Origin of the sequence: Streptosporangium sp. NPDC020072 (assembly GCF_040631445.1) — a bacterium.
In the GTDB taxonomy this organism is placed as follows: domain Bacteria; phylum Actinomycetota; class Actinomycetes; order Streptosporangiales; family Streptosporangiaceae; genus Streptosporangium.
The window spans coordinates 1-57,671 of record NZ_JBEYAB010000003.1 but is presented as its reverse complement, the minus strand read 5'-3'; the positions used below and the strand labels follow the sequence as shown (position 1 = coordinate 57,671).

Sequence of the window (57,671 nt, the reverse complement as noted above, 5' to 3'; positions counted from 1 at the left end):
GGCAGTGCCGTACGGTGTCCGCCGACCGGTCCAGAGTCTGCTGGTTGGGGGAACCCATGTTGACGAGGTAGGGCGCGTGCACGAAACACGGCATGCCGGACGCACGCAACAGGGCGTCCTCGGCGGGGTCGCCCTCGGCGAGCGCCCAGCCGCGCGGATTGGTGACGAACACCTGGATCACCTCGGCGCCGATCTCCGAGGCCGCCCGCAGGCCGCCCGTGGCCAGGCCACCGGCGACGGAGACGTGTCCGCCGATGAGGGACACGGAACTCATGGTGGAGCCAGTCTAGGGGCGTCCCGTCCGGGGACTCGCACCCGTCACCCATGTCCCGGCGGCGTGGTGTGATGATGGGCGTCCAGCACGCGGAACGCGGCGCACGCCGTCGTCCGCCCGTTTTTCGCCGCAGGGGAGCAGGGTTGTCTCAGTCGCCGGGCCACGTCGTCGTCGCCCCGGACAAGTTCAAGGGGTCGCTGAGCGCGGCCGAGGTCGCCGCGCACGTGGCGAGGGGGCTCGGCCCCGGCGTCACCGTGGTCACGCTGCCGGTCGCGGACGGCGGCGACGGCACCGTCGAGGCCGTCGTCGCGGCCGGGTTCACCCGGGTGGAGATCCAGGTCGCGGGCCCCACGGGAGAGCCGGTGCGCGCCGCCTACGCCTGGCGGGAGGCCGCCCGGGGCGAGCCAGGGCCGACCGCGGTCGTCGAGCTGGCCGAGGCGTCCGGACTGCGCGTACTGCCCAGGCGGGGAGACGGCCCCGGCTTCGCCCCCCTCACCGCGACCACCCGCGGCACCGGCGAACTGGTCGCCGACGCCCTGCGGCGCGGAGCCCGCCGGATCGTGCTCGGCCTCGGCGGCAGCGCCTCGACCGACGGCGGGACGGGCATGATGCGGGCCCTCGGCGTCCGCTTCCTGGACGCGGAGGGAGCGGAACTGCCCGAAGGCGGCGCGGCCCTGCGCGAACTGGACAGGATCGACACCTCGGGGACCGTTCCCCTGGAGGGCGTCGAGTTCGTCGTCGCCTGTGACGTGGACAACCCCCTGCTCGGCCCGTACGGCGCCGCCGCCGTCTACGGCCCGCAGAAGGGTGCCGGCCCCGAGGAAGTGGAGCTGCTGGAACGGGCCCTGGCCAGGCTCGCCGCTGTCGCCACGCACACCCACGGCCTGGCCGGTGCCGTCGAGCACGACGGCGTCGTCCGCTCCATGGGCGTGGCGGGCATGCCGGGCGCGGGCGCGGCGGGCGGAACGGGCTTCGCGGCCCTGGCCTTCCTGCGTGCCGCCTTCAGGCCCGGCATCGAGTATCTGCTCGACCTGCTCGGCTTCGACCGGCGGCTCGACGGCGCCCGCCTCGTCATCACCGGCGAGGGCGCGCTGGACGAGCAGACCCTGCGCGGCAAGGCGCCCGCCGGGGTCGCCTCCGCGGCGGCGAAGGCGGGGGTGCCGGTCGTCGCGGTGTGCGGCCGGTGCGACCTCGGCGAGGAGGAGCTGAACGCCGCGGGCATCACGGCGGCCTATCCGCTCACCGCCGTCGAACCCGACCCGGCCGTGTGCCTGGCCGAGGCGGGTCCCCTGCTCGAACGGCTCGCGGAGACCGTCGCGCGCGAACGGCTCTGACCCCGCCCGCCCGGAGGCCTCTCAGCGCCCCCTCAGTGCCCCCTCAGCGCCTCTTTCAGTGTCTCTTTCAATGCCTCTTTCAGTGCCAGATGGTGACCTGGGTCCCGGACGGCACCTGCTGGCCGCCCGGCGGGCGCTGGGCCAGGACCCTGCCCCTGCCCAGCCCCTTGCGCACGGTCACCTTCATCCCCGCGGCGCGAAGCTCCTCGCGCGCCGCCTTGACGTCCTTGAACATCACGTTGGGGACGACGGCCAGGGGCTGGGCCACGTCTCCGCCGTCGTCTCCCGGCACGGAGTTGTTGATCTCCCAGGGCCAGTGCCACTGGGGGTTGTTGCACAGCGACACGGTGAGCCTGATGGTCGCGCCCGCGTCGATCTCCGCGTTCGGCTGCGGGTCCTGGGCGATGACCGTGCAGGGCTGGGCGGCGTCGGTCTGCTCGACGAACTCGGGCACGAAACCCGCGCCGCGCAGCAGGGCGTCGGCCTGGTCGCGGGGCATGCCCTTGAGATCGGGCGCGACCAGGCCCGCGCTCACCAGCAGGTCGATCTTGGTGCCCTCCTTGACCCGGTTGCCCACGGCGGGGACGGTCCGCATGACCTGCCCGCGGGGCACGGTGTTGCTGGGCTGCTTCTTGACGTCGTCGACGGTCAGCGTCACCCTCGCCAGGTCCGACCTCGCCTGGGCCTCGGTCATGCCGATCACGTTGGGCACCACGACCCGCTTGGGGCCGTCCGAGGGGAACAGGACGATCTTGGACTGCTTGTCCACCGTGGTGCCCGCGATCGGATCGGTCCTGATCACGTTGCCCTTCTGCACCTTCTCGTCGTTCTCGGGCTTGCCGATCTCGACGAGGAAGCCGAGAGCCCTGGCCTCGCTCTGGGCGACGTTGACGTTCTTGCCGGTGAGCACCGGGACGACGATCGTGGTGTTCTGGGAGAACAGCCAGCCGGTCACCCCGACCGCGATCACCATCACCACGGCCAGCGCGACGAGGTACCAGTTCGGCCGGAACCCCCTGCGCGCGGGCGCGGGCGGGCGCGGGTGCGGGTCGGCCGCGGGGCCGGTGAGCAGGTCACCCCGTGGCTGGATCAGCGTGTGGTTGACGCCTCCCGCCGCGGGGGCGGCGGGGGGCTGACGGAACCCGGCGGCGGCCGTGTGCCCTCCGGTGGGCCCGGTCGGCTGCCCTCCCGCGTGCCCGGCCACGGGAGCGCTGTCCCTGGGCAGCGTCCGGTGCGCCTCGACCGCGGCGACCAGCAGCGCGGTCGCGTCCACGGGGCGCAGCGCGGGGTCGCGCGCCGTCGCCTGGGCCACCAGCGTGTCCAGCAGCGGCGGAATGTCCGGCAGCAGCGAGGAGGGCGCGGGCACGGTGTCGTGGACGTGCCGGTAGGCCACCGACATCGGCGTCTCACCCTCGTACGGCTGATGCCCCGTGACCAGCTCGAACAGCATGATCCCGGCGGAGTAGACGTCGCTGCGGGCGTCGGCGGAGCCGGAGGTCACCTGCTCGGGCGACATGTAGCCGATGGTGCCGATCATGACACCGGTGCGCGTCTGGTTCGTCGCCTCGATCGCGCGGGCCAGGCCGAAGTCCACGACCTTGACCCGCCCGTCGTCGGCGAGCAGCACGTTCTCCGGCTTGACGTCCCGGTGGATCATCCCGGCCTGGTGGGCGGCGCCCAGCGCGGCGAGGACCGGGATCATGACCTCCAGGGCCTCGCGGGCCGGCAGCCTGCCCCGCTCGCGGAGCACGTCGCGCAGGGTGCGCCCGGGGACGTACTCCATCGACAGGTAGACGTTGCCCCCGTCCGTGCCCTGGTCGAACACGTGCACCACGTTGGGGTGCGACAAACTCGCCACCGACTTGGCCTCGCCGATGAACCTGCGCACGAACGCGGGGTCCTCGGCGAGAGTGCGGTGCATCACCTTCACGGCGACCGTGCGGTCGAGCCGGACGTCCAGAGCCAGGTATACGGTCGCCATCCCGCCCCGGGCGATCCGGGACTCGACGCGGTAACGCCCGTCGAGGAGTTTCCCGACCAGGGGGTCCGTAAGCGTCGTGTCCACCCGGCAGAGTTTACGGGCGATTTGGCGCCCACAGGGTCGGCGTGTTCGAAACCGATGCGGAGAAGTTGACCGATCCCTAAGGAGTCATGGGGGATGAGGCCTCGGCGTACCTGCGGCGCGGGATACGGCCCGCGGCCCTGGCCGTACGGCCCGCGACGACCGCGGAGCGCATGGCGCGGGCCATCAGGTCGGGACGCCTCGCCCTGGTCACGGCGGTCGCGAGCAGGACGGCGTCACAGCCGAGCTCCATCGCCAGCGCCGCGTCGCTCGCGGTGCCGATCCCGGCGTCGAGGATCACCGGAACGCCCGCCGCCTCCACGATGAGTTCGATGTTGTGCGGGTTCCTGACGCCCAGACCGGAACCGATCGGCGCGCCGAGCGGCATCACCGCCGCGCACCCGGCCTGTTCGAGCCTGCGGGCCAGGGCGGGGTCGTCACCGATGTAGGGCAGCACGACGAAGCCCTCGGCGACCAGCCGTTCGGCGGCGTCGAAGGTCTCGATGGGGTCGGGCAGCAGGGTGCGCTCGTCGGAGATGACCTCCAGCTTCACCCAGTTCGTCTCCAGGGCCTCCCTGGCCAGCCGCGCGGTCAGCACCGCCTCCCCCGCGGTGAAGCAGCCCGCGGTGTTCGGCAGGACCTTGATGCCGCGCCTGCGCAGCACGTCGAGCACCGAGCCCCGCGCGGACGGGTCCAGGCGCCGCATCGCGACCGTGGTCAGCTCGGTGCCCGAGGCGGCCAGCGCCTGTTCGAGGACGTCGAGCGAGGGGGCGCCCCCGGTGCCCATGATGAGCCGCGAGGAGAACTTCTCCCCGCCGATGACCAGGTCGTCGTCCGGGTTCGTCAGTGTGTCCCCAAGCATGTCCCTCAGCCTCCCTGCACCGCGGTGAGCACCTCGACCCGGTCGGCCTCGGCGAGCGTCGTGGAGTCCCACGCGCCGCGTGAGACCACCTCGTCGTTCACCGCGACGGCCACGCCGCTCCTGGCCTCGGTCAGCCGCTGTACGGCCAGCGCCACGGTCGCCCCCCTGGGCAGCTCGTGGGCGGTTCCGTTGATCGTCACGTTCATCGGTGCTCCTGGAAACGCAGTGGAGAGCAGATCGCCCGCAGTTCGTCCTCCTCGCCGGGTGGCGCGCCGGGGGAGTGCGCCTCGGACGAGGACGGTGGGAAGAGAAGGTCGGCGGTGAGCGGGGCGAGCAGGACGCCGCCTCTGTGGTGGCCGGTGGCCAGCGACAGACCGGCGGCGGCCGACGGCCCGACCAGCGGCAGGTTGTCCGGGGTGCCCGGACGCAGGCCCGCGACCACGTCGTGGACCTGGAGCTCGGTGACGCCGGGAACGAGCTCCCGCGCGTCGCGCAGCAGCTCCCACAGGCCTCCCGCGGTCACCCGGGTGTCGAAGCCCATCTCCTCCTGGGTCGCCCCGACGACCACCTCCCCGTCGCCGCGCGGCACCAGGTAGACGGGGGAGCCGTGCACCACGCCGCGCACGCACCGCCCCAGGATCGGGGTGGCCGAACGCAGCCGCATGATCTGTCCCTTGACCGGCCGCACCGGCGGCACCGCGTCGGGCGGCAGCCCCTCAAGGCCGCCCGACCAGGCGCCGGCGGCCAGGACCACCAGGTCCGCGCCGATGGTCTCGCCGGAGGCGAGCCGTACGCCGGTGACCCGCTCCGCGGCGTCGGTCGTGAGCCCGGCGACGCGGGAGCGGACCAGCGCGCCGCCGCGCCGCTGCAGCGCCGTCAGCAGCGCCTTGACGACCCTTCGCGGGTCGACCCAGGAGTCGCCGCCGGCCAGCAGGCCACCGCGCACCGACGGGGCGAGCATCGGCTCCAGGCGGCGGCACTCGCGGCCCGTGAGCCGTTCCGCGGGCAGGCCGAGCTTGTCGACGAAGGCGGCCAGCTCGTCGAGCGCGGCCAGATCGTCGGAGCCGAAGGCGACGTCGAGCGTCCCCAGGGCCCGGTAGTCCAGGTCGAGGCCGCCGTCCTCGGTCAGGTCGGCGGCGAAGGCGGGCCATCTGGCCAGGGAGGCCAGCCCGAGGCGCAGCAGGGGCTCCTCGGTGTAGGTCACCTCGCTGACCGGCGCCAGCATGCCCGCCGCCGCGTGCGAGGCCCCCGAGCCGGGGTCGGGGTCGGCCACGGCCACCCGTGAGCCCCTCCTGGCCGCACGCCAGGCCACGGAGAGCCCGGCGACGCCTCCGCCGATGACGAGCACGTCGAAGTGGTGTGACATTCGTACCCTCCGCTCCCTTCGCCGGCATGACCCGGATCAGGTTCCTGGCGGTCGAGGGCCGCTGACGGTCACGCCGGGATCATCGCCGCCGGACGCGCGCCCCGTGCGCCGGCACGGTGTATCAGCACGTCAAATGGCCTTCGATGGTCCGCGTCGCCCCGTAGCCCTCCTCTCAGCCCGGTGCGCTCCGGGCTCCCGCGCGTCTGCTCGCTTCCACCTTAAGGGCTGTGGTGACGCCCTCACTGCGTTGGATGCGAGCTAAATACCGTTTTCGTTATCAAACAGCTAATGGCAGAGGATCGGGCAGGGCGCTTAGGCTCGTGAGTTGTGAATCATGTCGTGGTGGTTGGCGCCGGCCTGGCCGGCGTGCGCAGTGTCGAGGCGTTACGAGCCCGAGGGTTCGCCGGCACGATCACATTGATGGGCGAGGAGGCACACCGCCCCTACGACCGTCCCCCGCTGTCGAAGTCCGTCCTGCTGGGGGAGACGGACTCCACGGTCGTCGACTCCGATCTCGACGCGCTTGAGGTCGACTTCCGCCCGGGGGTGGCCGCGAAGGGACTGCGGCCGGGCGTGGTCGAGACCACCGAGGGCGAGGTGGCCTACGACGGACTGGTCATCGCCACCGGCGCCCGTCCCGTCCGGTTGCGCGGCGACGGCGAGCAGCACGTGCTTCGCACCATCGACGACGCGCTCGCCCTGCGCGAGCGGCTCGTCGCGGGCGTGCGCGTCGCCGTCATCGGGGCGGGCTGGATCGGCGCCGAGGTCGCCACCGCCGCCCACAGGGCGGGCTGCGAGGTGACCGTCGTCGAGGCGGCCGACCTGCCGCTCTCCCAGGCCCTGGGGGCCGTCGGCGGGCACACCGCCCGCTGGTACGAACAGGCGGGCGTCGAGCTGCGCCTGGGCGTCCAGGTCGCCTCCGTCGACCACGACGGGCTCACCCTGGCCGACGGCTCACGGGTCAGGGCGGACGTGGTCGTCACCGGCGTCGGCGTACGGCCCGCCGTCGAGTGGCTGGCGGGCTCCGGTGTCGAGTTGGACAACGGCGTCGTCACCGACGAGCACCTGCGCACCTCGCTGCCCGGGGTGGTCGCCGTCGGCGACTGCGCCGCCTGGTGGTCGCGCCGCTACGACCGCCGCCTGCGGGTGGAGCACTGGGACACCGCGCTGGGTGCCCCGGAGGTCGCGGTGGCCGCGCTCATGGGCGGAGACGCGGTCTACGACCCGGTGCCCTACTTCTGGTCGGAGCAGTTCGGCCACATGGTGCAGTACGCCGGGCACCACGACGACGGCAACGACGGCGAGCGCCTCGTCCTGCGCGGCGACCCGGAGAGCGGCTCCAGGTGGGGGGCCTGCTGGGTCCGCGGCGACGGCAGGCTGGCCGCGGTCCTGGCGGTGAACCGCCCCCGCGACCTCCTGCAGGGGCGCCGTCTCATCGAGGGCGGCCAGCGGCTCGACGCCGTTCGCCTGGCCGATCCGGCGGTGGCGCTGCGCGACTGCACGGTCGCTTAACCTGTCCACCGGGTGTTTGGCGGAAGGCACGATGTGGTAGTGGTGGATTCGTGACGCTTTCTGTTGCGCAGATCGACCGGGAAACAGACCAACTGGTGGGCGAGTGGCTCACCTTGACCGAGGTCGCCAGGAGACTCAACCTCAGCGCCGGTCGCGCGAAGCAACTTCTCAAGGACCGCAAGCTCATCGGAGTGCGAAGGGGCGGGGGCGAGCCACAGGTTCCCGCCGCCTTCCTCGGCAAGGACGACGTGGTGAAGGGGCTGCCAGGCACGCTCACCGTGCTGCTCGACGCCGGATACGACGACGTCGAGTCGCTCCGGTGGCTCTTCACCCCAGACGAGACCCTCCCGGGGTCCCCGGTGGACGCGATAGTCGCGGGCCGCCACACCGAGGTCAAGAGACGTGCCCAGGCGCTCGCTTTCTGACGCCCGCCTCTACCTCTGCACCGACGGGCGCCGTGAGCGCGGAGACCTGGCCGACTTCCTCGACGCCGCCCTCGCGGGCGGGGTCGACATCGTCCAGCTACGTGAGAAGGGCCTTGAGGCCAGGGAGGAACTCGCCCTCCTTGAGGTCTTCCGCGAGGCCTGTGACCGCCACGGCAAGCTGCTCGCGGTCAACGACAGGGCCGACATCGCTCACGCCGCCCGTCCCGACGTGCTCCACCTCGGACAGGACGACCTGCCGGTGCGGGCCGCCCGCGACATCCTCGGCGACGACATCCTCATCGGGCGTTCCACTCACGCCCCGCAGGAAGCCTCAGCCGCGGCCGTCGAAGCGGGAGTCGACTACTTCTGCTGTGGTCCCATCTGGCCGACGCCGACCAAACCGGGAAGGCACGCCCCCGGCCCCGCGCTGCTCAGGCACGCCGCGGCGCTGGAGACGGACCGCCCCTGGTTCGGCATCGGCGGTGTCGACCTGTCCAACCTCGACGAGGTCATGTCGTACGGCGTGCGCCGGGTCGTGGTCGTGCGGGCCATCACCGAGGCGGACGACCCGAAGGCCGCCGCGGGGGAGTTCAGGCGGCGCCTGACCGCCGGGCTCACCTGATCCGCATCCGACCGGTCCGGGCCCGGTGGACGCCGGGCCCGGCCTCAGGTGCGACGTGACGTCGCGGCCACGGCCAGATCGGCCAGGGCCGTACGGGACCGCGGGGTGATCGGGGCGCCGTCGAGCGAGACGAGGGCGTGGTCGAGATATTCCTTGATCATGCTCTCGCACGCCGCCAGGGCCCCGGTCTCCTCGATGATCTGACGCAGCCTGGCGACCCCGGTGGCGTCCAGGTCGGGGTCGCCGAGCGTCTCCTCGACCGTCCTGGCCTGGAGCGGGGTGGCCACGGCCAGGGCACGGGCGACGAGCATCGTCCGCTTGCCCTCCCGCAGGTCGTCCCCGGCGGGCTTGCCCGTCTCCGCGGGGTCGCCGAACACGCCGAGGACGTCGTCGCGGAGCTGGAAGGCGATGCCGACGCTGCGGCCGTACTCCTCGCAGAGCCGGTCGATCCACGGCTCGACGCCCCGCGCGGCCAGCACCAGGCCGAGCCTGAGCGGCTGCTCGACGGAGTACTTGCCGCTCTTGAAGAGGGCGACCCGCAGCGCGCTGTCGAAGGTGTTCTCCTCGTGCGCCTGCTCCAGCAGGTCGAGGTACTGCCCGCACATCAGCTCGGTGCGCATGTGGTCGTGGATCCGCTGGGCAGCGGCCAGCGACTCCACGGGCAGCCCGCTGTTGCGCCACATCTCCCCGGACCAGATGAGCAGCAGGTTGCCGAGCAGGATGGCGGCGCCCTCGCCGAACTGCCCGGCGGAACCGCGCCAGCCCGCCTTCTCGTGCATCGCCTGGAACCTGCGGTGCGCCGACGGCATGCCCCTGCGCAGATCGCTGGCGTCCATGACGTCGTCGTGCACGAGGGCGCTGGCCTGGAGCAGCTCAAGGGAGGCCGCGGCGGTGAACAGCGCCGGATCGTCCTCCCCGCCCGCGCCGTGCCAGCCCCAGTAGCAGAAGGCGGGCCGCAGCCGCTTGCCGCCCGCGAGGAACTCCTCGGCCGCGGTGAGCAGCGGGACCAGTTCGGGCGCGCCGACCAGGGGGCGCTGCCGGTCGACGAACTCCCTGAGGGATCGATCCACTTCGGAACGGATGGTGTCGAGAGCAGCCGCGGAAGGGGTCATACCCCGAGATTATCGGCCCGGAGGTGCGAGGTTATGCCCGCGGTGTCCCCGCCGGGGCCCGGCAGGAGGAAGGGTGTTGAACCGATCACGGTTGTGGCGCTCCGTCGGGCGGCCAGTACCCTAGGGGCATGGCTCTGGGTCGCTCGTCAGTCTTCCCCGAACGTGTGCCCACCGTCCGCGAGCTCCTCGCCGCCGGTGGCCGTTCGTTCTCGTTCGAGTTCTTCCCACCGAAGACGGACGAGGGGGAGCGTCAGCTCTGGCGGGCCATCCGGGAGCTTGAGGCCCTGCGGCCGACGTTCGTCTCGGTCACCTACGGCGCGGGCGGCGGCACCCGCGACCGGACGGTGGAGATCGTCGAGCGGCTCGCCCACGAGACGACGCTGACCCCGGTCGCCCACTTCACCGCCGTCAACCACTCCCTGCGTGAGCTGCGCCACCTGATCGGCAGGTTCGCCGGGGCGGGCGTGCGCAACATTCTCGCCGTGCGGGGCGACCCGCCCGGCGACGTGACGGGAGAGTGGATCCGCCACCCCGAGGGCGTGCAGTACGCCGAGGAGCTGGTCAGGCTCATCCGCCAGTCCGGCGACTTCTGCGTCGGCGTGGCCGCCTTCCCCTACAAGCACCCCAGGTCCACCTCCGTCGAGGCCGACACCGAGCACTTCGTGCGCAAGTGCCGGGCGGGCGCCGACTACGCGATCACGCAGATGTTCTTCCGCGCGGAGGACTATCTCAGGCTGCGCGACCGGGTGACCGCCCGTGGATGCGAGACCCCGATCATCCCCGGCATCATGCCCGTCACCCAGATGAGCACGATCGCCCGTTCCGAGCAGCTCTCCGGCGCGCCGTTCCCGCCCGAGGTCGCCGCCAGGTTCGAGGCCGTCGCCCACGACCCGGCCGCGGTGCGCGACCTGGGCATCGAGCACGCCGCCGAGCTGTGCCAGACCCTGCTCGACGAGGGCGCGCCCGGCATCCACTTCATCACCTTCAACCGGTCGAGCGCGACCCGCGAGGTCTTCCAGGCCCTCGACGTCACGACCGGGGCGGACGACCGGCTGGCGGTCTAGACGTACTGGGCCAGCGGGAGCGGGGTGCCCAGGATCGCGTAGCGCTCCTGGCCCCCGGGGAAGACGAACCCGGTCAGCAGGTCGCCGAAGCCCAGGCTCCGGTAGAGATGACGTGCCGCCGTCTCCTGGTCACGGGTCGACAGTACGGCGGTGCGCTCCAGGCGCCCCGCGCACAGGCCGGTGACCATCGCCCGGCCCACGCCCTTGCCCTGGTAGTCGGGGTGGACGTGGACCTCGGCGAGTTCGAAGGCGTCGTCGAGCCACTCGCGGGTCCTGGCCTGGCCGTCGTGCTCGGTGATCGCCTGACGGACGACGCCGTGCCACCACTGGCCGGGTTCGCCGTGGAAGCCGTAGGCGAAGCCGACCGTCCTGCCGTCGGCGCGTTCGGCGAACAGGCAGGTGAACCGGGAGTAGGAGGCGTGGCCTCTCATGATCGCCCTTCGCCCGGTGAGCTGGTCGGCGGGCGGGAGCATCGCCGCGGTGTAGACGTCGAGGACCGCGTCGAGGCCCACGGCGAACTCCTCGGGGCCGACCCGTCGCAGTTCGATCACGCAACGCACCCTAGCAGGACGACCACCATGAGGATCTGAGAGGTTCGTCAGGGTTTGGCGGGTGTCCGCCTGGCGTTCAGCGCTCGACCTCGACCGGGGTCCCGCCGGTGACGCGCAGGAGTTCGGCGAAGGAGGTCGGGAAGACCGTGTGCGGGTGGCCGGCCGCGGCCCAGACCACCTCGTGCCTGTCGAGCCAGACATCGACCAGGGTCCTGATCGGGGCGGGATGTCCCAGCGGGGCGACGCCGCCGATGACCTGGCCGGTCGCCGCGCGGACGAAGTCGGGGGTCGCCCGCCGTACCCGCGCCGCGCCGACCTTCTCGGCGACCAGACCGGTGTCCACCCGGTGGGCACCGCTGGTCAGCACCAGGAGCGGCCGGTCGTCGGCGTCGAAGATCAGGCTGTTGGCGATGGCGCCGACCTCGCAGCCGAGCTGCGCCGCGGCGGTCGCCGCCGTCGGCGTCGCCTCGTCGAAGACGACGATCTCTCCGGTGACGCCGTGCTCTCTCAGAGCCGCGGCGACCTTCTCGATGTTGGGATGCAACTTTTCCGGCACCCGGTCACTCTAAACGGGTTGACCATCGATTACCTCTTCATAACCGTTGCCGGAGAGTGGATGGTTGGTGCGCTATGGTCCGTTGTTCGGGCTTGACTGACAGGAGGGGATGATGGTGATGGGGGTTGGAGGACGGCTCGGAGTGGCCGCCCTGGTGACGGCGGGGGCGATGCTGCTGGCCTCTCCCGGTGTCGCGAACGCTCAGGTCGTCACCTCCGCGGCGACCGCGGTCACGGCCCAGGCGGCGCCGGGGTTCGTCGCCCCCGGCCAGACGCTGAGGCTCGGGGCGAAGGGGACCGCGGTCAAGGCGCTGCAGACCAGGCTGCGGGAGCTGGGCTACCTGCCGGGCACGGCCGACGGGCGTTACGGCGGCACGACGCTGACCGCGCTGTGGGCCTTCCAGAAGATCAACGGCATCGCGCCGACCAGCACCGTGACCAGGAAGACCTGGAACGCTCTACAGAACCCCAGGTCGCCGAAGGTGCTGGTGCCCAACGGCAGGCCGACCAGGGTCGAGGTCAACCTCACTCAGCAGGTGATGACCCTGTACGTGGACGGCAGGGTGAAGCTGATCAGCCACATCTCCTCGGGCAGCGGGATTCCGTACTGCGAGACGGCCACCTGGGAGGGCAAGACCCAGAAGTTCTGCGGCAGCGCCCGCACGCCGACGGGCGACTACAAGACGACCTGGCGCAGGAACGGCTGGCACAGGTCATACCTTGGTCAGCTCTACAACCCGATCTTCTTCAACGGCGGTATCGCCCTGCACGGCGCACTCTCGGTGCCGTTGGCCCCGGCCTCCCACGGCTGTGTGCGGCTGCCGATGAACGTCGCCGCGGTCCTGCCCGGCATGCTCGGCACGGGAGTCCCGGTGCACGTCCGGGGCAGATTCGTTCGCTGACGGAGTGAACACGGTTCTTCGTGCCCCCGGTCCTTCAAGGGCCGGGGGCACGGTCGTTCCCGGGGCCGCCGCGGGGCGCGGGAAAGGGCGCCGTGGCGGCCCCGTCTTGACGGCTGTTTCCCCGCCCTGTGAACACCGGGCCGTGTTCTCGTCATGGGGAACTCGTGGGGAACGCGGAACGCGCGGCGCCCACGACTCCCGGCCCCACCGAGATGCCGCAGAAAACCGCACAACGCTCAAACTCCACCTTGAACATTTAAAGCAGGCACAGGCCTATAAATCAGCCAATGCGACAGGGAAAGGGGTATGGAGGCGGCCGTGCGTCCGCTGGGTGAGGGAGGGAAGCCGGGGATGTCCGAAACCCCTTGGCCGTGACCGCCCCGGCTTGTCCGCGCGCGACCGGTGACTCTCCGGCGGTTCTTCCGAGGTGGGTGATTCGTATGGTTCCAGGCTGCCCGGTGGTGTCGAACTTTTGTTCGTGCGTTTACTTGACACTACCAGTGATCGAATTTATGTTCGATGTGATGACGTGGGGCTCGCGGTCCACGTCCAGGGTGGTTGGCCTTTCCGGGACCGTCGGCCACGGCGGCCCGGCCGGGCCGGGGCGGGCGGGGAGAGGGGAAGCTCCTCGTCCGGCCGCCCGGAGGATTTGTCGGTGGGGTCTGCGAGTGTTGACCTGACCGGCGGATTCGCCGGGAGCCGCTTGCGACCAAGGAGGCTGAAGCACATGACCCCTCGGCTCAGCGATTCCGATGGGCCCCGGCTCTCGTCCACGGTGCGGGCGCACCTGGCCGACGCGCGCGACTGTCTTGAGGAGGCGGGCGCCGCCCGGACCCCCGCAACCCGATACGTCGCCGCCCACCTGGCGGCGCTCAGAGCCGCGGCCGCGATCCTGGCCGCGCGGCCACGGCCCATGGACGGCCGCAGGCGCCGTCTGCGCAGCGCCTGGGAGCTGCTGCCCGAGGCCGAGCCCAGGCTGGCCGAGTGGGCCCCCTACTTCGAGACCAGCGCGACCAAACGGGCCGCCGCCGAGGCGGGCATGACCCGCATGGTCTCGGCGAGGGACGCCGAGGAGCTGATCTCCGAGGCCGAGCGGTTCGTCGTCACGGTGGAGACCCTCCTGGGCCTGCCCGCCCAGACCACCCTCCCGGCCCGCGTCCCCCTGGCCGGCTAGCGGCTCTAGGCCGCCGATGAGGCCAGCGGGCGGGCGGCGCGGTGGCGCAGCAGGAGCATGGCGGCGTCGTCGTTCAGCGGCTTGCCCACGTGACGCAGCAGGTCGGCGCGTAGCGCGTCGAGGGCCAGCTGCGGGTCGGAGCCGTTCAGCAGGTGCGCCCTGTCGGCCAGCGGATAGAACCGGCCCGTTCCGTCGCGCGCCTCGATGACCCCGTCGGTGTAGAAGAGCACCTGGTCACCGGGTTCGAAGCCGATCTGGTACGGCACGGCCTCGGCCCCCTTCAACGACGCCATGCCCAGCGGAAGGGCCTCGTCGGGCGGGTCGGCGAAGGAACGGCTGCCGTCGGCCGCCAGCACCATGGGCGGCGGATGACCGCAGTTGATGACGGTGATGGAGGTGCCCTCCTGAGCCTCGCCGAGATCGGTCAGGTCGGTGATCTCGGCGAGTACGGCGGTGACGAACTGCTCGCCCGACAGCTCCCGCGACAGCGCGTTCTCCAGGCGGGCCACGACGCCCTGCAGCTTGGCCTCGTCGTGGGCGGCCTCCCTGAAGGCGCCGAGCACCACGGCGGCGGTCTCCACGGCCTCCAGGCCCTTTCCCTGGACGTCTCCCACGATGATGCGCACCCCGTGCGGGGTGGTCACCACCTCGTACAGGTCGCCGCCGATGCGGGCCTCGGCCGTGGCGGAGGTGTAGGAGACGGCCACGCCGATCCCCGGCCCGGCGCGGCGCGGGACCGGTCGCAGCAGCACCCGCTGGGCGGCCTCCGCGACGGAGCGGACGTCGGCGAGCTGACGCTCGTGCCGCAGGCGTCCCGCGCTGGCCAGCACGCTGGCCACCGTGACACCGAGGATGGCGGCCATGGTGATGTTGGTGCGGGGCGTCCACAGGATGTCGTTGTAGACGCCGAGCGCCACGCACAGGGCCAGCGCGATGAGGCCGGAGATCGTGGTCCTGGCCAGGCCGCAGGCCACGCTGGCGAAGGCGGGGCCGAGGGCGAGCAGCGGCAGCAGCCCGGAGGTCGGCCCGGAGCCGAAGTCGATCAGCGCGACCAGGGCCATGACGACGAACGGCAGCAGCCTGAGCGTCTCCTGGGTCCTGGTCGCCCCGACGGAGGTCAGCAGCCGCAGGAACGCCCGGGTCTTGGTCGAGCCCAGGGCCGCCTTGAGTGAGGCGAGACGGCCTTCAGGGCGCGGTCGAGAGTGATCGTGACGATCCTCTCCCCGGGCCATGTCCACCACATCTCGTTAAATGCCATGTTTGCCTTTTCCTACCACAGCGATGGTGATCCGTGGCGGCGTGCGGGCCATGTTCTAACGAGAGAGGAAGACCACGGCTCGCGGGCACGCCCAGCCGCGCGTGCCCGCGACCGGACGGGTCGTCAGAAGGACTCGACGGCCCTGCGGGCCTCGGGGTCGAGCACACCCCAGGTGATGAGTTCCTCGGTGAGCTCACTGGGGGACTTGTCGTAGATCACGGCCAGGGAGCGCAGGTCCTCCTGACGGATGGACAGCACCTTGCCGTTGTAGTCACCACGCTGGCTCTGGATGGTGGCGGCGTAACGAGCCAGCGCACCCGCCTTCTCCTTGGGCAGCTGGGCAAGACGCTCAAGGTCGATCACAAGCTTCGGCGTGGGGCCAAGAGGGCTCGGCGCGCTGCCCCCGGGCAGGAGCTCATTGACCGGAACCCCGTAGAAGTCGGCCAGCTCGGCCAGCTTCTGCACCGTGACCGCACGGTCCCCACGCTCGTAGGAGCCGACGACAACGGCCTTCCAACGACCGCGGGACTTCTCTTCGACTCCGTGCAGGGACAGGCCCTGCTGAGTGCGAATCGCGCGGAGTCTTGCACCCAGCGACTTGGCGTATTCAGACGGCATCGTGTGGCCCCCCGGCTCGGTTATGTACTGCTTTCAGTTGATTGTCCTCCCTCGCAACTTATGCCCCAACCACCGGGTTGGCCTGGGGTAGGCACCTTCGGTGACTGATGCGTCGGGGTTTACCCGATAACGCCGCGAGGTGTGGTTACGGACAGTGACGGTAAAGCTGTGGGCGCCTAAGGTCAAGCTGATTGGAAAAAAGATGTCGAATCCGATCCGATGTGGTCCGCCTCAAACGCCGTGCTTGTCCCATGGCGGATAGTGAATCATCACCGTTTCCCGCGCCGTCCGGCGGACCCTCGCTTCCCGGCGGGACTCCTGGGCACCATCATCACCGGACAGGGGGCCGAACGTATGATCTTCAGCGAGACGTCGCCGGGGAAGACCCGCCGCAGGGGCCCGGTCTCGCTGGAGGCACAGATCAACATCGCCCCCTCGCAGTCGGTGCCCGCCAGCGCGGCGGCCACGTCCCTGCCCTCAAGCACCTCCACGTCGACCCGGACGTCGTCGTGCCCCCGGACGATCTCGTCGAGGTCGGCGGTGACCTTCTCCCTGATCCTGCCGAGCATCTCGGCCTCGACCCTGCCCCGCCGTCCCCCGCCCAGCACGAGGGTGACCAGGCGCAGCGGGACGTCCATCCGCCCGGCCAGCTCGAAGGCCTGCCGTACGGCCTCGTCGGAGGCGGGGTCGCGGCGGTAGGCCACGGTCAGCCTCCGCAGGGTCGGCGGATGGCTCTCGGCGTACCCGCGGGGCGCGAGGGCGACGGGCACGGGGGAGGTGTGCAGGAGCTGGTCGGCGGTGCTGCCGACCCGGATGCGGCCCTTACCGCCGCCGGGGGCGGGGCCGATGACCACCGCGTCGGCCTCCAGCCGCCCGGCGAGCTGGACCAGCCCCCTGCCGCTGCCCCGGTGGCCGTGGGAGACGAAGTCGACCGGCACGTCCCGCACGTCGGCCAGCAGCTCGCGGGCCTGCTCCAGGACGGTCTGCGCCTGCGCGGCCACGTAGGCGCGCCACTCGGCGTCGATCTTCCCCGGTCCCGGGGTCGGCCAGGTGGGCACGTGGACGTGGGCGACGGTCAGCCGGGCCCCGGCCCGCCGGGCCAGCAGTACGGCCAGCGTCAGCCCGTCCTGGCCCCGGCCACCGGGGACGAATCCGGCGAGGATGTGCTCGATCTTCATCGGACGCTCCTGCTGAGGCGTGAGTGGCGGTAGCCGTACAGGAAGTAGGCGAGCAGGCCGACGGTCATCCAGATCGCGAAGGCGAGCCAGGTGACCCCGGCGAGCCCCAGCATCACCACCACGCAGAAGATCACCCCGAGGACCGGTGTCAGCGGGAAGAACGGGGTCCTGAAGCTGCGCGGCAGGTCCGGCCGGGTGTAGCGCAGCACCAGCACGCCGACGTTGACGATGGCGAAGGCGAACAGGGTCCCGATGCTGGTGGCTTCGGCGAGCTGGCCGAGCGGGATGAACCCGGCCAGCAGGGAGACGAATGCGGCGACGATGATCGTGTTCGCGACCGGGACCTGGCGGCGCGGATCGATCCGTTCGAAGATCCTCGGCAGCAGGCCGTCGCGGGACATCGCGAACAGGATGCGGGTCTGGCCGTACAGCACGGTCAGCACGACGCTGGCGATGGCGATGACCGCGCCGAAGGAGATGATCAGGCCCGCCCAGGTCGAGCCGGTCGCGCGGTCGGCGATCAGGGCGAGACTGGCCTCGGTCGTGTCCGGGTCGAACCGCTGCCACGGCATGGCGCCGACGGCGGTCAGCGCGACCAGTACGTAGACGACCGTGACGATGAGCAGGGACAGCAGGATCGCCAGCGGCAGGTCGCGCTTGGGGTTCCTCGCCTCCTCACCGGCGGTCGAGGCGGCGTCGAAGCCGATGTAGGAGAAGAAGACCTGCGAGGCGGCGGCGGTGATCCCGGCGACGCCCAGCGGGGCGAAGGGGGTCAGGTTGCCGCTCTCGAAGGCGGTGAAGGCCACGACGCAGAAGAACGCCAGCACCGCGATCTTGATCAGCACGAAGACCGCGTTCGCGGCCGCGCTCTCCGAGGCGCCGCGCAGCAGCAGCCAGGTGGCCAGCAGGACGATCAGGACCGCGGTGACGTTGACCACCCCTCCCTGGTCGCCGGGGGAGTGGGTGACGGCGGCGGGCAGCTGCCAGCCGAACAGGTCACGGAGGAAGTGGTTGAGGTACTCGCCCCAGCCGACCGCGACCGCCGCGACGGAGACGGCGTACTCCAGCATCAGGCACCAGCCGCACACCCAGGCGACCAGCTCGCCCAGCGTCGCGTAGGCGTAGGAGTAGGAGGAGCCGGAGACCGGGATGGTCCCGGCCAGCTCGGCGTAGGACAGCGCGGAGAACAGGGCCGTGACGGCGGCCAGGGCGAAGGAGACGACCACGGCGGGGCCCGCCTTCGGCACGGCCTGGCCGAGGATGACGAAGATGCCGGTGCCGAGTGTGGCGCCGACGCTGAAGAGGGTGAGCTGCCACAGGGTCATGGTCCGGCGCAGCTCGCCGCCCTCGCCGTGACCGCCCTCGGCGACGATCTGCTCGGTGGGTTTGGTGCGCAGCAGCCGTACCACGGAGTCCACGTGACGCCCTCCTCGAAGAGACAGGTCAAAGGGTGCTGGCCAGCGGCCAGGTGGCGTTGGGGGTGACGATGGTGCCCGCCTCGCCCTCAAGGATCAGCTCCGCCTCGTCCAGCCTGCCGATCGCGGCCATGTCGCCGGTGGTCTCGACGAACCGGCAGGCGGCCTCGACCTTGGGGCCCATGGAGCCCGCAGGGAACCGTTCTGCGCGCAGCTGGTGGGGAGTGGTGTGGGTGATCTCCTCCTGCCGCGGGGTGCCGAAGTGCCTGGCGACCCGCGGCACGTCGGTGAGGATCATCAGGACGTCGGCTTCGAGGGCCTCGGCCAGCACGGAGGCGGTCAGGTCCTTGTCGATGACCGCCTCGACCCCCTGGAGCTGTCCCCGGTCGTTGCGGATCACCGGTATCCCGCCACCGCCCGCGCAGATCGCCACGACGCCGTCGCGGACCAGGCGGCGCAGCAGCCGGGTCTCCACGACCCGCTGCGGGGCGGGGGAGGGCACGACCCTGCGCCAGTGCCGTCCGTCCGGCTTGACGGTCCAGCCGTACTCCTCGGCCAGTCTCTCCGCCTCCGCCCGCTCGTAGACCTGGCCGACGAACTTCGTCGGGTCGTCGAAGGCGGGGTCGACCGCCGAGACGAGCGTCTGGTTGACCGTGGCGGCCACCTGCCGCCCCGGCAGCGCGTTCTGCAGGGCCTGCAGCATCCAGTATCCGATCATGCCCTGGGTCTCGGCGCCGATGGTGTCCAGGGGGTACGGCCTGGCCAGGTTGGGGTCGTTGGCGCTCTCCAGCGCCAGCACGCCGACCTGGGGGCCGTTCCCGTGCGTGATGATCAGCTCGTGCCGTTCCGCGAGCCGGGCCAGCGAGGCGGCGGCGATCCGGACGTTCTCCCGCTGGGGCAGCGCGTCGGGGCTCTGCCCCCTGCGCAGCAGCGCGTTGCCCCCCAGGGCGGCCAGGACGCGCATCCTCAGTCTCCCAGGGTGGCGACCATGACGGCCTTGATCGTGTGCAGCCGGTTCTCCGCCTGGTCGAAGACGATCGACAGCGGGGACTCGAAGACCTCGTCGGTGACCTCGAGGGCGTCGTGGCCGGTCTTCTCGAACAACTCCTCGCCGACCTTCGTCTCCCGGTCGTGGAAGGCGGGCAGGCAGTGCATGAACCTCACCCTGGGGTTGCCGGTCGCCTCGACGACCGAGGCGTTCACCTGGTACGGCATGAGCAGCTTGACGCGCTGGTCCCACACCTCGTCCGGCTCACCCATGGACACCCACACGTCGGTGTAGAGGAAGTCCACGCCCCTGACGCCCTCGGCGACCTCGTCGGTGACGGTGATCCTGGCGCCGGTCGCCTCGGCGAGGTCCCTGGCGGGCCCGGCGACCCCCGTCTCCTCCGGCCACAGCTGCCTGGGGGCCACGATCCGCACGTCCATCCCCATCAGCGCGCCGGTGACCAGCAGCGAGTGGCCCATGTTGTTGCGGGCGTCGCCCAGGTAGGCGTAGGAGATCTCGCGCAGGGGCTTGTCGCTGTGCTCCCGCATGGTGAGCAGGTCGGCGAGCATCTGGGTGGGGTGCCACTCGTCGGTGAGGCCGTTCCAGACGGGGACGCCCGAGTAGGCGGCCAGTTCCTCGGCGTAGGCCTGCCTGCTGCCGCGGTACTCGATGCCGTCGAACATCCGGCCGAGCACCCGCGCGGTGTCCCGCACCGACTCCTTGTGGCCCATCTGGGAACCGGAGGGGTCGAGGTAGGTGACGTGCGCGCCCTGGTCGTGCGCGCCGACCTCGAAGGCGCACCGGGTGCGGGTCGAGGTCTTCTCGAAGATCAGGGCGATGTTCCTACCTCTCAGGCGCGGCCTCTCGGTGCCCGCGTACTTGGCCGCCTTGAGGTCGGCAGCGAGGGTGAGGAGGAACCCGAACTCCTCGGGGGTGAAGTCGAGCTCCTTGAGGAAGCTGCGGTTGCGCAGGTTGAATGCCATGTGCCTGTCCCTGGTGAGAGGTCAGATGCCGTCGCGTTCGAGGGGGCAGCTCATGCACCGGGGACCGCCGCGGCCCCTGCCGAGCTCACTGCCCCTGATGGTGGTCACCTCGACGCCGTTGGCGCGCAGGTAGTTGTTGGTGGTGGTGTTGCGCTCGTAGGCGATGACCACGCCGGGACTGATCGCCAGCACGTTGCAGCCGTCGTCCCACTGCTCCCGCTCGGCCGCGTAGACGTCCTGCGTCGGGGTGAGGATCCTGATCTCGTCCAGGTCCATGGCGCGGGCGATGGCCCGGTGCATGTCCTCGGGCGCGTGATCGGTGATCTTGAGTTCCTTCTCCGTGTCGCCGGGTTCGACGGTGTAGGAGGGCAGCATCCCGAGCCCGGCGAACTTGACGAACACCCCGACGTCCACGCTGGTCATCACGGTGTCCAGGTGCATGAACGCCCGTGCCTTCGGCATGTTCAGGGCCACGATCCGTTTCGCGCCGCCCTTGGCGAACAGGCTGCGCGCGAGCATCTCGACCGCCTGCGGCTGCGTGCGCTCGCTCATCCCGACCAGTACGGCCCCGCGGCCCAGCACCAGCACGTCGCCGCCCTCGATGGTCGCGGGCGCGGCGGCCATGCCCGGCATCCACAGGTTGAAGCCGCCCTCCTGCGGCCTGTCGAAGCCCGGGGCGAACATCGGGTGGAAACGGTAGATCGCCTCGTAGTTCACGGTCTCGCGCTGGCGGGCCTTCTTGCGCATCGCGTTGACGGAGACGCCGTCGTAGATCCAGCAGGAGGTGTCGCGGGTGAACAGGTGGTTGGGCAGCGGGGGCAGGACGAAGTCGTCGGGGCCGAGGGTGTGGAAGGCCAGGCTCTTGGGGTCGGTGCCCCGTTCGACGAGTTCCTGCTTGGTGATCCCGCCGGTGAGGTAGAGCTGCAGGTCGTCGGAGTGCATGGCGTCCAGCGCGTTGCGCAGGGCGTCCACGGCCATGGGGCCGAAGAAACGCTCCTCGATGACGTGGTCGAGGATGTACTTGCGGGCCTCGGGGATGTCGATCGTCTCGCGCAGCAGGTCGCCGAGGAGGTGGACGGCGACCCCGTGTCCGTGCAGCACCCGCTGGAACTCCTCGTGTTCCTCGACCGCGCGCTGCACCCACAGCACGTCGTCGAAGAGGAAGTCGTCCTTGTTCGACGGGGTGAGCCGCTTCAGGGACAGCTCGGGCCTGTGGAGCAGGACCCGGTGGAGCCGCCCGACTTCGGAGTCGACGTGAAAGGTCATCTCTCTTCCTCCGTGCTGGCCTCGTGATGGCCGGTCGGTCAACGGTCGTGCCCGGCCGCCGGTACGGCGGCCTCACCTCCCGGGCCGTACTCGCCGCGTCTGGCCTTGGTCCAGATGTAGACGGGGATGCCCACCAGGAGCATCAGGAATCCGACGAAGACGGCCTGGGTGCCGGCGCCGTACGCCATCCAGAAGGCGAACAGGACGGCGAGGGCGGTCACGGCCAGGTCGCGGCCGAGCCTGGCCCCCTTGACCTCGCGAGCCCCGGTGACCAGCCAGAACAGCTGGGCGCAGGCGGAGAAGAAGTAGGGGATGACGGTGGTGAAGGTGGCGATGAGCAGGATCCTGTCGAAGCCGCCCTCCGAGCCGAGATAGTTGTAGAACACGACCAGCGAGGTCAGCGCGGTCCCGGCGACGATGCCGACCCAAGGGGCGCCGCGGCGCGACCGCCGGGCGAAGACGGAGGGGAACAGGCCGTCCCTGGCGGCGGCCATCGGCATCTCCGCCACGAGCATGGTCCAGCCGTTGATGGCGCCGATGCCGGAGACGATCGCGCAGGCGGCCATGACGCCGCCGCCGACGCTCCCGCCGAACATGGCGTTGATCGCGTCGGCGAAGGGGGCGGTGGAGCCGACGAGCGCCTGGTGCGGGACGAGGCCGAAGACGGCGACCGTGCTGAGCATGTACATCGCGGCGCAGATCAGCACGCCGTAGACGCTGGCCCTGCCGATGTTGCGGGCCGGGTCCCTGACCTTCTCCGCGACGATGGTGACGCTCTCCACGCCCGAGTAGATGAACAGCGCCAGCGCGCCCGCGGTGGACAGGGCCGCGATCCAGGAGCCGCCGGTCGCCACGAAGGGGCCGAAGTCGGCTCCCCGCATGAAGAACAGGCCGACCACCGCGACGAAGACCAGCGGGACGAACTTCAGCACCGTGGTGACCAGCGCGAAGACGCCGATGTTCCGCACGCCGCTCAGGTTGATCAGCGCGGGGACCCACAGGGCGACGAGCGCCAGGGCGATCCGGGCGGCGGGGGAGTCCCAGCGCAGGAAGTAGCCGACGTAGTTGACCCAGACGACGGCGATGGCGGCGTTGCCGATCCAGGCGGTCAGCCAGAACGACCAGGCGTTCCAGAAGCCGGAGAACTCACCGAAGGCGTCCTTGGCGTAGGCGTACGGCCCGCCGCCCTCCGGCAGGCGCGCGCCGAGCCTGCCGAACACCACGGCGAGCGCGACGGCGCCGATCGAGACCAGGGCCATGGCCAGGATGCTGACGGTGCCGTAGGCGGCCAGCGAGGCGGGCAGCAGGAACACGCCCGTGCCCACGATGTTGCCCACGATCAGGGCGATGGCCGCGGGAAGGCCGAGTTTGCCGTGTTCCCCGGCGATCTCCTCGGCCGCCTCGTCGCGGATCACTCCTTCTTCTGCGGCGGTGCGCCCTCGCGGACGGTCGCCGAAGGAATCTCCCATCCCACGCCCCCTGGCACGCATCCCCCGCACTGCCCGTTTCGGGTGCCGATAACCAATGGGGTCCCCAACGGGGAAAGGTGTGAAACCCGTCCTACCAGGGCGGACGGCGCGCGGAGCCGGAGGTCAGCCGCGGGTCAGCGCGTGGGTGGGGGAGGGGGCGACCTCGGCGGCCGAACCCGAGATCGGGGGAAGCAGCACGGCCATGATCGCCATGATCGCGGCCAGCAGGGCGACGGGGATCAGGACGCCGGGGAAGGCGCCGCGGCGGGCGGGCAGGGGCTCGGCGGTGACCGCGCCGGTCGCGAACGACGACAGCGTCTCGGCCAGGAGGGGGTCCTCGCTGTAGATCCGGTCGGCGATCCCGTCGAGGGCGCGCTTTTCGCGAGCGGACAAGCCCATGGTTCTCGATTCCCCGGTGGCTGACGATGACCCGAAGGATTTTAATGGCACTTTGTCGGGTTTTGCCAAGCTAGGGAGGTAGATCTTCGTCCATCCAGAGATGTTGATCAATACCATGAAATATCCGGATTGTAGGCATATGGGCTGTATGTGTGGTTTGTTGTGGTTGGAGGGTCAAGGGGGTGCTTCAGGAGCATCGCCGGGCGGCTGCTAACGTGAGGACGTCAGCTTCCTTTAAGACCCGTCCCGTGAGGCGGGAAAGGTGGTGTTCGCATTGGCTGATGCCGTTTCGCATGCCCGCGGTGGCGCGCACGCGGTCCTCGAAGGACCCGACATCAATCGCGCGCTGATCCGCATCTCCCACGAGATCCTCGAACGCACCAAGGGTGCCGAGGACATCGTCCTGCTGGGGATCCCCACCAGGGGCGTTCACCTGGCCCGCCGCCTGGCCGGCTACATCAGGCAGTTCGAAGGCCGTTCCGTGCCGGTCGGGTCCCTCGACGTCACCATGTACCGCGACGACCTGCGCCTGCGGCCCGCCCGCGCGCTCGGCCGCACCGAGGTGCCCGCCGACGGCATCGACGGCAGGATCGTCGTCCTCGTCGACGACGTCCTCTACTCGGGCCGCACCGTCCGCTCCGCCCTCGACGCCCTCAACGACCTGGGCCGTCCGCAGGCCGTCCAGCTCGCCGCCCTGGTGGACCGGGGCCACAGGGAACTGCCGATCAGGGCCGACTACGTGGGCAAGAACCTCCCGACCTCCAAGTCCGAGATCGTCAAGGTCTACCTGGAGGAGAACGACGGCCGCGACGCCGTCCTGCTGCTGAAGGAAGACGACAAGTGAAGCGGCACCTGATCTCGGCGGCCGACCTGAGCCGTGACGACGCCCTGCTGATCCTGGACACCGCCGACGAACTGGCGAAGATCTCGGAACGTTCCATCAAGAAGCTGCCGACCCTGCGTGGCCGTACGGTGGTCAACCTCTTCTTCGAGGACTCCACCCGCACCCGCATCTCCTTCGAGGCCGCGGCCAAGCGCCTGTCCGCCGACGTCATCAACTTCTCCGCCAAGGGGTCGAGCGTCTCCAAGGGGGAGTCGCTGAAGGACACCGCGCTCACCCTGGAGGCCATGGGCGCCGACGCCGTCGTCATCAGGCACGGCGCCTCGGGCGCCCCGCACCGCCTGGCGAACTGGGTGCGCGGCAGCGTCGTCAACGCCGGGGACGGCACCCACGAGCACCCGACCCAGGCCCTGCTCGACGCCTTCACCATGCGCCGCCGCCTCGGCTCGCTCGACGGCAGGAAGGTCACCATCGTCGGCGACGTCCTGCACAGCAGGGTCGCCCGCTCCAACGTGCTCCTGCTGGCCACGCTCGGCGCAGAGGTGACCCTGGTCGCCCCGCCGACCCTGCTGCCGGTGAGCGTCGGATCCTGGCCCTGTGAGGTCTCCTACGACCTCGACGCCGTGCTGCCCAAGTCCGACGTGGTGATGATGCTGCGCGTGCAGCGCGAGCGGATGAACGCCGCTTTCTTCCCCACCGAGCGGGAGTACAGCCGCCGCTACGGCCTCGACCGCGAGCGCGTCGCCCGGCTGCACGACGAGGCCATCGTGATGCACCCGGGCCCGATGAACCGGGGCATGGAGATCGCGGCTGAGGTGGCCGACTCGCCCCGCTCGACGATCGTCGAACAGGTCACCAACGGTGTGACCACCCGCATGGCCGTCCTTTACCTGCTGCTCGGCGGCGCCGACCTCGGAGGAGAGATCCAGTGAAGACCATCGTCATCAAGGGCGCCAGGATCCTCGGCGGAGAGCCCGCCGACATCCTGATCCGCGACGGAGTCTTCGCCGAGATCGGCCAGGACCTGAGCGGGGACGAGACGGTCGACGCCACCGGGCTCATCGCGCTGCCCGGCCTGGTCGACCTGCACACCCACCTGCGCGAGCCGGGCCGCGAGGACGCCGAGACCGTGGAGAGCGGCACCCGCGCCGCCGCGCTCGGCGGTTACACCGCCGTGCACGCCATGGCCAACACCGACCCGGTCGCCGACACCGCGGGCGTCGTCGAGCAGGTCTGGCGTCTCGGCCAGGAGGCGGGCCACTGCGACGTGCGCCCGGTCGGCGCCGTCACCGTCGGGCTCGACGGCGAGCGCCTGGCCGAACTCGGCGCGATGGCCGACTCGGCCGCGCGGGTGCGCGTCTTCTCCGACGACGGCAGGTGCGTCTCCGACGCGGTGCTCATGCGCCGCGCCCTGGAGTACGTCAAGGCCTTCGACGGCGTGGTCGCCCAGCACGCCCAGGAGCCGCGCCTGACCAAGGACGCGCAGATGAACGAGGGCGCGGTCTCCGGCAGGCTCGGGCTGACCGGCTGGCCCGCGGTCGCCGAGGAGGCGATCATCGCCCGCGACTGCCTGCTCGCCGCGCACGTCGGCTCACGCCTGCACGTGTGCCACCTGTCCACCGCGGGCTCGGTCGAGATCGTCCGCTGGGCCAAGTCGAAGGGCTGGGACGTCACCGCCGAGGTGACCCCGCACCACCTGCTCCTGACCGACGACCTCGTCGAGGACTCCCCGGTCGGCTCCTACAACCCCATCTACAAGGTGAACCCGCCGCTGCGCACCCGCGCCGACGTCGAGGCGCTGCGCGCGGGCCTGGCCGACGGCACGATCGACTGCGTCGCCACCGACCACGCCCCGCACCCGGTGGAGGACAAGGAGACCGAGTGGGCCGCCGCGGCCATGGGCATGATCGGCCTGGAGACCGCGCTGTCCGTCGTGCAGGAGGCCATGGTCGAGACCGGGCTGCTCGACTGGGCGGGTGTGGCCGAGCGCATGTCGTCCGCCCCGGCCAGGATCGGCCGGGTGGCCGAGCACGGCGGGCCGATCGAGGTGGGGGCCCCGGCCAACGTCACCCTCTACGACCCGGCCGCGCGCGCCGAGGTCGACCCGGCCGGATACGCCTCCAAGAGCCGCAACACCCCCTACCAGGGCAGGAGCCTGCCCGGCAGGGTCGTGGCGACCTTCCTGCGCGGCAGGCCGACCGTCCTGGACGGAAAGATCGCGTGAGGCCCGGCCCGAGCGGGCCTGCCGTACGGCTGTGCCGTCCCGGCGTCGCCCCGGCGGCGTCAGGGCGCCGTCGCGACCCCGCAGCCGCAGGGTGTCGCCGCGGGTGGCGCGAGGCCGTCCCACATCATGGAGAGACACCTCTCAGGTGCGCCAGATATTTCATACTTTGCGGAGCAATGACCGAGATGATCGGGGTGTTCGAGTGACCGCAGTGCTAGTGCTGGAAGACGGCCGCGTCTTCCACGGGACCCCCTACGGGGCCCAAGGTGAGACCTTCGGCGAGATGGTCTTCAACACCGGGATGACCGGCTACCAGGAGACGCTCACCGACCCCTCCTACCACCGCCAGATCGTCGCGATGACCGCGCCGCACATCGGCAACACGGGGGTCAACGACGAGGACCCCGAGTCCTCGCGCGTCTGGGTCTCCGGCTACGTGGTCCGCGAACCCGCCCGCATCCCCTCAAACTGGCGTTCGAGGCGCTCCCTCGACGACTACCTGAGGGACCAGGGTGTCGTCGGCATCGCCATCCCCGGCACCCGCGCCCTCACCCGTCACCTGCGCGAACGCGGCGCCATGCGCGCGGGCGTCTTCTCCGGCGAGGCCCTCGCGCCGGTGGAGGAGCTCCTCGCCCGGGTCAGGAACAGCCCCGCCATGGAGGGCGCCGACCTCGCCGAGGCCGTCTCGACCGCCCAGCCGTACGTGGTGCCTGCGGTCGGGGCCAAGCGCTTCACGGTCGCCGCCGTCGACCTCGGCATCAAGGCGATGACCCCGCACCGGATGGCCGAGCGCGGCTGCGAGGTGCACGTCCTGCCCGCCTCCAGCACCGCCGAGGACATCCTCGCCCTCAACCCCGACGGGGTGTTCTTCTCCAACGGCCCCGGCGACCCGGCCACCGCCGACCACCAGGTCGAGGCGCTGCGCGGCGTCCTGGAGGCGGGCAAGCCGTTCTTCGGCATCTGCTTCGGCAACCAGATCTTCGGCCGCGCCCTCGGGCTCGGCACCTACAAGCTGCGCTACGGCCACCGCGGGGTCAACCAGCCCGTCCAGGACCGCCGCACCGGCAAGGTGGAGATCTCCGCGCACAACCACGGCTTCGCCGTACGGGCCCCGCTCGACGGCTCCTTCGACACGCCGTACGGCCCGGCGGAGGTCAGCCACGTCAACCTCAACGACGACTGCGTCGAGGGACTGCGGCTGATCGACAGGCCGGCCTTCAGCGTCCAGTACCACCCGGAGGCCGCGGCGGGCCCGCACGACTCCGCCGGGCTGTTCGACCGCTTCTGCGCCCTGATGGAAGCGACGCAGGAAGAGACAGGGAACACGACGAGGGGGAACAAGGGTGCCTAAGCGTACGGACATCCAGTCGGTCATGGTGATCGGCTCGGGGCCGATCGTGATCGGGCAGGCCTGCGAGTTCGACTACTCGGGCACCCAGGCCTGCCGCGTGCTGCGCGCCGAGGGCTTCCGCGTGATCCTCGTCAACAGCAACCCGGCCACGATCATGACGGACCCCGAGTTCGCCGACGCGACCTACGTCGAGCCGATCACCCCGGAGATCGTCGAGAAGATCATCGCCAAGGAGCGCCCCGACGCGCTGCTGCCCACCCTGGGCGGCCAGACCGCGCTCAACACCGCGATCGCCCTGCACGAGGCCGGTGTCCTGGCCAAGTACGAGGTCGAGCTGATCGGCGCGGACGTGGACGCCATCCAGGCGGGCGAGAACCGCGAGATGTTCAAGGACATCGTGACCAAGGTCGCCGCCGAGCACGGTCTCAACGCCGAGTCGGCCCGCTCGTTCGTCTGCCACACCATGGACGAGTGCCTGGCCGCCGCGGGCGAGCTCGGCTACCCGCTGGTCGTGCGGCCCTCCTTCACCATGGGCGGCGTCGGCTCCGGCTTCGCCCACGACGAGGAGGGCCTGCGCAGGATCGCCGGCGCCGGCCTGGACGCCTCCCCGACGACCGAGGTGCTCCTCGAGGAGTCCATCCTCGGCTGGAAGGAGTACGAGCTGGAGGTCATGCGCGACAAGGCGGACAACGTCGTCATCGTCTGCTCCATCGAGAACCTCGACCCGATGGGCGTGCACACCGGCGACAGCGTCACCGTGGCCCCCGCGCTGACCCTCACCGACCGCGAGTACCAGAACATGCGCGACGTCGCCATCGCGGTCATCCGCGAGGTCGGCGTCGACACCGGCGGCTGCAACATCCAGTTCGCGGTGAACCCGGCCACCGGGCGCATGATCGTCATCGAGATGAACCCCCGCGTCTCCCGCTCCAGCGCCCTGGCCTCCAAGGCCACCGGCTTCCCGATCGCCAAGATCGCCGCCAAGCTGGCCGTCGGCTACACCCTGGACGAGATCCCCAACGACATCACCAGGGAGACCCCGGCCTCCTTCGAGCCCTCGCTCGACTACATCGTGGTCAAGGTGCCGCGCTTCGCCTTCGAGAAGTTCGCCGGGGCCGACCAGACCCTGACGACCCACATGAAGTCGGTCGGCGAGGCCATGGCCATCGGCAGGTCCTTCCCCGAGGCCCTGCAGAAGGCCCTGCGGTCCCTGGAGAAGAAGGAGTCGACCTTCACCTGGGCCGGGGAGCCCGGCGACAAGGACGCGCTGCTGACCGCCTGCCGTACGCCGCACGACGGCAGGCTGCGGACCATGCAGCAGGCCATCCGCGCGGGCGCCACGGCCGAGGAGCTGTTCGAGGCGACCGCGGTCGACCCGTGGTTCCTCGACCAGCTCTACGCGATCGACGAGATCGCCGCCGAGGTGCGCCAGGCGGAGGACCTCACCGCCGAGATCCTCGTCAGGGCCAAGCGGTACGGCTTCAGCGACACGCAGATCGCCGAGCTGCGCGGAGCCGACGAGCCCGGGATCCGCGCCCTGCGGCACGCGCTGGGCGTACGGCCCGTCTACAACACCGTGGACACCTGCGCGGCCGAGTTCGCCGCCCAGACCCCCTACCTCTACTCCACCTACGACGAGGAGACCGAGGTCCCGCAGGGCGATCGCCCCAAGGTCCTCATCCTCGGCTCCGGGCCCAACCGCATCGGCCAGGGCATCGAGTTCGACTACGCCTGCGTGCACGCCTCCTTCGAGCTTTCGGCCGCCGGATACGAGACCGTCATGGTCAACTGCAACCCGGAGACCGTCTCGACCGACTACGACACCTCCGACCGGCTCTACTTCGAGCCGCTCACCCTGGAGGACGTCCTGGAGGTCGTCCACGCCGAGCAGCAGAGCGGCCCCGTCGCGGGCGTCATCGTCCAGCTCGGCGGCCAGACCCCGCTCGGCCTGGCCCAGGCGCTCAAGGACGCCGGGGTGCCGATCGTCGGCACCTCGCCCGAGTCGATCCACCTCGCCGAGGAGCGCGGCGCGTTCGGCCGGGTCCTGGCCGAGGCCGGGCTGCCCGCGCCCAAGCACGGCACCGCCGTCACGGTCGAGGAGGCGCTGGAGATCGCCGAGGAGATCGGCTACCCGGTGCTGGTCCGGCCCTCCTACGTCCTCGGCGGCGCGGGCATGGCCATCGTCTACGACGACAGCACGCTGTCCACCTACATGGCCAGGGCGGGCGCGGCCAGCGACCACCCGGTCCTGGTGGACAAGTTCCTCGACGAGGCCGTCGAGATCGACGTGGACGCCCTGTTCGACGGCGAGGAGCTCTACCTCGGCGGCGTGATGGAGCACATCGAGGAAGCCGGCATCCACTCCGGCGACTCGGCCTGCTCGCTGCCCCCCATGACGCTCGGCAGCCACGACATCAAGCGCATCCGCGCCGCGACCGAGGCGATCGCCAGGGGCGTGGGCGTGCGGGGCCTGCTGAACGTGCAGTACGCCCTGTCGGCCAACATCCTGTACGTCCTGGAGGCCAACCCCAGGGCCAGCCGTACGGTGCCGTTCGTCTCCAAGGCGACCGCGGTCCCGCTGGCCAAGGCGGCGGCCAGGGTGATGATGGGCGCCACCGTGGCCGAGCTGCGCGCCGAGGGCATGCTCCCGGCGGAGGGCGACGGCGGCACCCTGCCGCTCGACGCGCCCATCGCGGTCAAGGAGGCCGTGCTGCCGTTCAACCGGTTCAGGGGCGTCGACACCGTGCTCGGCCCCGAGATGCGCTCGACCGGCGAGGTCATGGGCATCGACGAGTTCTTCGGCACCGCCTACGCCAAGTCGCAGGCCGCCGCCTACGGCTCGCTGCCCACCAAGGGAAGGGCGTTCGTCTCGGTCGCCAACCGCGACAAGCGCGCGATGGTCTTCCCGGTCAAGGCGCTGGCCGATCTCGGCTTCGAGATCCTCGCCACCGAGGGGACCGCCGAGGTGCTGCACCGCAACGGCGTCCAGGCCAAGGTCGTGCGCAAGCAGAGCGAGGGGCCGGGGCCCGACGGGGAGCCGACCATCGGCGGGCGCATCCTGGACGGTGAGGTGGACCTCATCGTGAACACGCCCTTCGGCAGCCCCGGCCAGTCCGGACCCAGGCTGGACGGCTACGAGATCCGCACCGCGGCGGTGCTGCGGGGCGTGCCCTGCATCACGACCGTCCAGGGGCTGGCGGCGGCCGTACAGGGCATCCAGGCCATCGTCCGCGGTGACGTGGGCGTGCGGTCGCTGCAGGAGCACGCGCGGCGGCTGCGGGGCTGAGCCGGCCCGGTTCGGCCCGGTGGTCCTCCCGCGGCGGACGAGGACCGGTCCCGGGCGTGGAGAATGAGGAGCCGGACGCGGACCGCGGGCGCGTCCGGCAGGCGGGACGGGTGAGCGGCGGCAGGCCGCGGGCCCGCTCCGCGCCGTGCGAGGGACCGGACGTCACGGAGACGAGAACACCTGCGGGGTCGACGCCTAGGCGGAGGTGAGAGAGACGGCTGTTACTCCCGTGCAGGTGACGGGCACGGTGCTGACGACGCGCCGGGTCGACGCCTACCACGCGCTGACCGTGGTCGCGCCCGGCGTCGCCGAGCGGTTCAGGCCGGGCCACTTCGTCTCGGTCGCCGTCGGCGGGCCGCAGACGTCGATGCTGACGCGCCGGGTCTTCTTCGTCCACGACGTCAAACCCGACTACGGCGGCACGGTCGAGTTCGTCTTCACCGTCAGGGGGCCGGGCACGGCCTGGCTCGCCGAGCGCCGCGCCCGCGACACCCTCGACCTGGTCGGCCCGCTCGGCAGGCCGTTCCCGCTGCCCCGCGACCCCGCGACCTGCGTCCTGGTCGGCGCCGAGTACGGCTCGGCGACACTGTTCACCGTGGCCGACGCCCTCCAGCAGCGCGGCTGCCGCGTCGACTTCGTGCTCGGCGCGGCCTCGGCCGACCGGGTCTTCGGCGCGCTGCGCGCCAGGAGGATGGGAGAGACGACCACCCTGACCACGGAGGACGGTTCCCTCGGTATGCGCGGCAGAGTGGCCGACGTGCTGCCCGGTGTGATCGCCGACGTCAGGGCGGACGCGGTCTACGCGTGCGGCCCGATGGAGACGCTGCGCGGCGTCACCGCCGTCGCGGTCGAGTTCGACATCCCGGTGCAGGTGGCCGTCGAGGAACGGATGGCCTGCGGGATCGGCGTGTGCATGACGTGTGTGCTGCCGGTCATCGGAGACGACGGCGTCACCCGGATGGTGCGCTCGTGCGTCGAAGGACCGGTCTTCAGAGGCGAGCGCGTCCGCTTCGACGACGTGGGGACGATCCCGTTCGACGCGCTGGGAGCGCCGGGTGGGGGAACACGGAATGTCGGTTGACATGCGGACCTACCTGGGGCACGTGGAACTGGCCAACCCCATGACCACGGCCGCGGGGTGCGCCGCCTCGGGGGCCGAGCTGGCCCAGTTCTTCGACCTGGCCAGGATCGGCGCCCTGACGACCAGATCGATCACCATGGCCCCCAGGGCGGGCAGGCCGACCCCCAGGGTCGCCGAGACCCCCTCGGGGCTGCTCAACGCCGTCGGCCTGCAGGGGCCGGGCATGGACGCCTTCCTGGAACGCGAGCTGCCCTGGCTGGCCCAGCGGGGGATAAGGACCGTGGTCTCCATCGGGGGCGGCACCGTCGCCGAGTACACCGCGCTGGCCCGCAGGCTCACCGACGCCCCCGGGGTGACCGCCGTCGAGGTCAACCTGTCCTGCCCCAACATCGAGGACCGGGGCAGGGTCTTCGCCCGTGACGGGGCCGCCTCCGCCGAGGTGGTCGCCTCCGTCCGCTCGGTCATGCGTTACGACGTGCCGGTCGTGGCCAAGCTGTCGCCGGACGTGATGGACATCGTGAGCGTGGCCAGGGCGTGCGTCGACGGCGGCGCCGACGCCCTCTCGATGATCAACAGCCCGATCGGCATGAGCATCGACACCGAGGCCATGCGGCCCTCCCTGGCCGCGGTCACCGGCGGCCTGTCGGGACCGGCCATCAGGCCGCTGGCCGTACGCTGCGTGTGGCAGGTGCACGCGGCGCTGCCCAGCGTGCCCATCATCGGCATGGGCGGCGTGCTGACCGGCAGGGACGCCTTCGAGCTCATTCTGGCGGGCGCCTGCGTCGTCGCCGTCGGCACCGCCCTGTTCCACGACCCCTACGCCTGCCTGCGTGTCCTGAGAGAGCTTGAGGAGCTCCTGGCGGCGCGCGGTTTCCACCGGCTGGCCGACGCGGTCGGGCTGGCCCATCGCCCACCGGGCGCTTCCGCCCGGAACCGGATAGACCTGGAGGAGAGTTCCCTGTGACGCCCGCACCCATCGCCGTAGCCCTGGACGCGCCCGACCTGGAGACCGCAGCCCGCTGGGCGGGCATGGTCACCCCGCATGTCAGCACCGTGAAGGTCGGGCTCGAACTCTATCTCCGCTACGGCCCCGAGGTGATCGCCTCGGTCAGGGGCGCCAGCGGCGTCCAGATCTTCCTCGACCTCAAGCTGCACGACATCCCCAACACGGTCGCCGGCGCGGCCAGGGCCGTGGCACGGCTCAAGCCCGCCATCCTGACCGTCCACGCGGCCGGAGGCCCCGCCATGATCAGGGCGGCCGTCGAGGCGCTGCCCGACACCCGGATCGCGGCCGTGACGGTGCTCACGTCGCTGTCCGCGGCCGATCTGGAGCGCGTCGGCCTGGAGGGCTCTCCCGACGACGCCGTGCGCCGCCTGGCCTCGCTGGCCGTGGGCGCGGGCGCCCAGGCCCTCGTGTGCTCACCCCGCGAGGTCGCCGCGGTGCGGGCAGAGGTCGGCCAGGACGTCACCCTGATCACCCCCGGCGTCCGCCCCGCCGGTTCTGAGACTCAGGACCAGGCAAGAGTAGCGACTCCGGAGAGGGCTTTGGCCGACGGGGCCGATCTTCTGGTGATCGGCCGCCCGATCACCGGCGCCGCCGACCCCGGCGCGGCCGCCGCGGGAATCGCCGCCGCGCTGCGCAGAGCCCTCTCCTCGGCCGGTGGGAACGCCTGATCCGGGATGTGATCCACGCCCCCGTAAAACACGGAGTTGAGGGTTGTTTCATCGACACTCGGCGACTTTCACGCTACACAAAGTGACGAAGTAGATTTTCTAAGGGAAGAAACTGGTCTTGACGTTGCTTGAAGCGCGATGACCAGCTAGTTTCCCTTCCCGTCCGAGTACATCGACAGGAAATTCGAGGTGACCCGGCGTGGCTCTTCCTCCCCTTACCCCTGAGCAGCGCGCCGCAGCCCTAGAGAAGGCTGCCAAGGCCCGCCGAGAGCGTGCCGAGGTTAAGAACCGCCTGAAGCACGGCGCTATCTCTCTGGCTGAGGTGCTCAAAGACGGGCAGGCTGACGACGTCATCGGCAAGATGAAGGTGTCGGCTCTTCTGGAGTCGCTCCCCGGCGTGGGCAAGGTCCGCGCCAAGCAGCTGATGGAGCGGCTTGGCATCGCAGAGTCCCGCCGCGTGCGGGGCCTGGGAGCCAACCAGCGGGCGTCCCTTGAGCGTGAGTTCGGCGGGGCCGAGGGCTAGTCTCGGTCCGGTACGGACACGCTCATCCGCGCCTGGCGCGGGAACGGCATCACGGGGGGTTGTGGAGTTGACCGGAACATCGTGGTCCGACGGGAGTCGGGCTCCGGGGAAGACCGCTGAGAGCGGGTCCGGCGGCTCCGTGTCCCCGGTCGAAGGTCCGGAGGGGGCTGGAGCCTTCCCCGGGCCGACCGGCAACCGCCTGACGGTCCTCTCAGGGCCGTCAGGCGTTGGCAAGTCCACGGTCGTCGCCGAGCTTCGGCGGGCACACCCCCAGGTGTGGCTGTCGGTCTCGGTGACCACCAGGAGGCCCCGGCCGGGTGAGACCAACGGGGTCGAGTACTTCTTCGTCGACGACGCGGAGTTCGACCGCCTGGCCGCCTCGGGCGAGCTGCTCGAATGGGCGGAGTTCGCGGGCAACCGGTACGGCACGCCGCGCGGCCCGGTGCTCGCCAAGCTCGCGGCCGGGGTGCCCACGCTCCTGGAGATCGACCTGCAGGGGGCCCGTCAGGTCCGGGCGAGCATGCCGGAGGCACTGCTGGTCTTCCTCGCCCCGCCGAGCTGGCAGGAGCTGGAGAAGCGCCTGCGGGGCAGGGGCACCGAGCCCGAGGACGTCATCGCCCGCCGCCTGGCCGCGGGCCGGATCGAGATGGCCGCGGAGCAGGAGTTCGATCTCTCCCTGGTGAACACGTCCGTCCAGGAGGTATGCCACAGGCTGATAGCCTTGTTGGCTGATGCTCCCGAGGCTTCGAGCCCCGGACGTTCACCTAACTAGGGGAAAACACAACGTGGCAACGAACGCGGCCTACTCCGAAGGCATCACCAACCCGTCGATCGACGCCCTGCTGGAGATCGTCGACAGCAAGTACAGTCTGGTGATCTTCGGTTCGAAGCGCGCCCGTCAGATCAACGCCTACTACTCCCAGCTCGGCGAGGGCCTGCTGGAGTACGTCGGGCCGCTCGTGGAGACCCACGCCCAGGAGAAGCCGCTGTCCATCGCGCTGCGCGAGGTCAGCGAGGGTCTGCTGACCTCAGAGCCGATCGAGGGCTAGTCCCGCCGATGCGGACGCCTGGCGAGGGCGAGACCGCCCTCCCCTCCTCCCTCGCGGAACCATCCCGGACGGAGCCCGTCCCGGCGGAGCAGGCGGTCCCCGGCCCGCGCCGCCGACCGGCCGTCGTCCTGGGGGTCGGCGGCGGCATCGCCGCCTACAAGGCCTGTGAGCTGCTGCGCCTGTTCACCGAGTCGGGCCACGACGTGCGCGTCGTGCCCACCAGGCAGGCCCTGCGCTTCGTCGGTGAGCCCACCTGGGCCGCCCTGTCCGGAAACCCCGTCGCCGCCGACGTCTGGGAGTCGGTGCACGAGGTGCCCCACGTCAGGATCGGCCAGGGCGCCGACCTGGTCGTCGTCGCGCCCGCGACCGCGGACCTGCTGGCCAGGGCCGCCCACGGGCTGGCCGACGACCTGCTGACCAACACGCTGCTCACGGCGCGCTGCCCGGTCGTCCTCGCGCCCGCGATGCACACCGAGATGTGGGAGCACCCCGCGACCCGCGCGAACGTGGCGACCCTCCGCGAGCGCGGCACGCTCGTCGTCGAGCCCGCCGTCGGCCGCCTCACCGGCGCCGACACGGGCAGGGGACGGCTGCCCGACCCCGTGGAGATCTTCGAGTTCTGCCGGGGCGTGCTCGCGGGCAGGCCCGCCGACCTCGCGGGCCGCAGGCTGGTGGTCTCGGCGGGGGGCACCCGCGAGGCCATCGACCCGGTCCGCTTCCTGGGCAACCGCTCCTCCGGCCTGCAGGGCTACGCGCTGGCCCGTACGGCCCTGGCCCGCGGCGCGGAGGTCACCCTGGTCGCCGCCAACGTCGCACTGCCCGATCCGGCGGGGGCGACGGTCGTCCGGGTCGAGTCGGCGCTCGAACTGCGCGAGGCCGTGCTGAAGGCGGCCGAGGAGGCCGACGCCGTGGTCATGGCCGCCGCCGTCGCCGACTTCAGGCCCGCGCGGCGGAACGAGTCGAAGGTCAAGAAGACCTCGGCCGATCCTGACCCTATCCATTTGGTGAAAAATCCGGACATCCTTGCTGAGCTGGGTGAGCGCCGGAGGCAGGGGGAGGGGCCGAGCCCGCGGGTCATCGTGGGGTTCGCGGCCGAGACCGACGACGTGCTCGCCAACGGGCAGGCCAAGCTCGCCCGCAAGGGCTGTGACCTGCTGGTCGTCAACCAGGTCGGGGAGAATCTCGCCTTCGGGACACCTGACAACGCGGCGGTCGTGCTGGCCTCGGAGGGCGGCCGGGTCGAGATTCCGCGCGGCCCCAAGGAGGCCCTGGCCGACGTGGTCTGGGACCTCGTCGCCGAACGCCTGGCCTGACTCCCTTGCCGGAGATCGGCCGGCGGCGGATACTGCGTCCGGAGCGACCTGGAACGTCACGCCCGGAGGGTTCCCGACCATGCCGGTCTCCGCTGCCGTCAGGGCGCGCTGCCGCGCCCTGCTTCCGCCGGGGGAGGACATCAGTTACGTCCTGCCCGCCCTCTCCGTGAGCTCGCCGGGGACGGCGGCCTTCCTCATCGTGGTCACCGACCGGTCGATCCTGGTGATGTCCACCAAGTTCTTCGACCACGGCATGCCCAGTTCGGTCTACGCGACGCACGCGCGCCGTACCCGGCTCGGCCCGGTCGAGTTCTCCTCGAGCGCGGCCATCGAGTTCGGCGGGATGGTCTTCGAGATCGACGAGGAGTACGCGGCGGTGGTGTGCGCCGCGGACGCCGAGGTCTTCGCGCCGGAGACGCTGCCCGCCGACCCCCTGCCCGACCTCTGAACCCTGCTCTCCGGTCGCCGTCCGTAGCGTGATATCCCGGTAAATGGGTTGGTTTAGTGTGATTTTGGGCTGGTTGGACGGCAAGGCGTCAGGATTCGGGCACGCCGGATTCAGGGTGATTTCGCGGCGCCGTACCTGGTGGGGCTAGAATTCGGCGAGCGCTTCGGGTGCCGTGTGCCCCGAAGTCCCAGACGCCAGCAGCCGCTGCATGAGGAGCCACTGACTTGTCCCGTCGCCTGTTCACCTCCGAGTCGGTCACCGAGGGCCACCCGGACAAGATCGCCGACCAGATCAGTGACGCGATTCTCGACGCCATGCTCAAGGGAGACCCCCGGAGCCGTGTCGCGGTCGAGACGCTGATCACCACCGGTCAGGTCCACGTCGCCGGAGAGGTGACGACGGAGACCTACGTCGACATCCCCGGTCTCATCCGGGCGAAGATCCTCGAAATCGGTTACGACGCCTCGCACAAGGGCTTCGACGGCGCCTCCTGTGGCGTCTCGGTGTCCATCGGCGCGCAGTCGCCCGACATCGCCCAGGGCGTCGACGCCGCCTACGAGGCCCGTGAGGGCGAGGGCTCCGACGAGCTCGACCGCCAGGGCGCGGGCGACCAGGGCCTGATGTTCGGCTACGCCTCGCGCGAGACCCCCGAGCTGATGCCGCTGCCGATCCAGCTGGCCCACCGCCTGGCCGAGCGCCTGTCGGAGGTCCGTAAGAACGGCACCGTCCCCTACCTCCGTCCCGACGGCAAGACCCAGGTCACCATCGAGTACGACGGCGACAAGCCGGTCCGCCTCGACACCGTGGTCGTCTCCACCCAGCACGCGGCCGAGATCGACCTCAAGGAGATGCTCGCCCCGGACATCAAGGAGCACGTGGTCGACCCGGTGCTCGCCGGTCTTGAGATCGAGACCGAGGGCTACCGGCTGCTGGTCAACCCCACCGGCCGCTTCGAGATCGGCGGCCCGATGGGCGACGCCGGTCTGACCGGCCGCAAGATCATCGTCGACACCTACGGCGGCATGGCCCGTCACGGCGGCGGCGCCTTCTCCGGCAAGGACCCGTCCAAGGTCGACCGCTCGGCCGCCTACGCCATGCGCTGGGTCGCCAAGAACATCGTGGCCGCGGAGCTGGCGGACCGCGCCGAGGTCCAGGTCGCCTACGCCATCGGCAAGGCGCACCCGGTCGGCGTGTTCGTCGAGACCTTCGGCACCGAGAAGGTCCCGGTCGAGAAGATCCAGGAGGCCGTGCTCAGCGTCTTCGACCTGCGCCCGGCCGCGATCATCCGCGACCTCGACCTGCTCCGCCCGATCTACTCGGCGACCTCCGCCTACGGTCACTTCGGTCGTCCCGAGTTCTCCTGGGAGGCCACCGACCGCGCCGACGCCCTGCGCAAGGCCGCCGGTCTCTGACCCCGCAGGCACGGCCCCCGCGAGTATCCCTCGCGGGGGCCGTGCCGTTTTTCCCGGCCTTCTCCCCGTGTGGTCCTGACCGTGTCCGGCTCCGCGTGCGGGGCCGGAGGCGTGGCGGTGACCGGCTGTGTCCCGCCTTTCACGGGTCAAGAGCGCACATATGGAGCCTGACCACCAACTGTGTCCCCTGAACCGTCCAATTCTGTGTAACTTCTCTTTTGGAGATCTTGGGGGAGAGACGTGATCAGGCGGTTTGGGACAGGCGAACTGCCCATGGAGGCGACAAGCTTCGTGGGCCGCAAGGAAGAGCTTCGTCAGGTCAGGCGTCTGCTCCAGGTCTCCAGGCTGGTCACCGTCACCGGGGTCGCCGGCATCGGCAAGACCCGGGTGGCGGTCAGGGCGGCCTCCGAGGTGCTCGCGACCTTCGCCGACGGCGTCAAGTTCGTCGAACTGGCCGGGGTGAGCGACCCCGACCGTCTCGAACAGGCCGTGGCGTACGCCCTCGAACTGGTCGACCTGTCCGTGAGGCCGGACACCGAGGTCCTGGTCGAGCACCTCCGCGACCGGCAGATGCTCCTGGTCCTCGACACCTGCGAGCACCTCGTGGACGCCTGCGCCCGGTTGGCCCAGACCCTCCTGGAGAGCAGCCCCAACCTGCGCATCCTGGCCACCAGCAGGCAGTCGCTCGGGGTGCCCGGCGAGCACATCGTCGCCCTGCCGCCGATGGCCCTGCCGGGGCCGCGCGCCATGAAGTCGGTCGGCGCGCTCTCCCGGTGCGAGTCGGTCACGCTGTTCCTCGAACGTGTCGCCGCCGTCAAGCCGGACTACGCCCTCACCGGGGAGAACGCCGAGGAGATCGCGGAGATCTGCACCAAGCTCGACGGGATCCCGCTGGCCATCGAACTGGTCGCCGTCCGGATGCGCGCCTTCACCCTCGGCCGGGTCCGCGACCTGCTGGACGACCGGCTCTGGCTGCTGTCCGGCCGGGTGACGGCCAGCAGGCACCCGACGGTCGGCGCGACCGTCGACTGGAGCCACGACCTGTGCACCCCCGACGAACGGCTGCTGTGGTCGCGGCTGCCGGTCTTCGTCTCCGACTTCGACGCCGCGGCGGCGGAGGGGGTCTGCGCCGACGAGGCGCTGCCCGCGGAACGGATTCTGCCCACCCTGCTGGGCCTGGTGGACAAGTCGATCGTGATCCCGGTCAAACGCGAGGAGGGCACGGCCTACCGGCTTCTGGACATCATCAGGGAGTACGGCGCGGCCAGGCTGGCCGAGACCGGGGACGAGGGATGGCTGCGCCGCAGGCACCTGCGCTACCACTTCGAGCTGGCGCTCAGGGGCAAGGAGTCGGGCCGGCACGGCGACCAGGTCGAGTCGTGGAGCCGGGTCCGCAGGCAGTGGCCCAACATCCGCGCCGCCCTGGACCTGTGCGTCCAGGACCCCGAACTGCGTGAGACGGGCCTGATGATGGCCGCGGGCCTGTGGTACCTCTGGGTGGCCTGCGGGATGCTCAGGGAGGGCCGCGACCAGCTCGAACGGCTGCTCGCCCAGCCCATGCCGGGCAGTCAGGCCTGGTCGTGGGGGCTGCTCACCCTCGTCTACATCGCCAACGCCAGAGGCGACCTGGACGAGGCGCGGCTGCTGCTGGAACGGTGCAGGGCGCACAGTCCGCCGGGGACGCCGGGCGCCGAGCTGGTCGAGCTGGTCCAGCTCAAGATGAACGGCACACTGGCCTCGGTCGAGGGCGACCCCCGGGCCGCGGAGGACATGCTCGGCACGGTGATCGAACGGCTTCGCCCCAACCGGGAGCTGCCCGAGGTGCTCCTGCCCGCGATGGTCGAGCTGGGCACCTGCCTGGTGCTCGGCGGCGAGCCCGAGGCGGCGGGCCGGATCCTGCTCGAATGCCGTGAGCTGTGCGACGAGCTGGGAGAGGTCTGGGCGAACGCGCACGCCGACTACGTCCTCGGCCTGGTGGCGCGGACGGAGGGCGACGCCGCCAGGGCGGTCGGGCACGCCCGCGACTCCCTGCGGGTCAAGACACGCTTCTCCGACACCATGGGCGTCGTCTCCTGCCTGGAGCTGCTGGCCTGCGCCGCGGCCGACGAGGGCGACCTGGCCAGGGCAGGGCGGCTGTTCGCCGCGGCGCGCGCGGAACGGCTCGACAAGGGGCTGATCGAGCAGGGCTATCCGGTGGTGATCGAGGAGAGCGCCCGCTGCGCCCAGCGTGTCGCCGCGGGACTGCCTCGAAGGGAGGCCGAGCAGGCGGTCAGGGAGGGGGCCGCGCTCGGCTCGGAACGGGCGATCGCCTACGCGCTCGGCGAGGACGTGGCCACGGGGCCCGCCGTACGGGACTCCCGCTGGGCGCCGCTGACCCGCAGGGAGCGCGAGGTCGCGGAACTGGTCGCCGAGGGGCTGACCAACCGGCAGATCGCCCACCGGCTGGTGGTCGTCCAGCGCACGGTCGACTCCCACGTCGAGCACATCCTCGCCAAGCTCGGTTTCTCCGCGCGCACCCAGATCGCGGCCTGGGCGATCAGGCAGCGCAGGGGACACGTGTGAGGTCCGGCCGCACGGACGGCTGACCGGACATCAGGTGCAGGTGGGCATGAAGTGTCCGCGTGTACAGGTATGCCTTGAGAACCGGCGATTTTGCTGGACGTGAATGTTCTGGTCGGCGTGAATTTTTTGCCGTAGACGGATGTTCCAGAAGAGCACGGCCGATTCGGCGCCAAGGGCGTTCGCCTTTCGCCGGGCACGGCACCAAGCGGAAGCGGAGGATGAACATGGTGCGGGGGCCGGGAAACCTGCCGGTTGACCTGTCCAGTTTCGTGGGACGGGCGGAGGAGCTGGCCGAGGGCCTGCGCCACCTCACAGAGGCCAGGATCATGACCGTCACAGGACCCGCGGGCGTCGGCAAGACCCGTACGGCCCTGCGCCTGGCCGCCAGGCTGCGCCGCCGCTTCCCGGGCGGGACCTGGCGGGCCGAACTGTCCGGTACAGCCGACCCGGTGACCACACTGGCCGAGGCGCTCGAACTGCCCCGGACGTCGTCCGCCAGGGAGATCGGGGCCGCCCTGCGCGAACGGCGCCCGCTCGTCGTCCTCGACACCTGCGAGCACATTCCCGGTGAGGTCGCCGCGCTGGCGGAGGACCTGCTGGCCGAGGCGCCCAGGGCCGCGATCGTCGTCACCGGGCGCAGGCCGCTCGGCCTGCCGGGGGAGCGGGTGCTGCAGCTCGCGCCGTTACCGCTCACCTCGGCCGTGCGACTGTTCGAGGACCGGGCGATGGCGGTCGACCCCCGGTTCGCGCTGACGCCGGCCACGGCGCCGATCGTGGCGGAGATCTGCGGCAGGCTCGACGGGCTGCCGCTGGCGATCGAGCTGGCCGCGACCCTGGTGCGGTCCATGCTGGCCAGGGACCTGCTTGAGGAGCTCAGGCACCGTTTCACCCTGCTGACCGGGGTCAGCAGGACCGTGCTGCCGCGCCACCGTGACCTGCGGGCGGCCGTCATGTGGAGCTACGACCTCTGCGACGCCGAGCAGCGCGAGCTGTGGGCCCTGCTGTCGGCCCTGCCGGGCTCCTTCGGCCTGGCGGACGCGCGCGCGGCGTGCCGGGGACACCTCCCCGGGGAACGGGTGGCCCCCGTCCTGGCGAAGCTGGTCGAGGGGTCTGTCGTACTCCGCGAACCAGGCGAGAGATACCGGATGCTGGAGGCCTACAGAAGGGTCGGCCTCGAACCCTCGGGAAGCCCGTGGCGGCCCGCCGTACAGCGTCCGCTGCGGGGCGGGGGACGGCTGCCCTCCCCCCGGCAGCCGGGCGGGACGGCCAGGCCCGCGGGCACACTGAGCGCCAGGGAGCTCCAGGTGGCCAAACTGATCACCGAGGGACTCTCGAACCCGGAGATCGCCGTACGGCTTGACATCGCCAAACGCACCGTGGACGCCCACGTCCGCAACATTCTCGCCAAGGGCGGCCTCGCCTCCCGCACCCAGGTCGCCGCCTGGGTCGCGGAAAGCGATTATCAGTCCTCGACATAGGCACATCGCCCGATGCGGAAGGGGGGTGGCGGCGGTCATCATGGTGGTGGCCAGTGGGACACCGTGTGCTCCAGCGTTCCGCAGCGTCGGGTGGTCTTGAGGGAGGGGTCCCCTTCCACCTGAAGTATGTTGGGGTTTTCCCTGTGTCGGGCGTGACCCACTGGCCGAACCCCTCCCACGTCTGGCGGGACGGTCCCCGCGCATCTGGTAGGACAAGTGGGTGACCCACACCAGCCTCCCCGCGGACGACGGCGCCCTGCTTCCGCTCGACGCCGTGCGTCGCGGGCCTGTCCCCGCCGCCAGGTCCGCCAGGGGGGTGCCGGAGCCGGCCGCGACGCTGCCGGTCGCACGGGTCGTCGTGGACACGCCGCTGCCGCACCTGGACCGGCCGTTCGACTATCTCGTGCCCGCGTCCATGGACGCCGAGGCGGTCCCGGGCGCGCGGGTCAGGGTCAGGTTCGCGGGCAAGCTCGTGGACGGCTTCCTGCTCGAACGGGCCGAGAACACCGAGCACGAGGGCGGACTGGCCAGGCTTGAGCGGGTCGTCTCGCCGGAGCCGGTGCTCACTCCGGAGATCGCCCTGCTGGCCAGGATCGTGGCCGACCGCTACGCGGGGACCATGGCCGACGTGCTCAGGCTCGCCGTCCCGCCCCGCCACGCCAGGGTCGAGGCCGAGCCGCAACCCCAGCGGGAACCGGCGGAGAAGCCGTCCGGGGAGAAGACCGGCGGAGACCTGGGGCCGTGGGCCGGCTATCCGGAGGGGGCGGCCTTCCTCACGGCCCTGGCCCAGGGCCGCTCACCCCGCGCGGTGTGGAGCGCGCTGCCCGGGACGGGACGGGACGGCCTCGAATGGCCGAGGGCGGTCGCGGTCGCCGTGCGGGAGACCCTCCGGGGGGACAGGGGCGCCCTCGTCGTCCTCCCCGACGGCAAGGACGTCGCGCTGGCCGACGCCGCGCTCGGCGCGGTCCTGGACCCCGGGACGCACGTCGCGCTCACCTCGGACCTGGGCCCCGCGGAGCGCTACCGGCGCTGGCTGCGTGTCCGCAGGGGCCACGTGCGCGTCGTCGTGGGCACCAGGGCGGCCGTCTTCGCGCCGGTCAGGGATCTGGGGCTGGTGGTGATCTGGGACGACGGCGACGATCTGCACGCCGAACGGCTCGCGCCTTACCCGCACGCCAGGGAGGTCCTCGCGCTGCGCGCCCACCACGGCAGGGCGGGACTGCTCATCGGCGGCCACGCCCGTACGGCCGAGGCCACCAGGCTCGTCGCCACCGGCTGGGCCGGTGCCATCGTCGCGGACCGGGAGACGATCAGGGCCAGGGCGCCCAGGGTCCGCCCCGCGGGGGACGACGCGGAACTGGCCAGGGACGAGGCGGCGCGGGCGGCCAGGCTGCCCAGCCTCGCCTGGCGGGCGCTGCGCGCGGGCCTGGAGACGGGGCCGGTGCTGATCCAGGTCCCCCGGCGGGGATACCTGCCCGGCCTGGCCTGCCAGAGTTGCCGGACCACAGCCAGGTGCGGGCACTGCGGAGGGCCGCTCGCGCTGCGCGGGGGACACGCCATGCCGTACTGCCGCTGGTGCGGCCGGATCGCGGGACAGTGGCGCTGCCAGTCCTGCGGCGCGGCGCGGATGCGGGCGCAGGTGGTCGGCGCCCGCCGTACGGCCGAGGAACTGGGCAGGGCCTTTCCCTCGGTGCCGGTCAGGACCTCGGGCAGGGACGGGGTGCTCGCCGCGGTCGGTGACGCGCGTGCCCTGGTCGTGGCGACCCCGGGGGCCGAGCCCGTCGCGGAGGGCGGCTACGCGGCGGCGGTGCTGCTGGACGGCTGGGCCATGCTGGGCAGGCCCGACCTGCGGGCCGCAGAGGAGACGCTGCGCCGGTGGATGAACGCGGCCGCGCTGCTGCGGCCACGGGCGGAACTGGTGGTGCTCGCCGACTCCTCGGTGCCCGCCGTGCAGGCGCTGCTGCGCTGGGACCCGGCCACCCACGCCGAACGTGAACTGGCCGACAGGACAGAACTCCGTTTTCCCCCGGCGGTAAGGATCGCCACCCTGACCGGGTCCCCCGGCGCGGTACGGGAAATGCTCGGCGACGTCGAACTGCCCGGGCAGGCGCAGGTGCTCGGGCCCGTCCCCCTCGACGCGCCAAGGGGCGACCAGGTGCGGGAACGTGCCATGGTACGGGTCCCGCAGGCGGCGGGGGCGGCGCTGTCCGCGGCGCTGAAGGGGGCGGCGGGAGTACGCTCCGCCCGTAAGTCACCGGAGGTGGTCCGGGTGTGCATTGACCCCCTGGACGTCATTTGAGTTGTTTCCCCGATTCGCGGTGCTGACAGTAAGCCGTTAATTTTCCTCTGTGTCGATCGAATGGGTGAATCAGGCCGTAGACGATCTGCGCGCGTGGGGGCGTGCGCACGGCCTGGCCGTTGACGTGGACGAGGTACGTCTGCTCTGCGACTACGCGAGCGACTATCTGGACGTGAACGAGCTGGGCGACTTCACCCCGGGCACCTTCGAGGAACTGCTGCTCAACATCTACCCGCGGAAGGTCATCGCCCCGCCGGAGAGCGCCCCAGAGACCGTCGCCGCCGCCCGCACCCTGGTCGACTTCCTCCTCGCGACCGAGGAGATCGGCGGCAAGATGGCGACCAGAATGCGATCCGTACTGGACCGAATCGAACCGGAGATGCCGATCGCGCTCGCCGACACCTCCCGGTTCGGCATGGCCAAGAGCCTGTTCAGCGCGATGGGCGCCGAAGCCCTCGAACAGGGCTTCTCCCTCACCCCGGCCGAACGGCCCGCGGCCCAGGCCGTCCGGGAGGAGAGCGAGGACGGGCCGTGCGACTGCCCGGGATGCGCCCCCCTGCCCCCCGTACGGCTCGCCGCCCGCGAGGCACTGGCCGAGGCGGCGCTACGGGTCCCCATGGTGACCGACGCCCGGCGGCTGGTGCAGTGGATGCTCGCCGGAGGCCGCACTCCGACCGTCAAGGGGCGCCTCAGAGTCCGCGACGCCGCCGAGGCCGCCGCCCAGCTCTCGGTCGCCGAACCCGCCCTGCTGTGGGACCTGGCGGTCTACGCGGGACTGGTCGAGATCGAGGGCACCGCCGTCTTCGACGCCGACGACCTCGACCCGCTCGACGTCTGGGCCTCGGTGGTCGAGTTCGTCGTGGAGAAGGAGACCGGCGGCGCCGTCACCGGCAATCCGGCCCTCGACGAGGAGCTCTACGGCCTGTGCGACGTGCTCTACCGGCTGCAGACGCCGATGCCGGTCCCGCTGCTGATGGAGTACGCCCAGGAGGCCGGGCTGACCGACGAGGCCGAACTCGACCCTGAGGAGGCCATCGGGCGCCTGGCCTACTGCGGCGTCGTCGAACCGGACCGGATGGAGCTCGCACTGACCCCGCAGGCCGTGTGGGCCCTGCGGGAGCTCTACACCGGGCTCGGCATCGACGCCCCCGAGGCCGCCGACCTGGCCGCCGTGGACGCCTCCGAACTCATCGAGGGACTGCTGTCCGGCATCCCCACGGAACTGGCCGAGGCCGAGATCGAGGAGTGGCTGCGGAGCAGGAGCGCGGCCGAGGCCGCGGCCGAGCTCCTCGGCGCCGTCACCGGCGCCCCCTCCGTAGCCAGGGGGATCGCCGTGACGATCGTCGACAGGCTCGGCCCCGAGGCAGAACGGGCGGTCAGAGGGCATCTGCAGGAGGCGGAGCTGCGCCCCCACGTCATCCACTGGCTGTCGGCGCGCGGCCTGCCCGCCCCGGCGCTCACCCAGGAGGAGGTCCTGTGGATGAGCGTGGACACCCTCGCCCTGGCCGTCTCCGCGGCCGAGGACGACCCCGAGACGTTCGCCGAGAACATGGCGGCGTCCGGTCCGCCCGCCCATATGATCGACGAGATGTGGCGGGTCGACCACCCGGACGTCGTGCAGGTCCTCGAACTGCTCGGCCGCTCCCTGCACGACCAGAACGTCGCCAAGGCCGCGCGCAAGGCCGCCTTCAAGGCCAGATCGCGCGCGATCGGCTAGCCGTACACCCGTGGGGCCTGAGTGCAGTAAGTTTCACGAGTGGCAAAGAGCGGGAACACGGGCAACGTCTTCGACCTCGGCGAGTTGCGCAGGCTCGTCGGCGAGCTCGGGGCGGCACCCGGAGAGCTGCGCGCGGCCGTGCTCGACGCGGTCGGCGCCACCGAGGCGGACGGCGACTGCGACTGCTCCGACTGCGGCACCGAGGTGCTGAGCTTCCCACCGGTCGAGCTGGCCGCCGACGGCGAGCTGGCCGAGGCCGTGCTGAGGGTCCCCCTGGTGCTGGACGCCCAGCGGCTGGCCGTCTGGACCGGCACCAGGCCGGTGACCCCGGAGGGCCTGCTGCCCGACCCCTTCCTGGCGTGCGCCGAGCTCGGCCTGCCCGGCCCGGCGCGGTTGCACCTGCTGTGGGTCGTCGCGGTCAACACCGGCATGCTCCGCATCTCCAGGGGCATGGCGACGGAGGGTCCGCTGGCGCTGTCGGCAGAGCTGCCGCACCGGGCGATGCTGGAGTTCTGGGACGGCGTGGTCATGGACGTGCTCGACCGGGCGGACGAGGGCCTCACCGGCTCCGCCGTGGTCGACGACCACCTGGCCGAGATGCTCGCCACGATGTACGCCGTGAGCGACGGCCTGTCCGCCGCCACCCTCGTCAAGGGCATCCTCCAGTCGCACGAGGTGGCCTGCCAGGCCCGCCCCGCCGAGATGCGGGCGCTGAGCGCCTCCCTGCCCGGCGAACTGGACGCCGCGCTGTCCCTGCTCGGCTACTGCGGTCTCATCGAGCCGTCCGAGACGGGCAGGCCGAGGCTGACCCCCCTGGGCGTCTGGGCCGTCCGCCAGGACCTCATCCGTGAGGGCCACGACGCGCCGACGGGGGCCGAGGTCGCCGTCTTCGCCGACCTGGGCGCAACCGAGCTGGTCGACGCCATCATCAAGCGCTCCGCGGCTCCCAGCGCCGTCACCGTCTGGCTTGAGTCCCGCACCCCGGAGACCGCCGCCCGTGAACTGGTCAGGGTCGCCGCCTCGGGTACGGCCGGCCAGCGCGGCACCGTCGGCACGATCCTCGAAGAGCTGGGCCCCGAGGCGGAGGCCCCCCTCAGGGAGGCGCTCCAGGAGCCGTCCCTGTGGCGTTACGCCGCCTCCTGGCTGCACATCCGCGACCTCCCGGCCCCGGCCCTCGCCCAGGAGGACCGCACCTGGATCGCCGTCGACACGCTCGCCTCGCTGGCCCAGCTCGGCAGGACGGCCGAGGCGATCCGCGAGTTCGACGCGCTCGAACCCGGTGAGGACCTGGTCAGGCTGGCCGAGGAGATGGCCGCGGCCGACCACCCCGACACCATCGCCGTGCTCGACCTGCTGGGTGCCCGTCACCCGGACCCCACGGTCGCCAAGGCGGCCCGCAAGGCGGCGATGAAAACCCGCTCCCGTTAGTCCGGCGGCGCCCGAGGGGCGCCGCCGGACTAACGGGGTGCCTTTTTGCGCCGCCTTCGGCGTCGCGGGCTTGGGCGCTTCGAGTCGGCGCTTTCCCTCGTCGCTCATCCGCTTCGCTCCTGCGCTCCTCAGTCCAAGCACCGACGCGCCCAAGCCGGAACCCCTCACTCCCGGCACCGGTAAAGCACAAGATCAAACCCCTCACTCCCGGCACCGGGGCGTCGGAACCGACTCTGAACGGGATGGCCGACAACGTCCGAGAGCGAGGAGTCCAGCGTGGACTCACCGGCACCGGGCGCGAGGGGTTGGCCTGTGCCTTACCGGTGCCGTGTGTGAGGAGTGTCCGGCTTGGGCGCCGTCGGCGCTTGGACTGAGGAACGCAGGAGCGCAGCGACGGAGTGACGAGGGAAAGCGCCGACTCGGAGGCGCCCAAGCCCCGCGACGCCGCCAGGCGGAGCAAAAAGACACAGCGACGAGGGAAAGCGCCGACTCGGAGGCGCCCAAGCCCGCGACGCCGCCAGGCGGAGCAAGGAGACACAGCCCGCGACGCCGCAGGCGTCGCAAAAGATACACTGAGGCTTCCGAAAAGCACTGAGGAGATCCCTGTTGGCCATTCAGCCGATCCGTCTTTTCGGCGACCCGGTGTTGCGTACGCCGGCGGAGCCGGTGAAGGACTTCGACAAGGAGCTGCGCAGGCTCGTCAAGGACCTCACGGACACGATGATGGACGCGCCGGGGGCCGGGCTCGCGGCGCCGCAGATCGGGGTCGGCCTGCGGGTGTTCACCTACTACGTCGACAACCAGCTCGGTCATCTGATCAATCCCGACCTCGACCTGTCCGAGGAGAAGGACGAGGAGGGTGAGGAGGGCTGCCTGTCCTTCCCCGGTCTGTCGTTCCCGACCCCCAGGGCGATCAGGGCCGTGGCGACGGGGTTCAACATGCACGGTGACCCCGTCACGCTTGAGGGCACCGACCTCATGGCGCGCTGTTTCCAGCATGAGACCGACCACCTCGACGGGGTGCTCTTCATCGACCGGATGGACCTCAAGCAGCGCAAGCTCGCGATGAGGGAGATCCGCGCGGCCGAGTGGAGCGGTCTGTCCGCCCCCGCGTTCAAGTTCTCCCCGCACGCGACCCACGGGAAGGCTCTGTAGGAACCTTGCGTCTGGTCTTCGCCGGAACTCCGGAAACCGCCCTGCCCTCGTTGAGGGCCCTGCTCGACTCGCCGCGCCACGAGGTCGCCGCCGTCGTCACCCGCCCGGACGCCCAGTCGGGCCGGGGCCGCAAGCTTCAGCCGAGTCCGGTCGCCGAGCTGGCGCAGGAGGCGGGGGTGGAGATCCTCAGACCGGTCAGGGCGGGGGACCCCGAGTTCCTCGACCGGCTGCGGCTGATCGCCCCCGACTGCTGTCCCGTCGTCGCCTACGGGGCTCTGCTGCCGCAGAGCGCCCTGGACATCCCGCCTCGCGGGTGGGTCAACCTCCACTTCTCGCTGCTGCCCGCCTGGCGGGGCGCCGCGCCCGTGCAGCACGCCGTACTGCACGGTGACGAGATCACCGGCGCGGCCACCTTCCAGATCGTCAGGGAGCTGGACGCGGGACCGGTCTACGGCGTGGTCACCGAGGAGGTCAGGCCCGCCGACACCAGCGGGGAGCTGCTGGCCAGGCTCGCCGAGTCGGGCGCCGGGCTGCTGGCCGCGACCCTCGACGGCATCGAGGACGGCACGCTGGAGGCGGTGCCCCAGCCCGCTGAGGGGGTGAGCCTCGCCCCGAAGATCACTGTGGACGACGCCAGGGTCGACTGGTCGGCGCCCGCCATGCGGGTCGACCGGCTGATCCGGGCCTGTTCCCCCGCCCCCGGCGCCTGGACGGAGTTCCGCGGGCTGCGGGTCAAGCTCGGCCCGGTGCGGCCCGCGTCCGGGGCGCCCTCGCTCGCCCCGGGGCGGATCGCGGCCTCGAAGAACACGGTGCTGGTCGGCACCGCGACGCACCCGGTCGAGCTGGGTGAGGTGCGGCCACAGGGCAAGCGCGCGATGAGCGCGGGGGAGTGGGCCCGCGGCGTGCGGCTCACCGAAGACGATCGGCTGGGCTAGGACATGAACGAGCGGGGGAGCGGTGGCCGCCGCGCGGCGGGCCACTCACGGGACGATCAGGCCGCCTCTCACGGCGGCGGAGAGCGGCGGGGGGCGGGTCGTGGGAACAGGCGCCCGCGCCCGCCGAAGCCGGTCCGTGACGAGGCCAGGAACGTCGCCTACGACCTGTTGCGCGCGGTGGACGAGCGGGACGCCTACGCCAACCTGCTGATGCCCGCCCTGCTGAGGGAGCGCCGGCTCTCCGGGCGTGACGCGGGCCTGGCGACCGAGCTGGCCTACGGGACGCTGCGCGGGCTGGGCACCTACGACGAGGTCATCGCCGCCTGCAGTGACCGTCCCCCCGAGGACCTCGATCCGCCGCTGCTCGACGCGATCCGGCTCGGCGTGCACCAGTTGCTCAAGACGCGTGTCCCGCCGCACGCCGCCGTCGGCACGACCGTCGACCTGGTGCGGCTGCGGGTGGGTACAGGCGCGTCGAAATACGCCAACGCGGTGCTCAGGAAGGTCGCGGGCCGTTCGCTCGACCAGTGGGTCCCGATCGTGGCTCCCGATCCCGGGCAGGATCCGGTCGGCCACCTGGCGGTCGCCCACAGCCACCCCCGGTGGATCGTCAACGCGCTGCGCGACGCCGTCGGCGGTGGTTTCGACGAGACCGCCGCCCTGCTGGCCGCCGACAACGAGCGTCCCCGCGTCACCCTGGTCGCCCGTCCCGGACGGGCCTCGGTCGAGGAGCTCCTGGCCTCGGGCGCCGAGCCTGGCGAGTACTCCCCGTACGCGGCCTACCTGAAGGAGGGTGATCCGGGCTCCATCCTGGCGGTGGCCGAGGGGCGCGCCGCCGTACAGGACGAGGCGAGTCAGCTGGTCGCGCTGGCGTTGACGCGGGTCCCGGTCGAGGGCGGGGACAGCCGCTGGTTCGACATGTGCGCCGGTCCCGGCGGGAAGGCGGGCCTGCTGGACGCGCTGGCCGTACGGGGCGGGGCGAGGCTGCTGGCGGCCGAGCTGCAGTATCACCGCGCCCGTCTGGTCAGGCAGGCCACCCGTCAGGCCGCGGTGGTCGCCGCGGACGGTACGGTGCCCGCCTGGCGGCCGGGTGTCTTCGACCGGGTCATGGTCGACGCGCCCTGCACCGGTCTCGGCGCGCTGCGCCGCCGCCCCGAGGCGCGCTGGCGCCGTGATCCCCGTAGCCTTCCCGAGCTGGGCGCGCTCCAGCGGGAGCTGCTCTCGCACGCCCTGGAGGCCGTCCGTCCCGGAGGGGTCGTCGCCTACGTGACCTGTTCGCCGCATCTGGCGGAGACGGTGGCCGTCGTGGGTGACGCGCTGCGCGGCCGTGCGGACGCCGAGGCGCTGGACGCCCGTGCCTTCCTGCCCGGCGTCGAGGGGCTGGGTGAGGGGCCGTACGCGCAGTTCTGGCCGCACCGCCACGGTACGGACGCGATGTTCCTCGCCCTGCTGCGCCGCCGGTAACGGGATTTGAACTCTTTGTGAAGATAGGTTAAGGAAGTCCGAATCTTGCCCCCACGTTGAGATGAATATCGGTTCTGCGGACAATGCAGGAAATCGCCGATGGGACGTGGGGATTTACTGATGTGTGGAATCTCCGGGTGGGTGGACTTCGAGCGTGACCTTGGGCCGTCCCGGGACGTCGCGCAGGCCATGACCGACACGATGGCCTGCCGGGGGCCCGACGACGAGGGGTTGTGGACGGCCCCGCACGTCGCGCTCGGCCACCGCAGGCTGGCCGTCATCGACGTCGAGGGCGGGCGTCAGCCGATGGTCGCCGACCAGGACGGTGAGCCGCTCGCCGTCCTGGTCTACAGCGGGGAGCTGTACGACTTTCCCGAGCTGCGCGCCGAGCTGGCCGCGCGGGGCCACCGCTTCCGCACCCGGAGCGACACCGAGGTCCTGCTGCGGGCCTACCTGGAGTGGGACGAGGACCTCCTCGACCGCCTGAACGGCATGTTCGCCTTCGCGATCTGGGACGTCCGGCGTCAGGAACTGCTGCTGGCGCGCGACCGGATGGGCGTCAAGCCGCTGTACTACCACCCGACCCCCTCGGGGGTGCTGTTCGGTTCGGAGCCTAAGGCGATCCTCGCCAATCCGCTCGCCCAGCCCGCCGTGGTCGACCTCGACGGCCTGCGGGAGATCTACGCGTTCAGCAAGACGCCCGGACACGCCGTCTACCGGGGAATGCACGAGGTGCGGCCAGGCCAGGTGATCCGGGTGAGCCGTGCGGGCCTGAGCAGGCGGTTCTACTGGCGGCTTGAGGCCCGCGAGCACCCCCACGACCTCGGGACGACCGTACGGACGGTGCGCGGGATGCTGGAGGACGTCGTCGGGCGCCAGCTGGTCTCCGACGTGCCGCTGTGCACCCTGCTGTCCGGCGGCCTCGATTCGAGCACGGTCACCGCGCTGGCCATGGACCGGCTGCGGAAGGACGGCAAGGAGGGGGTCCGCTCCTTCTCCGTCGACTTCGCCGGCTACGACGAGAACTTCACCCCGGACGCGATTCGCTCGACCCCGGACACGCCGTACGTCCTCGACGTCGTCCGGCACGTCGGCTCCGACCACACCTCCATCGTCCTGGACCCGGCCGACCTCATGGACCCCGCCGCGCGCGCCGCCGTACTGCGGGCGCGGGATCTGCCGCTCGGGCTCGGCGACATGGACACCTCGCTCTACCTGCTGTTCAGGGCGATCAGGGAGCACTCGACGGTCGCGTTGTCCGGGGAGTCGGCCGACGAGGTCTTCGGCGGCTACCGCTGGTTCCACGAACCGGCCGCGGTCGGCGGCGACACCTTCCCGTGGCTGGCGATGCCAGGCGTCGAGCGGTTCAACGGGGTGGTCGGGATCCTCAGCGAGGAGCTGCTGCGGGAACTCGACCTGCCCGCCTACCGCGCCAGGCGCTACCGGGAGGCGCTCGACGAGGTACCCAGGCTGCCGGGGGAGGGCGGGCTGGAGCGGCGGATGCGGGAGATCGGCTACCTGAACCTGACCCGCTTCGTGCAGAACCTCCTCGACCGCAAGGACCGGATGAGCATGGCCGTCGGCCTTGAGGTCCGGGTACCGTTCTGCGACCACCGGCTGGTCGAGTACGTCTTCAACATCCCCTGGTCGATCAAGAGCTTCGACGGGCGCGAGAAGAGCGTGCTGCGCGCCGCGGCGGCGGACATCCTGCCCGGTTCGGTGCTCGAACGCCGAAAGAGCCCCTACCCCACGACCCAGGACCCCGCCTACGACCAGGCCCTCAGGAAGCAGGTCGCCGGGCTGCTCGACCGGGGTGGGGTCGCGGCCGCGCAGCTGGCCGACCTCGGCAGGGTGCGAGCCGTCCTCGACCGGCAGGAGGGGGAGGCGGACCTGGACGGCAGGGCGGCGCTGGACGGCTTCCTCGGGCTCAACGCCTGGCTTGAGGAGTACGACGTGCGGCTCAAACTCTGAGCGCGCGCGGGGGCTCCGCCCGCCCGGTGACCGGAGGGCGGCGCCCAATAGACTCGGCCGCACTATGGCCGTACAGATCTCGCCCAGCATCCTGTCCGCCGACTTCGCCCGCCTCGCGGAGGCGGCCGCGGCGGTGCCCAACGCCGACTGGTTGCACGTGGACGTCATGGACAACCATTTCGTGCCCAACCTGACTCTTGGCCTGCCCGTCGTCGAGTCGCTGCTCAAGGCGACCTCGACGCCGCTCGACTGCCACCTGATGATCGAGGACCCCGACCGCTGGGCACCTGCCTACGCCGAGGCGGGGGCGGGCAGCGTGACGATCCATGTGGAGGCCGCCAGGGCCCCGGTGCGCACCCTGCGGCAGATCCGCGCCGCGGGGGCCCGCGCCGGGCTCGCGCTGAACCCCGCCACGGCGGTCGAGCCGTACGAGGACCTGCTCGGCGAGGTCGACATGCTGCTGATGATGACCGTGGAGCCCGGCTTCGGCGGCCAGCGGTTCCTGGACATCGTGCTGCCCAAGATCCGCCGGGCCCGCGGGCTGATCGACGGGCACGGTGGCCAGATCTGGCTGCAGGTCGACGGCGGGGTCTCGGCCGAGACGATCGAGCGCTGCGCGGAGGCCGGGGCCGACGTGTTCGTCGCGGGCAGCGCCGTCTACGGCGCCGCCGACCCGGCCCGTGCGATCGACGAGCTGCGGTCGGCGGCGGAGAAGGCCTGACGGCCTCCAGACGTTCGAAGGCCCCGGGACGCCGTTTGGGCGGCCCCGGGGCCTTCGAGAAGCCGCGAGAGTGCGTGGAGCGGGCGGGCTAGCCCTGCAGGGCCGGGTCGAGGATCACGCCCTCGCCGCTGACGGTCGGCTCCTCGGGGAAGTGGCAGGCGGTCAGATGCCCCTCCTTGTTGCCCTCCAGCCGGACCAGGGGCGGCTCCTCGGTCGCGCACTTGTCCTGTGCCTTCCAGCAGCGGGTGCGGAAGCGGCAGCCGGACGGCGGGTCGATGGGGGAGGGCACGTCCCCGGCGAGGCGGATGCGCTCGCGGGCACCCGCCTCCGTGGTCGCCTCGGGCACCGCCGACAGCAACGCGTGGGTGTAGGGGTGCCGGGGGCGCTCGTAGAGGGAGGACCTGTCGGCTATCTCGACGATCTTGCCGAGGTACATGACCGCGACCCGCTGCGAGAAGTGCCTGACGATGGCCAGGTCGTGCGCGATGAACAGGAACGCGATCCCCAGGTCCCTCTGGAGCTGCTGGAGCAGGTTGACGACCTGCGCCTGGATCGAGACGTCAAGCGCGGAGACCGGCTCGTCGGCGATGATCAGCTTGGGGTTGAGGGCCAGCGCGCGGGCGACCCCGATGCGCTGGCGCTGACCGCCGGAGAACTCGTGCGGGAAGCGGTTGTAGTGCTCGGGGTTGAGACCGACGGTCTCCAGAAGCTCCTTGACGCGCTTCTCCCTGCCACCGGGCGGCTCGATGCCGTTGATCTCCATCGGGCCACTGATGATCGTGCCCACGGTGTGGCGGGGGTTGAGCGACGAGTACGGGTCCTGGAAGATCATCTGGATCTCGGACCTGATCGGCTTGAGCTCCTTGCGGCCTGCGTGCGTGATGTCGTGGCCCCGGTAGCGGATGGAGCCCCCGGTGGGTTCGAGCAACCGGGCGGCGAGCCGTCCCGTGGTCGACTTCCCGCAGCCGGACTCGCCGACCAGGCCGAGGGCCTCACCGGTGTGCACGGTCAGGTCGAGCCCGTCGACCGCGTGCACCTTGCCGACCTGCCGCTTGAAGATCAGCCCGCCCGTCACCGGGAAGTGCTTCTCCAGTCCGGACAGCTCCAGCAGTTCCTCGCTCACGCGTCCTCCCTCGCAGACGGCGTCCGCGAGCCGCCAAGCCCGTTCACTGGCCGTCCTTGCTTCACTTGTGGATCTCCCGCTTCTGGGCGAGGGTCAGATAGCACGCGTCGCCGTGGCCGCGGTGCGGGGACAGTTCGGGCCGCTCACCCTTGCACAGCTCGGGTCCCGCCTGGTCCATGTAGTCGCACCTGGGGTGGAACGGGCAGCCGGAGGGAACGTTGAGCAGGCTCGGCGGGGTGCCGCGGACCGGCTTGAGCGGGATGTCGACCGAGGAGCTCAGCCGCGGCATCGAGCCGAGCAGACCCCAGGTGTAGGGGTGACGCGGGGTGTCGAGGACCTCCTTGACCGTGCCGCGCTCGACGGCCCGGCCCGCGTACATCACCAGCACGTTGTGCGCGGTGTTGGCGACCACGCCCAGGTCGTGCGTGATCATGATGATGGAGGTGCCGGTCTGGTCCTGGAGTTCCTTGAGCAGGTCCAGGATCTGGGCCTGCACGGTCACGTCAAGCGCGGTGGTCGGCTCGTCGGCGATCAGCAGGTCCGGGTCGCAGACCAGGGCCATCGCGATCATCGCGCGCTGCCGCATGCCGCCGGAGAACTGGTGCGGGTAGTCGTCCACACGGGTCTTCGGCTGCGGGATGCCGACCCGGGTCAGCATCTCGATCGCGCGGGCCCTGGACTCGGACTTGCTCGCGCCGGTGTGCTTGCGGTAGACCTCGCCGATCTGCCTGCCGATCGTGTGGTACGGCGAGAGCGCGGTCAGCGGGTCCTGGAAGATCATCGCGATCTTGTTGCCGCGAAGCTTCTCCATGGTGGACCGGGAGGCGCCGATCAGTTCCTGACCGTCGAGGTGGATCTCACCGCTGATCTTGGTGGTCTCCGGGTTGTGCAGGCCGAGCACGGTCAGGTTGGTCACCGATTTGCCGGATCCCGACTCGCCCACGATCCCCAGGGTGGTGCCCTTCTCCACGTCGAAGGAGAGCCCGTCCACCGCGTGGACGAGGCCGTCCTCGGTGTGGAAGTCGACGGTCAGGTCACGGACCGACAGGAACGGGTTCGACACTTCTTCCAGCTCCTAGCTCAGCCGCACGCGGGGGTCGATGACGGCGTACAAGACGTCCACGATGATGTTGAACACGACGATGGCGCCTGCGGCCACCATCACCGTCGCCATCAGCATAGGCAGGTCCGAGCTCCAGACGGCCCTGATGGACAGCTGCCCGATTCCCTGCAGGCCGAAGGTCTGCTCGGTGATGATCGCGCCGCCGATCAGGGTGCCCAGGTCGACGCCGAGGATGGTGACGATGGTGATCAGGGTGCCGCGCAGTGCGAACCTCATCACGACCGAGCGGTTCTGCATGCCCTTGGCCCGAGCCGTCCTGACGTAGTCCTCGGAGAGCTGCTCCACCATCGTCGAACGGGTCATACGGGTGTAGTTGGCGGTGAAGATGATCGCCAGCACCACCCAGGGCAGCATCAGCCCCATCGCCCAGTCCAGCGGGTTCTCGGTGATGGGGACGTATCGCGGCTGCCGCAGGATGTGGTTGTGGTAGACGAGGAAGTACAGCGCCAGCGTGCCGACGAAGTAGATCTGCAGCGAGGCGCCGATCAGGGAGGAGACGCTGGCGATCTTGTCCAGCGCCTTGCCCTGCCTGAGCGCCGCGACGATACCGGTCGCCACTCCGAACAGGAGGAAGACGATGGCCGCGCCGATCGTCAGCGAGACGGTCAACGGCATGCGGTCAAGGATCGTGTCCAGCACCGGGGCCTTGTTGACGAAGGAGAACCCCAGGCAGGGGGCGGCGCAGTTGCCCAGGCCCTCGTAGTCGCGGCCGACGAAGATGCCGGCGACCCAGGTCAGGAACTGCACGAACAGCGGTTGGTCCAGTCCCAGGTTGTGCCGCGCCTGCTCCAGCAGCTCGGGCGGGCAGACCTTGCCGCAGGCGAGCCGGGCGGGGTCGGCTGGAACGGCGAAGAAAAGGAAGAACGTGCACGCGGCGATGATCAGCAGGGTGACCACGGCGCCGAGGGTGCGGCGAGTGATGAATCGAAACATGGCCCGTTTCCCGACGGTTGCTGGGAGACCGCCGCGGGGGCCGTGAAGCCCCCGCGGGGCGGGGGGGGGGGGGGGGGGGTGGGGGCGCGCGGGGGGGGGGGGGGGGGGGGAACGGAGCTATTGAGGGGCAAGCGATGAACGACCCGGGACCGGAGAGGGCGCGCGGCACCC

Annotated in this window: 51 protein-coding genes (1 of these 51 running past the window's edge); 31 read left to right on the top strand and 20 right to left on the bottom strand. The window is 71.2% G+C overall.

Going from position 1 to position 57,671, the window contains the following annotated elements:
- Nucleotides 1-274: the beginning of a deoxyribonuclease IV gene (locus ABZ470_RS06600; RefSeq protein WP_362910434.1), read on the bottom strand. It extends 584 nt beyond the left edge of the window; only the first 274 of its 858 coding nucleotides appear in the window; it begins with the start codon at nt 272-274; its stop codon lies beyond the left edge, outside the window.
- 143 nt (nt 275-417) lie between these two features.
- Between ABZ470_RS06600 and ABZ470_RS06595 the strand changes: the two genes are divergently transcribed.
- Nucleotides 418-1,608: a glycerate kinase gene (locus ABZ470_RS06595; RefSeq protein ID WP_362910432.1), complete on the top strand. Its 1,191-nt coding sequence runs from the start codon at nt 418-420 to the stop codon at nt 1,606-1,608.
- Nucleotides 1,609-1,687: 79 nt separating this feature from the next.
- Here the strand turns inward: ABZ470_RS06595 and pknB are convergent, their stop codons facing one another.
- The 4 genes from pknB to thiO all read right to left on the bottom strand — a co-directional run bounded on the left by pknB (nt 1,688) and on the right by thiO (nt 5,898).
- Entirely contained in the window at nt 1,688-3,673 is a 1,986-nt protein-coding gene (gene pknB, locus ABZ470_RS06590; RefSeq protein ID WP_352008924.1) for a Stk1 family PASTA domain-containing Ser/Thr kinase, read from the bottom strand.
- Nucleotides 3,674-3,749: 76 nt separating this feature from the next.
- On the bottom strand, nt 3,750-4,532 hold the full coding sequence (locus ABZ470_RS06585; protein ID WP_362910429.1) for a thiazole synthase: 783 nt from the start codon (nt 4,530-4,532) through the stop codon (nt 3,750-3,752).
- Nucleotides 4,533-4,537: 5 nt separating this feature from the next.
- Nucleotides 4,538-4,738 (bottom strand): sulfur carrier protein ThiS, encoded by a 201-nt coding sequence (thiS, locus tag ABZ470_RS06580; RefSeq protein ID WP_352008926.1) that lies wholly within the window; start codon nt 4,736-4,738, stop codon nt 4,538-4,540.
- Entirely contained in the window at nt 4,735-5,898 is a 1,164-nt protein-coding gene (gene thiO, locus ABZ470_RS06575; protein ID WP_352008927.1) for a glycine oxidase ThiO, read from the bottom strand. Before thiO ends, thiS begins: the two co-directional genes overlap by 4 nt.
- A gap of 327 nt (nt 5,899-6,225) precedes the next feature.
- Here thiO and ABZ470_RS06570 point away from each other — a divergent pair, with 327 nt between their 5' ends.
- Genes ABZ470_RS06570 through thiE form a run of 3 tightly spaced genes read left to right on the top strand, consistent with a single transcriptional unit; the run spans nt 6,226 to nt 8,457 of the window.
- The gene (locus tag ABZ470_RS06570) at nt 6,226-7,410 is read left to right on the top strand and encodes an FAD-dependent oxidoreductase (protein WP_362910426.1); all 1,185 of its coding nucleotides are present in this window, start codon (nt 6,226-6,228) and stop codon (nt 7,408-7,410) included.
- A 50-nt stretch (nt 7,411-7,460) separates the two neighbouring features.
- Nucleotides 7,461-7,835, top strand: coding sequence for an Rv2175c family DNA-binding protein (locus tag ABZ470_RS06565; RefSeq protein WP_352008929.1), 375 nt, complete (start codon nt 7,461-7,463; stop codon nt 7,833-7,835).
- The gene (thiE, locus tag ABZ470_RS06560) at nt 7,813-8,457 is read left to right on the top strand and encodes a thiamine phosphate synthase (RefSeq protein WP_362910423.1); all 645 of its coding nucleotides are present in this window, start codon (nt 7,813-7,815) and stop codon (nt 8,455-8,457) included. The genes ABZ470_RS06565 and thiE overlap by 23 nt, the downstream gene beginning before the upstream one ends.
- Before the next feature lie 44 nt (nt 8,458-8,501).
- Here the strand turns inward: thiE and ABZ470_RS06555 are convergent, their stop codons facing one another.
- A complete protein-coding gene (locus ABZ470_RS06555; RefSeq protein WP_362910421.1) occupies nt 8,502-9,569 on the bottom strand; it encodes a polyprenyl synthetase family protein in 1,068 nt (355 codons plus the stop codon).
- Between the two features lie 128 nt (nt 9,570-9,697).
- Here ABZ470_RS06555 and metF point away from each other — a divergent pair, with 128 nt between their 5' ends.
- Complete coding sequence (gene metF / locus ABZ470_RS06550) at nt 9,698-10,633, top strand: methylenetetrahydrofolate reductase [NAD(P)H] (RefSeq protein ID WP_352008932.1); 936 nt, start codon at nt 9,698-9,700, stop codon at nt 10,631-10,633.
- Here the strand turns inward: metF and ABZ470_RS06545 are convergent.
- Together ABZ470_RS06545 and ABZ470_RS06540 are read right to left on the bottom strand one after the other, a co-directional pair.
- On the bottom strand, nt 10,630-11,184 hold the full coding sequence (locus tag ABZ470_RS06545) for a GNAT family N-acetyltransferase (RefSeq protein WP_362910419.1): 555 nt from the start codon (nt 11,182-11,184) through the stop codon (nt 10,630-10,632). The two genes, metF and ABZ470_RS06545, sit on opposite strands and share 4 nt — an antisense overlap.
- A gap of 76 nt (nt 11,185-11,260) precedes the next feature.
- A complete protein-coding gene (locus ABZ470_RS06540; protein ID WP_352008934.1) occupies nt 11,261-11,740 on the bottom strand; it encodes a YbaK/EbsC family protein in 480 nt (159 codons plus the stop codon).
- Nucleotides 11,741-11,858: 118 nt separating this feature from the next.
- On the opposite strand from ABZ470_RS06540, the gene ABZ470_RS06535 reads away from it, so the two are divergent.
- Both ABZ470_RS06535 and ABZ470_RS06530 read left to right on the top strand, forming a co-directional pair.
- Nucleotides 11,859-12,641 carry a L,D-transpeptidase family protein gene (locus ABZ470_RS06535; protein WP_362910417.1) on the top strand — a complete coding sequence of 261 codons (783 nt, stop codon included), beginning with the start codon at nt 11,859-11,861 and terminating at the stop codon, nt 12,639-12,641.
- Between the two features lie 727 nt (nt 12,642-13,368).
- Nucleotides 13,369-13,815, top strand: a complete 447-nt coding sequence (locus tag ABZ470_RS06530) for an SAV_6107 family HEPN domain-containing protein (protein ID WP_352008936.1) — start codon at nt 13,369-13,371, stop codon at nt 13,813-13,815.
- 5 nt (nt 13,816-13,820) lie between these two features.
- Here ABZ470_RS06530 and ABZ470_RS06525 read toward each other — a convergent pair whose 3' ends face one another.
- From ABZ470_RS06525 to ABZ470_RS06485, 9 genes are all read right to left on the bottom strand, one after another.
- Nucleotides 13,821-15,047 carry a PP2C family protein-serine/threonine phosphatase gene (locus ABZ470_RS06525; RefSeq protein WP_362910415.1) on the bottom strand — a complete coding sequence of 409 codons (1,227 nt, stop codon included), beginning with the start codon at nt 15,045-15,047 and terminating at the stop codon, nt 13,821-13,823.
- Nucleotides 15,048-15,196: 149 nt separating this feature from the next.
- Nucleotides 15,197-15,691: a transcriptional regulator gene (locus ABZ470_RS06520; RefSeq protein ID WP_271219163.1), complete on the bottom strand. Its 495-nt coding sequence runs from the start codon at nt 15,689-15,691 to the stop codon at nt 15,197-15,199.
- Nucleotides 15,692-15,960: 269 nt separating this feature from the next.
- A complete protein-coding gene (locus tag ABZ470_RS06515; protein WP_362910413.1) occupies nt 15,961-16,869 on the bottom strand; it encodes a universal stress protein in 909 nt (302 codons plus the stop codon).
- Complete coding sequence (locus ABZ470_RS06510) at nt 16,866-18,287, bottom strand: amino acid permease (protein ID WP_362910411.1); 1,422 nt, start codon at nt 18,285-18,287, stop codon at nt 16,866-16,868. Before ABZ470_RS06510 ends, ABZ470_RS06515 begins: the two co-directional genes overlap by 4 nt.
- 25 nt (nt 18,288-18,312) lie before the next feature.
- Nucleotides 18,313-19,248 carry a carbamate kinase gene (gene arcC / locus ABZ470_RS06505; RefSeq protein WP_362910409.1) on the bottom strand — a complete coding sequence of 312 codons (936 nt, stop codon included), beginning with the start codon at nt 19,246-19,248 and terminating at the stop codon, nt 18,313-18,315.
- A 2-nt stretch (nt 19,249-19,250) separates the two neighbouring features.
- On the bottom strand, nt 19,251-20,255 hold the full coding sequence (gene argF, locus ABZ470_RS06500) for an ornithine carbamoyltransferase (RefSeq protein WP_352008941.1): 1,005 nt from the start codon (nt 20,253-20,255) through the stop codon (nt 19,251-19,253).
- A gap of 21 nt (nt 20,256-20,276) precedes the next feature.
- The gene (locus ABZ470_RS06495) at nt 20,277-21,521 is read right to left on the bottom strand and encodes an arginine deiminase (protein ID WP_362910407.1); all 1,245 of its coding nucleotides are present in this window, start codon (nt 21,519-21,521) and stop codon (nt 20,277-20,279) included.
- A 38-nt stretch (nt 21,522-21,559) separates the two neighbouring features.
- Complete coding sequence (locus ABZ470_RS06490; protein WP_362910405.1) at nt 21,560-22,990, bottom strand: amino acid permease; 1,431 nt, start codon at nt 22,988-22,990, stop codon at nt 21,560-21,562.
- 123 nt (nt 22,991-23,113) lie between these two features.
- Nucleotides 23,114-23,383, bottom strand: coding sequence for a DUF3040 domain-containing protein (locus ABZ470_RS06485; protein ID WP_352008944.1), 270 nt, complete (start codon nt 23,381-23,383; stop codon nt 23,114-23,116).
- Nucleotides 23,384-23,663: 280 nt separating this feature from the next.
- On the opposite strand from ABZ470_RS06485, the gene pyrR reads away from it, so the two are divergent.
- The 24 genes from pyrR (at nt 23,664) to rpe (ending at nt 54,321) form a co-directional block, all read left to right on the top strand.
- A complete protein-coding gene (gene pyrR, locus ABZ470_RS06480) occupies nt 23,664-24,233 on the top strand; it encodes a bifunctional pyr operon transcriptional regulator/uracil phosphoribosyltransferase PyrR (protein WP_352008945.1) in 570 nt (189 codons plus the stop codon).
- Nucleotides 24,230-25,162 carry an aspartate carbamoyltransferase catalytic subunit gene (locus ABZ470_RS06475; RefSeq protein WP_362910403.1) on the top strand — a complete coding sequence of 311 codons (933 nt, stop codon included), beginning with the start codon at nt 24,230-24,232 and terminating at the stop codon, nt 25,160-25,162. The genes pyrR and ABZ470_RS06475 overlap by 4 nt, the downstream gene beginning before the upstream one ends.
- Nucleotides 25,159-26,454 (top strand): dihydroorotase, encoded by a 1,296-nt coding sequence (locus ABZ470_RS06470; protein WP_352008947.1) that lies wholly within the window; start codon nt 25,159-25,161, stop codon nt 26,452-26,454. Before ABZ470_RS06475 ends, ABZ470_RS06470 begins: the two co-directional genes overlap by 4 nt.
- Nucleotides 26,455-26,656: 202 nt before the next feature.
- Nucleotides 26,657-27,805: a glutamine-hydrolyzing carbamoyl-phosphate synthase small subunit gene (gene carA, locus ABZ470_RS06465; RefSeq protein WP_362910401.1), complete on the top strand. Its 1,149-nt coding sequence runs from the start codon at nt 26,657-26,659 to the stop codon at nt 27,803-27,805.
- On the top strand, nt 27,798-31,091 hold the full coding sequence (gene carB / locus ABZ470_RS06460) for a carbamoyl-phosphate synthase large subunit (protein WP_362910399.1): 3,294 nt from the start codon (nt 27,798-27,800) through the stop codon (nt 31,089-31,091). Before carA ends, carB begins: the two co-directional genes overlap by 8 nt.
- A 229-nt stretch (nt 31,092-31,320) precedes the next feature.
- The gene (locus ABZ470_RS06455) at nt 31,321-32,172 is read left to right on the top strand and encodes a dihydroorotate dehydrogenase electron transfer subunit (protein WP_352006960.1); all 852 of its coding nucleotides are present in this window, start codon (nt 31,321-31,323) and stop codon (nt 32,170-32,172) included.
- Entirely contained in the window at nt 32,162-33,136 is a 975-nt protein-coding gene (locus ABZ470_RS06450; protein WP_352008950.1) for a dihydroorotate dehydrogenase, read from the top strand. The genes ABZ470_RS06455 and ABZ470_RS06450 overlap by 11 nt, the downstream gene beginning before the upstream one ends.
- Nucleotides 33,133-33,846, top strand: coding sequence for an orotidine-5'-phosphate decarboxylase (gene pyrF / locus ABZ470_RS06445; protein WP_352008951.1), 714 nt, complete (start codon nt 33,133-33,135; stop codon nt 33,844-33,846). The genes ABZ470_RS06450 and pyrF overlap by 4 nt, the downstream gene beginning before the upstream one ends.
- Nucleotides 33,847-34,045: 199 nt before the next feature.
- Nucleotides 34,046-34,369 (top strand): integration host factor, actinobacterial type, encoded by a 324-nt coding sequence (gene mihF, locus ABZ470_RS06440; RefSeq protein ID WP_184714603.1) that lies wholly within the window; start codon nt 34,046-34,048, stop codon nt 34,367-34,369.
- Between the two features lie 139 nt (nt 34,370-34,508).
- Nucleotides 34,509-35,141 carry a guanylate kinase gene (gmk, locus tag ABZ470_RS06435; protein ID WP_362910397.1) on the top strand — a complete coding sequence of 211 codons (633 nt, stop codon included), beginning with the start codon at nt 34,509-34,511 and terminating at the stop codon, nt 35,139-35,141.
- A 13-nt stretch (nt 35,142-35,154) separates the two neighbouring features.
- Nucleotides 35,155-35,418, top strand: a complete 264-nt coding sequence (gene rpoZ / locus ABZ470_RS06430; protein WP_352008953.1) for a DNA-directed RNA polymerase subunit omega — start codon at nt 35,155-35,157, stop codon at nt 35,416-35,418.
- An 8-nt stretch (nt 35,419-35,426) separates the two neighbouring features.
- Entirely contained in the window at nt 35,427-36,731 is a 1,305-nt protein-coding gene (coaBC, locus tag ABZ470_RS06425) for a bifunctional phosphopantothenoylcysteine decarboxylase/phosphopantothenate--cysteine ligase CoaBC (protein WP_352008954.1), read from the top strand.
- A gap of 79 nt (nt 36,732-36,810) precedes the next feature.
- Nucleotides 36,811-37,179, top strand: a complete 369-nt coding sequence (locus ABZ470_RS06420; RefSeq protein WP_352008955.1) for a hypothetical protein — start codon at nt 36,811-36,813, stop codon at nt 37,177-37,179.
- Nucleotides 37,180-37,403: 224 nt separating this feature from the next.
- A complete protein-coding gene (gene metK, locus ABZ470_RS06415; RefSeq protein WP_352008956.1) occupies nt 37,404-38,591 on the top strand; it encodes a methionine adenosyltransferase in 1,188 nt (395 codons plus the stop codon).
- A gap of 291 nt (nt 38,592-38,882) precedes the next feature.
- On the top strand, nt 38,883-41,153 hold the full coding sequence (locus tag ABZ470_RS06410) for a LuxR C-terminal-related transcriptional regulator (protein WP_362910395.1): 2,271 nt from the start codon (nt 38,883-38,885) through the stop codon (nt 41,151-41,153).
- A 218-nt stretch (nt 41,154-41,371) separates the two neighbouring features.
- Nucleotides 41,372-42,631 carry a LuxR C-terminal-related transcriptional regulator gene (locus tag ABZ470_RS06405; protein WP_362778608.1) on the top strand — a complete coding sequence of 420 codons (1,260 nt, stop codon included), beginning with the start codon at nt 41,372-41,374 and terminating at the stop codon, nt 42,629-42,631.
- Nucleotides 42,632-42,851: 220 nt separating this feature from the next.
- A complete protein-coding gene (locus tag ABZ470_RS06400; protein WP_362910393.1) occupies nt 42,852-44,930 on the top strand; it encodes a primosomal protein N' in 2,079 nt (692 codons plus the stop codon).
- A 49-nt stretch (nt 44,931-44,979) separates the two neighbouring features.
- The gene (locus ABZ470_RS06395) at nt 44,980-46,647 is read left to right on the top strand and encodes a hypothetical protein (RefSeq protein WP_362910391.1); all 1,668 of its coding nucleotides are present in this window, start codon (nt 44,980-44,982) and stop codon (nt 46,645-46,647) included.
- 39 nt (nt 46,648-46,686) lie between these two features.
- The gene (locus ABZ470_RS06390) at nt 46,687-48,075 is read left to right on the top strand and encodes a hypothetical protein (RefSeq protein ID WP_352008960.1); all 1,389 of its coding nucleotides are present in this window, start codon (nt 46,687-46,689) and stop codon (nt 48,073-48,075) included.
- A 606-nt stretch (nt 48,076-48,681) separates the two neighbouring features.
- Entirely contained in the window at nt 48,682-49,230 is a 549-nt protein-coding gene (gene def / locus ABZ470_RS06385) for a peptide deformylase (RefSeq protein WP_352008961.1), read from the top strand.
- A 5-nt stretch (nt 49,231-49,235) separates the two neighbouring features.
- Complete coding sequence (gene fmt / locus ABZ470_RS06380) at nt 49,236-50,165, top strand: methionyl-tRNA formyltransferase (RefSeq protein ID WP_362910389.1); 930 nt, start codon at nt 49,236-49,238, stop codon at nt 50,163-50,165.
- A gap of 3 nt (nt 50,166-50,168) precedes the next feature.
- Nucleotides 50,169-51,629, top strand: a complete 1,461-nt coding sequence (locus ABZ470_RS06375) for a transcription antitermination factor NusB (protein WP_362910387.1) — start codon at nt 50,169-50,171, stop codon at nt 51,627-51,629.
- 120 nt (nt 51,630-51,749) lie between these two features.
- Nucleotides 51,750-53,600, top strand: a complete 1,851-nt coding sequence (asnB, locus tag ABZ470_RS06370; RefSeq protein WP_362910385.1) for an asparagine synthase (glutamine-hydrolyzing) — start codon at nt 51,750-51,752, stop codon at nt 53,598-53,600.
- A 64-nt stretch (nt 53,601-53,664) separates the two neighbouring features.
- Nucleotides 53,665-54,321, top strand: coding sequence for a ribulose-phosphate 3-epimerase (rpe, locus tag ABZ470_RS06365; RefSeq protein ID WP_362910383.1), 657 nt, complete (start codon nt 53,665-53,667; stop codon nt 54,319-54,321).
- Nucleotides 54,322-54,409: 88 nt separating this feature from the next.
- Here the strand turns inward: rpe and ABZ470_RS06360 are convergent, their stop codons facing one another.
- The 3 genes from ABZ470_RS06360 to ABZ470_RS06350 all read right to left on the bottom strand — a co-directional run bounded on the left by ABZ470_RS06360 (nt 54,410) and on the right by ABZ470_RS06350 (nt 57,500).
- Complete coding sequence (locus ABZ470_RS06360) at nt 54,410-55,444, bottom strand: oligopeptide/dipeptide ABC transporter ATP-binding protein (RefSeq protein ID WP_352008966.1); 1,035 nt, start codon at nt 55,442-55,444, stop codon at nt 54,410-54,412.
- Nucleotides 55,445-55,505: 61 nt separating this feature from the next.
- A complete protein-coding gene (locus tag ABZ470_RS06355) occupies nt 55,506-56,507 on the bottom strand; it encodes an ABC transporter ATP-binding protein (RefSeq protein ID WP_362910381.1) in 1,002 nt (333 codons plus the stop codon).
- A gap of 12 nt (nt 56,508-56,519) precedes the next feature.
- Nucleotides 56,520-57,500 (bottom strand): ABC transporter permease, encoded by a 981-nt coding sequence (locus tag ABZ470_RS06350; protein WP_352008968.1) that lies wholly within the window; start codon nt 57,498-57,500, stop codon nt 56,520-56,522.
- Nucleotides 57,501-57,671: the final 171 nt, after the last annotated feature.

Bases quoted from the DNA above. Each gene is read 5' to 3' on its own strand.
- ABZ470_RS06495 (WP_362910407.1), bottom strand. From the start codon at position 21,521: ATGACCTTTCACGTCGACTCCGAAGTCGGGCGGCTCCACCGGGTCCTG.
- coaBC (WP_352008954.1), top strand. From the start codon at position 35,427: ATGCGGACGCCTGGCGAGGGCGAGACCGCCCTCCCCTCCTCCCTCGCG.
- ABZ470_RS06520 (WP_271219163.1), bottom strand. From the start codon at position 15,691: ATGCCGTCTGAATACGCCAAGTCGCTGGGTGCAAGACTCCGCGCGATT.
- ABZ470_RS06420 (WP_352008955.1), top strand. From the start codon at position 36,811: ATGCCGGTCTCCGCTGCCGTCAGGGCGCGCTGCCGCGCCCTGCTTCCG.
- ABZ470_RS06530 (WP_352008936.1), top strand. From the start codon at position 13,369: ATGACCCCTCGGCTCAGCGATTCCGATGGGCCCCGGCTCTCGTCCACG.
- thiS (WP_352008926.1), bottom strand. From the start codon at position 4,738: ATGAACGTGACGATCAACGGAACCGCCCACGAGCTGCCCAGGGGGGCG.
- ABZ470_RS06525 (WP_362910415.1), bottom strand. From the start codon at position 15,047: ATGGCCCGGGGAGAGGATCGTCACGATCACTCTCGACCGCGCCCTGAA.
- asnB (WP_362910385.1), top strand. From the start codon at position 51,750: ATGTGTGGAATCTCCGGGTGGGTGGACTTCGAGCGTGACCTTGGGCCG.
- ABZ470_RS06555 (WP_362910421.1), bottom strand. From the start codon at position 9,569: ATGACCCCTTCCGCGGCTGCTCTCGACACCATCCGTTCCGAAGTGGAT.
- metF (WP_352008932.1), top strand. From the start codon at position 9,698: ATGGCTCTGGGTCGCTCGTCAGTCTTCCCCGAACGTGTGCCCACCGTC.
- ABZ470_RS06515 (WP_362910413.1), bottom strand. From the start codon at position 16,869: ATGAAGATCGAGCACATCCTCGCCGGATTCGTCCCCGGTGGCCGGGGC.
- ABZ470_RS06375 (WP_362910387.1), top strand. From the start codon at position 50,169: ATGAACGAGCGGGGGAGCGGTGGCCGCCGCGCGGCGGGCCACTCACGG.
- ABZ470_RS06490 (WP_362910405.1), bottom strand. From the start codon at position 22,990: ATGGGAGATTCCTTCGGCGACCGTCCGCGAGGGCGCACCGCCGCAGAA.
- arcC (WP_362910409.1), bottom strand. From the start codon at position 19,248: ATGCGCGTCCTGGCCGCCCTGGGGGGCAACGCGCTGCTGCGCAGGGGG.
- rpe (WP_362910383.1), top strand. From the start codon at position 53,665: ATGGCCGTACAGATCTCGCCCAGCATCCTGTCCGCCGACTTCGCCCGC.
- thiO (WP_352008927.1), bottom strand. From the start codon at position 5,898: ATGTCACACCACTTCGACGTGCTCGTCATCGGCGGAGGCGTCGCCGGG.
- ABZ470_RS06350 (WP_352008968.1), bottom strand. From the start codon at position 57,500: ATGTTTCGATTCATCACTCGCCGCACCCTCGGCGCCGTGGTCACCCTG.
- argF (WP_352008941.1), bottom strand. From the start codon at position 20,255: ATGGCATTCAACCTGCGCAACCGCAGCTTCCTCAAGGAGCTCGACTTC.
- ABZ470_RS06585 (WP_362910429.1), bottom strand. From the start codon at position 4,532: ATGCTTGGGGACACACTGACGAACCCGGACGACGACCTGGTCATCGGC.
- ABZ470_RS06535 (WP_362910417.1), top strand. From the start codon at position 11,859: ATGGGGGTTGGAGGACGGCTCGGAGTGGCCGCCCTGGTGACGGCGGGG.
- ABZ470_RS06450 (WP_352008950.1), top strand. From the start codon at position 32,162: ATGTCGGTTGACATGCGGACCTACCTGGGGCACGTGGAACTGGCCAAC.
- ABZ470_RS06405 (WP_362778608.1), top strand. From the start codon at position 41,372: ATGAACATGGTGCGGGGGCCGGGAAACCTGCCGGTTGACCTGTCCAGT.